Origin of the sequence: Hydrogenophaga sp., from assembly GCF_018780385.1 — a bacterium.
GTDB lineage: Bacteria > Pseudomonadota > Gammaproteobacteria > Burkholderiales > Burkholderiaceae_C > Hydrogenophaga.
Window position 1 is genome coordinate 112,572 of record NZ_JADMJO010000004.1, and the last position, 50,806, is coordinate 163,377.

Annotated in this window: 52 protein-coding genes (1 of these 52 running past the window's edge); 26 read left to right on the forward strand and 26 right to left on the reverse strand. The window is 66.5% G+C overall.

The genetic code is table 11. The features are described 5' to 3' along the window. On the forward strand, positions 1-490 hold the 3' portion of the coding sequence (locus IV113_RS04820; protein ID WP_291081407.1) for an alpha/beta fold hydrolase. It extends 887 nt beyond the left edge of the window; 490 of the gene's 1,377 nt are visible here — the last part of the coding sequence; the start codon falls outside the window, past its left edge; the stop codon is at positions 488-490. Between the two features lie 14 nt (positions 491-504). Here the strand turns inward: IV113_RS04820 and IV113_RS04825 are convergent, their stop codons facing one another. Then, positions 505-1,062 (reverse strand): HNH endonuclease, encoded by a 558-nt coding sequence (locus tag IV113_RS04825; RefSeq protein WP_291081409.1) that lies wholly within the window; start codon positions 1,060-1,062, stop codon positions 505-507. A gap of 190 nt (positions 1,063-1,252) precedes the next feature. On the opposite strand from IV113_RS04825, the gene IV113_RS04830 reads away from it, so the two are divergent. The 5 genes from IV113_RS04830 (at position 1,253) to IV113_RS04850 (ending at position 8,801) form a co-directional block, all read left to right on the forward strand. Then, on the forward strand, positions 1,253-2,332 hold the full coding sequence (locus IV113_RS04830) for a bifunctional riboflavin kinase/FAD synthetase (protein ID WP_291081411.1): 1,080 nt from the start codon (positions 1,253-1,255) through the stop codon (positions 2,330-2,332). Positions 2,333-2,451: 119 nt separating this feature from the next. Continuing rightward, positions 2,452-5,319: an isoleucine--tRNA ligase gene (ileS, locus tag IV113_RS04835; protein WP_291081413.1), complete on the forward strand. Its 2,868-nt coding sequence runs from the start codon at positions 2,452-2,454 to the stop codon at positions 5,317-5,319. Beyond that, the gene (gene lspA, locus IV113_RS04840) at positions 5,319-5,828 is read left to right on the forward strand and encodes a signal peptidase II (RefSeq protein WP_291081415.1); all 510 of its coding nucleotides are present in this window, start codon (positions 5,319-5,321) and stop codon (positions 5,826-5,828) included. Before ileS ends, lspA begins: the two co-directional genes overlap by 1 nt. Before the next feature lie 70 nt (positions 5,829-5,898). Further along, a complete protein-coding gene (locus tag IV113_RS04845) occupies positions 5,899-7,560 on the forward strand; it encodes a Na/Pi cotransporter family protein (RefSeq protein ID WP_291081417.1) in 1,662 nt (553 codons plus the stop codon). Between the two features lie 92 nt (positions 7,561-7,652). Further along, positions 7,653-8,801: an aminotransferase class V-fold PLP-dependent enzyme gene (locus tag IV113_RS04850; protein WP_291081419.1), complete on the forward strand. Its 1,149-nt coding sequence runs from the start codon at positions 7,653-7,655 to the stop codon at positions 8,799-8,801. A gap of 289 nt (positions 8,802-9,090) precedes the next feature. On the opposite strand, the gene IV113_RS04855 is transcribed toward IV113_RS04850, so the two are convergent. Continuing rightward, a complete protein-coding gene (locus IV113_RS04855) occupies positions 9,091-10,086 on the reverse strand; it encodes a quinone oxidoreductase (protein ID WP_291081421.1) in 996 nt (331 codons plus the stop codon). Positions 10,087-10,211: 125 nt separating this feature from the next. Between IV113_RS04855 and IV113_RS04860 the strand changes: the two genes are divergently transcribed. After that, complete coding sequence (locus IV113_RS04860; protein WP_291081423.1) at positions 10,212-11,147, forward strand: DMT family transporter; 936 nt, start codon at positions 10,212-10,214, stop codon at positions 11,145-11,147. 12 nt (positions 11,148-11,159) lie between these two features. Here the strand turns inward: IV113_RS04860 and IV113_RS04865 are convergent, their stop codons facing one another. The 3 genes from IV113_RS04865 to IV113_RS04875 form a co-directional block, all read right to left on the reverse strand. Further along, entirely contained in the window at positions 11,160-13,088 is a 1,929-nt protein-coding gene (locus IV113_RS04865) for a methyl-accepting chemotaxis protein (RefSeq protein WP_291081424.1), read from the reverse strand. 272 nt (positions 13,089-13,360) lie between these two features. Further along, the gene (locus tag IV113_RS04870) at positions 13,361-14,158 is read right to left on the reverse strand and encodes an SDR family oxidoreductase (protein ID WP_291081426.1); all 798 of its coding nucleotides are present in this window, start codon (positions 14,156-14,158) and stop codon (positions 13,361-13,363) included. A gap of 23 nt (positions 14,159-14,181) precedes the next feature. Then, positions 14,182-15,099, reverse strand: a complete 918-nt coding sequence (locus tag IV113_RS04875) for a DMT family transporter (RefSeq protein WP_291081428.1) — start codon at positions 15,097-15,099, stop codon at positions 14,182-14,184. Between the two features lie 208 nt (positions 15,100-15,307). Here IV113_RS04875 and IV113_RS04880 point away from each other — a divergent pair, with 208 nt between their 5' ends. After that, a complete protein-coding gene (locus tag IV113_RS04880; protein ID WP_291081430.1) occupies positions 15,308-15,700 on the forward strand; it encodes a type III secretion system chaperone in 393 nt (130 codons plus the stop codon). Between the two features lie 15 nt (positions 15,701-15,715). Here the strand turns inward: IV113_RS04880 and IV113_RS04885 are convergent, their stop codons facing one another. Both IV113_RS04885 and IV113_RS04890 read right to left on the reverse strand, forming a co-directional pair. Continuing rightward, entirely contained in the window at positions 15,716-17,527 is a 1,812-nt protein-coding gene (locus IV113_RS04885; RefSeq protein WP_291081432.1) for a type II/IV secretion system protein, read from the reverse strand. Between the two features lie 7 nt (positions 17,528-17,534). Continuing rightward, the gene (locus IV113_RS04890; protein WP_291081434.1) at positions 17,535-18,317 is read right to left on the reverse strand and encodes a spermidine synthase; all 783 of its coding nucleotides are present in this window, start codon (positions 18,315-18,317) and stop codon (positions 17,535-17,537) included. 139 nt (positions 18,318-18,456) lie between these two features. Here IV113_RS04890 and IV113_RS04895 point away from each other — a divergent pair, with 139 nt between their 5' ends. Then, positions 18,457-19,272, forward strand: a complete 816-nt coding sequence (locus IV113_RS04895; protein WP_291081436.1) for a mechanosensitive ion channel family protein — start codon at positions 18,457-18,459, stop codon at positions 19,270-19,272. Positions 19,273-19,487: 215 nt separating this feature from the next. On the opposite strand, the gene IV113_RS04900 is transcribed toward IV113_RS04895, so the two are convergent. Together IV113_RS04900 and IV113_RS04905 are read right to left on the reverse strand one after the other, a co-directional pair. Further along, a complete protein-coding gene (locus IV113_RS04900; protein ID WP_291081438.1) occupies positions 19,488-19,976 on the reverse strand; it encodes a DNA-deoxyinosine glycosylase in 489 nt (162 codons plus the stop codon). Then, positions 19,973-20,815 carry a TatD family hydrolase gene (locus IV113_RS04905; RefSeq protein ID WP_291081440.1) on the reverse strand — a complete coding sequence of 281 codons (843 nt, stop codon included), beginning with the start codon at positions 20,813-20,815 and terminating at the stop codon, positions 19,973-19,975. The genes IV113_RS04900 and IV113_RS04905 overlap by 4 nt, the downstream gene beginning before the upstream one ends. A gap of 69 nt (positions 20,816-20,884) precedes the next feature. Here IV113_RS04905 and IV113_RS04910 point away from each other — a divergent pair, with 69 nt between their 5' ends. Beyond that, the gene (locus IV113_RS04910; protein ID WP_291081442.1) at positions 20,885-21,310 is read left to right on the forward strand and encodes an META domain-containing protein; all 426 of its coding nucleotides are present in this window, start codon (positions 20,885-20,887) and stop codon (positions 21,308-21,310) included. A 117-nt stretch (positions 21,311-21,427) separates the two neighbouring features. Here the strand turns inward: IV113_RS04910 and lolD are convergent, their stop codons facing one another. After that, a complete protein-coding gene (gene lolD / locus IV113_RS04915) occupies positions 21,428-22,087 on the reverse strand; it encodes a lipoprotein-releasing ABC transporter ATP-binding protein LolD (protein WP_363318582.1) in 660 nt (219 codons plus the stop codon). A 97-nt stretch (positions 22,088-22,184) separates the two neighbouring features. Then, the gene (locus IV113_RS04920; protein WP_291081446.1) at positions 22,185-23,441 is read right to left on the reverse strand and encodes a lipoprotein-releasing ABC transporter permease subunit; all 1,257 of its coding nucleotides are present in this window, start codon (positions 23,439-23,441) and stop codon (positions 22,185-22,187) included. 42 nt (positions 23,442-23,483) lie between these two features. Here IV113_RS04920 and IV113_RS04925 point away from each other — a divergent pair, with 42 nt between their 5' ends. Together IV113_RS04925 and recJ are read left to right on the forward strand one after the other, a co-directional pair. Continuing rightward, positions 23,484-24,491, forward strand: coding sequence for a phosphoglycerate mutase (locus IV113_RS04925; protein ID WP_291081448.1), 1,008 nt, complete (start codon positions 23,484-23,486; stop codon positions 24,489-24,491). Then, on the forward strand, positions 24,488-26,224 hold the full coding sequence (recJ, locus tag IV113_RS04930) for a single-stranded-DNA-specific exonuclease RecJ (protein WP_291081450.1): 1,737 nt from the start codon (positions 24,488-24,490) through the stop codon (positions 26,222-26,224). Before IV113_RS04925 ends, recJ begins: the two co-directional genes overlap by 4 nt. Before the next feature lie 100 nt (positions 26,225-26,324). Here recJ and IV113_RS04935 read toward each other — a convergent pair whose 3' ends face one another. Both IV113_RS04935 and IV113_RS04940 read right to left on the reverse strand, forming a co-directional pair. Continuing rightward, positions 26,325-27,059, reverse strand: a complete 735-nt coding sequence (locus tag IV113_RS04935; RefSeq protein ID WP_056269634.1) for a LytTR family DNA-binding domain-containing protein — start codon at positions 27,057-27,059, stop codon at positions 26,325-26,327. A gap of 35 nt (positions 27,060-27,094) precedes the next feature. Next, positions 27,095-28,156, reverse strand: a complete 1,062-nt coding sequence (locus tag IV113_RS04940) for a histidine kinase (RefSeq protein ID WP_291081453.1) — start codon at positions 28,154-28,156, stop codon at positions 27,095-27,097. 174 nt (positions 28,157-28,330) lie between these two features. Here IV113_RS04940 and argH point away from each other — a divergent pair, with 174 nt between their 5' ends. Further along, on the forward strand, positions 28,331-29,782 hold the full coding sequence (argH, locus tag IV113_RS04945; RefSeq protein ID WP_291081455.1) for an argininosuccinate lyase: 1,452 nt from the start codon (positions 28,331-28,333) through the stop codon (positions 29,780-29,782). A gap of 1 nt (position 29,783) precedes the next feature. Here argH and IV113_RS04950 read toward each other — a convergent pair whose 3' ends face one another. Beyond that, on the reverse strand, positions 29,784-30,113 hold the full coding sequence (locus IV113_RS04950; protein ID WP_291081457.1) for a hypothetical protein: 330 nt from the start codon (positions 30,111-30,113) through the stop codon (positions 29,784-29,786). A gap of 90 nt (positions 30,114-30,203) precedes the next feature. Here IV113_RS04950 and IV113_RS04955 point away from each other — a divergent pair, with 90 nt between their 5' ends. From IV113_RS04955 to IV113_RS04970, 4 genes are all read left to right on the forward strand, one after another. Next, positions 30,204-30,695, forward strand: coding sequence for a hemerythrin domain-containing protein (locus tag IV113_RS04955; RefSeq protein WP_291081459.1), 492 nt, complete (start codon positions 30,204-30,206; stop codon positions 30,693-30,695). A gap of 5 nt (positions 30,696-30,700) precedes the next feature. Then, a complete protein-coding gene (locus tag IV113_RS04960) occupies positions 30,701-32,233 on the forward strand; it encodes a bifunctional aminoglycoside phosphotransferase/ATP-binding protein (protein WP_291081461.1) in 1,533 nt (510 codons plus the stop codon). A gap of 108 nt (positions 32,234-32,341) precedes the next feature. After that, positions 32,342-33,502, forward strand: coding sequence for an alpha-hydroxy acid oxidase (locus IV113_RS04965; protein ID WP_291081463.1), 1,161 nt, complete (start codon positions 32,342-32,344; stop codon positions 33,500-33,502). Then, complete coding sequence (locus tag IV113_RS04970; RefSeq protein ID WP_291081465.1) at positions 33,499-34,011, forward strand: anti-sigma factor; 513 nt, start codon at positions 33,499-33,501, stop codon at positions 34,009-34,011. The genes IV113_RS04965 and IV113_RS04970 overlap by 4 nt, the downstream gene beginning before the upstream one ends. A gap of 7 nt (positions 34,012-34,018) precedes the next feature. Here IV113_RS04970 and IV113_RS04975 read toward each other — a convergent pair whose 3' ends face one another. After that, positions 34,019-34,744 carry an SIMPL domain-containing protein gene (locus IV113_RS04975; protein WP_291081467.1) on the reverse strand — a complete coding sequence of 242 codons (726 nt, stop codon included), beginning with the start codon at positions 34,742-34,744 and terminating at the stop codon, positions 34,019-34,021. Positions 34,745-34,871: 127 nt separating this feature from the next. Between IV113_RS04975 and IV113_RS04980 the strand changes: the two genes are divergently transcribed. From IV113_RS04980 to IV113_RS04990, 3 genes are all read left to right on the forward strand, one after another. Further along, complete coding sequence (locus IV113_RS04980) at positions 34,872-36,056, forward strand: DNA polymerase IV (protein WP_291081528.1); 1,185 nt, start codon at positions 34,872-34,874, stop codon at positions 36,054-36,056. A gap of 83 nt (positions 36,057-36,139) precedes the next feature. Further along, entirely contained in the window at positions 36,140-36,424 is a 285-nt protein-coding gene (locus IV113_RS04985; protein WP_291081469.1) for a hypothetical protein, read from the forward strand. A 55-nt stretch (positions 36,425-36,479) separates the two neighbouring features. Then, complete coding sequence (locus tag IV113_RS04990; RefSeq protein WP_291081471.1) at positions 36,480-37,322, forward strand: enoyl-CoA hydratase-related protein; 843 nt, start codon at positions 36,480-36,482, stop codon at positions 37,320-37,322. Positions 37,323-37,331: 9 nt separating this feature from the next. Here the strand turns inward: IV113_RS04990 and IV113_RS04995 are convergent, their stop codons facing one another. From IV113_RS04995 to IV113_RS05005, 3 genes are read right to left on the reverse strand one after another with little or no spacing between them, the layout of a single operon-like run. Continuing rightward, complete coding sequence (locus IV113_RS04995) at positions 37,332-37,871, reverse strand: cysteine hydrolase family protein (RefSeq protein WP_291081473.1); 540 nt, start codon at positions 37,869-37,871, stop codon at positions 37,332-37,334. Then, positions 37,868-38,569, reverse strand: a complete 702-nt coding sequence (locus IV113_RS05000) for a DUF4286 family protein (RefSeq protein WP_291081475.1) — start codon at positions 38,567-38,569, stop codon at positions 37,868-37,870. Before IV113_RS05000 ends, IV113_RS04995 begins: the two co-directional genes overlap by 4 nt. Before the next feature lie 28 nt (positions 38,570-38,597). After that, positions 38,598-39,002: a PPC domain-containing DNA-binding protein gene (locus tag IV113_RS05005; RefSeq protein ID WP_291081477.1), complete on the reverse strand. Its 405-nt coding sequence runs from the start codon at positions 39,000-39,002 to the stop codon at positions 38,598-38,600. A gap of 189 nt (positions 39,003-39,191) precedes the next feature. On the opposite strand from IV113_RS05005, the gene IV113_RS05010 reads away from it, so the two are divergent. Next, a complete protein-coding gene (locus IV113_RS05010; protein WP_291081479.1) occupies positions 39,192-40,253 on the forward strand; it encodes a histone deacetylase family protein in 1,062 nt (353 codons plus the stop codon). A gap of 46 nt (positions 40,254-40,299) precedes the next feature. Here the strand turns inward: IV113_RS05010 and IV113_RS05015 are convergent, their stop codons facing one another. Then, on the reverse strand, positions 40,300-40,899 hold the full coding sequence (locus tag IV113_RS05015; protein ID WP_291081481.1) for a ferritin-like domain-containing protein: 600 nt from the start codon (positions 40,897-40,899) through the stop codon (positions 40,300-40,302). A 273-nt stretch (positions 40,900-41,172) separates the two neighbouring features. On the opposite strand from IV113_RS05015, the gene IV113_RS05020 reads away from it, so the two are divergent. The 5 genes from IV113_RS05020 (at position 41,173) to IV113_RS05040 (ending at position 44,743) form a co-directional block, all read left to right on the forward strand. Then, positions 41,173-42,120 (forward strand): DUF3034 family protein, encoded by a 948-nt coding sequence (locus IV113_RS05020; protein WP_291081483.1) that lies wholly within the window; start codon positions 41,173-41,175, stop codon positions 42,118-42,120. Between the two features lie 30 nt (positions 42,121-42,150). Continuing rightward, positions 42,151-42,633 (forward strand): group 1 truncated hemoglobin, encoded by a 483-nt coding sequence (locus tag IV113_RS05025; RefSeq protein ID WP_291081485.1) that lies wholly within the window; start codon positions 42,151-42,153, stop codon positions 42,631-42,633. Between the two features lie 20 nt (positions 42,634-42,653). Continuing rightward, positions 42,654-43,313: a plastocyanin gene (locus tag IV113_RS05030; protein WP_291081487.1), complete on the forward strand. Its 660-nt coding sequence runs from the start codon at positions 42,654-42,656 to the stop codon at positions 43,311-43,313. Between the two features lie 68 nt (positions 43,314-43,381). Further along, positions 43,382-43,954 carry a sigma-70 family RNA polymerase sigma factor gene (locus IV113_RS05035; RefSeq protein WP_291081530.1) on the forward strand — a complete coding sequence of 191 codons (573 nt, stop codon included), beginning with the start codon at positions 43,382-43,384 and terminating at the stop codon, positions 43,952-43,954. Between the two features lie 9 nt (positions 43,955-43,963). Continuing rightward, on the forward strand, positions 43,964-44,743 hold the full coding sequence (locus IV113_RS05040) for an anti-sigma factor (RefSeq protein ID WP_291081489.1): 780 nt from the start codon (positions 43,964-43,966) through the stop codon (positions 44,741-44,743). 6 nt (positions 44,744-44,749) lie between these two features. Here IV113_RS05040 and queF read toward each other — a convergent pair whose 3' ends face one another. The 7 genes from queF to IV113_RS05075 all read right to left on the reverse strand — a co-directional run bounded on the left by queF (position 44,750) and on the right by IV113_RS05075 (position 50,804). Next, entirely contained in the window at positions 44,750-45,601 is an 852-nt protein-coding gene (queF, locus tag IV113_RS05045) for an NADPH-dependent 7-cyano-7-deazaguanine reductase QueF (RefSeq protein WP_291081491.1), read from the reverse strand. Further along, complete coding sequence (locus IV113_RS05050) at positions 45,598-46,491, reverse strand: alpha/beta hydrolase (protein ID WP_291081493.1); 894 nt, start codon at positions 46,489-46,491, stop codon at positions 45,598-45,600. Before IV113_RS05050 ends, queF begins: the two co-directional genes overlap by 4 nt. A 10-nt stretch (positions 46,492-46,501) precedes the next feature. Continuing rightward, complete coding sequence (locus tag IV113_RS05055) at positions 46,502-47,374, reverse strand: 2OG-Fe(II) oxygenase (RefSeq protein WP_291081495.1); 873 nt, start codon at positions 47,372-47,374, stop codon at positions 46,502-46,504. A 4-nt stretch (positions 47,375-47,378) separates the two neighbouring features. Then, positions 47,379-48,155, reverse strand: coding sequence for a peroxide stress protein YaaA (gene yaaA, locus IV113_RS05060; protein WP_291081497.1), 777 nt, complete (start codon positions 48,153-48,155; stop codon positions 47,379-47,381). Between the two features lie 94 nt (positions 48,156-48,249). Further along, entirely contained in the window at positions 48,250-48,840 is a 591-nt protein-coding gene (locus IV113_RS05065) for a DUF3501 family protein (protein ID WP_291081499.1), read from the reverse strand. Positions 48,841-48,849: 9 nt separating this feature from the next. Beyond that, positions 48,850-50,211: a heterodisulfide reductase-related iron-sulfur binding cluster gene (locus IV113_RS05070; protein ID WP_291081518.1), complete on the reverse strand. Its 1,362-nt coding sequence runs from the start codon at positions 50,209-50,211 to the stop codon at positions 48,850-48,852. Between the two features lie 170 nt (positions 50,212-50,381). Then, positions 50,382-50,804: a rubrerythrin family protein gene (locus IV113_RS05075; RefSeq protein ID WP_291081522.1), complete on the reverse strand. Its 423-nt coding sequence runs from the start codon at positions 50,802-50,804 to the stop codon at positions 50,382-50,384. Positions 50,805-50,806 lie beyond the last annotated feature (2 nt).

Sequence of the window (50,806 nt, forward strand, 5' to 3'; positions counted from 1 at the left end):
CGCGCAGCTCGCCGTGTACGCCACCGACCCCGCCACCGGCGAGCGCAAGGGCGCCGCCGTGCACGGCAAGACCGTGGGACCAGATGGTCTCTGGGGTCCGTTCACCGCACAGGTCGGCGTGCCCTACGAATTCGTGATCAGCGCGCCGGGCTACGCCACCACGCACATCTACCGCAGCCCCTTCCCGCGCTCCAGCGAGCTGATTCACCTGCGCGCCGAGCGGACCGTTGCCGCCGACAAGGACGCCAAGTCCACCGTCACCTTCACACGGCCGCGTGGCTACTTCGATGCGGAGCGCGACAAGATGGCTTTTGACGGCAAGGCGCTGCCCGGCGTGCCGCCCAACGGTGCCGGCGTGTCGAGCTCAAAGATCAAGCTGATGGAAGACGGTGTTCGCGCGATGTCGGCGGAGTTCAACGGCGAGAGGATCGTCGGACGCAGCTGGCCGGCGGCCGACAACCGCCTCGTCATCCTCGAATTGACAAACTGAAGCCGCCTCGGACTTCAGGCGTGCAGGCGCGAGCTCTTGGGCAGGTGCGACATCAGGAACTCCATCTGGTCCGCCAGAATGCGGCGGTTGCGCAGGATGAAGTCTTCCCACAGGCTGGGCACGTAGGGCGCGTAGAGCAGCCCCATGTGCGCCTGCTCGGGCGTGCGGTTGCCCTTGCGGTGGTTGCACGAGCGGCAGGCCGTCACCACGTTCATCCACAGGTCGCGCCCGTTCTGCCCCAGCGGCACAATGTGCTCGCGGGTCAATTCTTCCTCGACGAAATGTTCACCGCAGTAGGCACACACATTGCGGTCGCGCGCAAACAGCTTGCTGTTGGTCAGCGTGGGACGCAGGTCGAACGGGTTGATGCGCGGCACGCCCTGGGTGCCGATGATGGAGTTGACGTTGATGATGGACTGGCGTCCGGTGATCGCGTTGTGTCCACCATGAAACACCGCGATCTCGGCCCCCATCTCCCAGCGCACTTCGTCCGCAGCGTAGTGCAGCACGGCTTCTTCAAGGCTGATCCACGACTGTGGCAAGCCCTGGGCTGAGAGTTTCAAGACCTTCAAGACGGACTCCTTTGTGCATTGGCATCAACGGAAAACAGGCCTGGGGAGGCTCAACATCGCCCGCAGGTCTGACCTGCGAACGTGTATCGTCGTGTGTCAATATAGCGCGCTTTGATGACGCAGCCCGTCACGCAGCCACATTCCCCCCTGCAGCCAGGCTGACCGCGGCCCCACACCCCTCCGACCCGGCATGAAAATCTTTCGCGGCTTGCGCAGCCGCCGCTCCACCACAAACGATGCGGTTCCCAGCGACTGCGCACTCACCATCGGCAATTTCGACGGCGTGCACCGTGGCCACCAGGCCATGCTGGCGTTGCTCAACAACGAGGCAAAGCACCGAGGCGTGCCCAGCTGCGTGATGACCTTCGAGCCACATCCACGGGACTACTTCGCTGCCCTCCACCACCAACCCGAGCTCGCCCCCGCCCGCATCGCCACGCTGCGCGACAAGCTGCAGGAACTCGAACGCTGTGGTGTCGACCAGTGCGTGGTGCTGCCCTTCAATGCCAGACTCGCTACACAGACACCGCAGGCCTTCATTGACGACATCCTGGTCGGCTCGCTGGGCGTGAAGTACGTGCTGGTGGGCGACGACTTCCGCTTTGGCGCCAAACGCGTTGGCGACTACGCCATGCTGGATACCGCCGGCAACCGGCTGGGCTTTGATGTGGCGCGCATGCAAAGCTACGAGGTACACGGCCTGCGCGTGTCCAGCTCAGCTGTGCGCCAAGCCCTGGCAGATGGCCGCATGGACGACGTCGCAGCGCTGCTCGGCCGGCCCTACAGCGTCAGCGGCCACGTGGTGCACGGACGCAAGCTCGGCCGCCAGCTCGCCGAGAGCAGCCCCGGCCGGGGCGACGGATTTCGCACCCTCAACTTGCGGTTTTCCCACTGGAAACCCGCGGCCAGTGGCATCTTCGCGGTGCTGGTGCACGGTCTCGGCCCCCATGCCGATTCACCACCCCTGCCCGGCGTGGCCAACCTCGGCGTGCGTCCTTCGCTTGACCCCGATGACGTGAACGGCGGGCGGGTGCTGCTCGAAACCCATTGCCTCGACTGGCCCGGGGCTCTAGCCGCCAGCCTGCCCGACGGGGAGGCCTACGGTAAAATCGTCCGCGTGGAACTGCTGCACAAACTGCATGACGAGCTGAAATACGACAGTCTGGACGCCCTGACCCAGGGCATCGCACGCGACTGTGACGACGCACGTGCGTTCTTCGCCTCGTTGCACACCCAAACACACCGCCAGACCACGCGCGACCGAATTTAGACCTCGCGTCTATCCGGTCGCTGCCCTTCGACAGGCTCAGGGCGAACGGTGTCTCTTCCAGTCCCCTCTCATTCCCCCGTTCGGGCTGAGCTTGTCGAAGCCACCACGGAATCCTCGCCATGTCTGAATCCACCTCCGCTGCCACCGATTACCGCAGCACCCTGAACCTGCCTGACACGCCCTTCCCCATGCGCGGCGACCTGCCCAAGCGCGAGCCGGGCTGGGTCAAGGCCTGGAGCGAGGAAGGCCTGTACCAACGCCTGCGCGTGGCGCGCGCCGGCGCGCCGCTGTTCGTGCTGCACGATGGCCCACCTTACGCCAACGGCAAGCTGCACATCGGCCATGCGCTCAACAAGATCCTCAAGGACATGATCGTCAAGAGCCGCCAGCTGGCCGGGTTCGACGCGCAGTACATCCCGGGCTGGGACTGCCACGGTCTGCCGATCGAGAACGCGATCGAGAAGCTGCACGGCCGCAACCTCGGCCGTGACGAGATGCAGGCCAAGAGCCGCGCCTTCGCCACCGGGCAGATCGACCAGCAGCGCGAGGACTTCCGCCGCCTGGGCGTGCTGGGCGACTGGGAGCGCCCCTACCGCACCATGGACCCGGCCAACGAGGCCGGCGAGGTCCGCGCCTTCAAGCGCGTGATCGAACGCGGTTTCGTCTACCGCGGCTTGAAGCCGGTGTACTGGTGCTTCGACTGCGGCTCATCGCTGGCCGAGTTCGAGATCGAATACGCCGACAAGAAGAGCGAAACACTGGACGTGGCCTTCGAGACCGACGACGCCTCGAAGCTGGCCACCGCCTTCGGCCTGAGCGCGCTGCCTGCGGGCAAGACCGCGTTCGCCGTCATCTGGACCACCACCGCCTGGACCATCCCCGCCAACCAGGCGCTCAACGCCCACCCGGACTTCACCTACGCCCTGGTGGACACGCCGCTGGGCTGCCTGGTGCTGGCAGAGACCCTGGTCGACAAATGCCTGGAGCGTTTCGGCCTCACGGGCACGGTGCTGGCCACCGCTTCGGGCAAGGCGCTGGGCGGCCTGAACTTCCGCCACCCGCTGTTCGATGTGGACACCGGCTATCGCCGACTCTCACCGGTCTACTTGGCCGAGTACGTGAGTGACGCCGACGGCACCGGCCTCGTGCACTCCTCGCCCGCCTACGGCCTGGACGATTTCAACTCCTGCGCCGCCCACGGCCTGTCGGTGGACGACATCCTCAACCCCGTGCAGGGCAACGGTGCCTACGCGGCCGACTTCCCCCTGTTCGGCGGCCTGCACATCTGGAAGGCCGTGCCGGTCATCCTCGAGACGCTGAAGAGCGCCGGCCGCCTGCTGGCCACGCAAACCATCACCCACAGCTACCCCCACTGCTGGCGTCACAAGACGCCGGTGATCTACCGCGCCGCGGCGCAGTGGTTCGTGCGCATGGACGAGGGCGAGGGCGTGTTCACGAAAGACAAGGCGCCGCGCACGCTGCGCCAGACCGCGCTGGATGCCATCGAGCAGACGAAATTTTTCCCGTCCAACGGCAAGGCGCGCCTGCACGACATGATCGCCAACCGGCCCGACTGGTGCATCTCGCGCCAACGCAGCTGGGGCGTGCCCATCCCGTTCTTCCTGCACAAGGACAGTGGCGAGCTGCACCCGCGCACGATGGAAATCCTCGACCAGGCCGCGGACATCGTGGAAAAGGGTGGCATCGAGGCCTGGAGCCGCGTGACGGCCGAGGACATCCTGGGCGCCGCGGACGCACCGCACTACACCAAGAGCACCGACATCCTCGAGGTGTGGTTCGATTCGGGCTCGACCTTCCAGCACGTGCTGCGCGGCAGCCACGCCAAAGCCTACGACCGCTTGCCGTACCACGACAACGGCCCCGAGGCCGACCTGTACCTTGAGGGCCACGACCAGCACCGCGGCTGGTTCCACAGCTCGCTGCTGCTGGGCTGCGCGCTCTACGACCGCGCGCCCTACCGCGGCATCCTGACGCACGGCTTCAACGTCGACGGCCAGGGCCGCAAGATGAGCAAGTCCCTGGGCAACGTGATCGAGATCGAGACCTTTGCCAAGGAGCCGGGCGCTGAAATCGCGCGGCTCTGGGTCGCGTCCACCGACTACTCGGGCGACCCGCCGATGGACAAGAAGGTGATCGCGCGCGTGACCGACGCCTACCGCCGCATCCGCAACACCCTGCGCTTCCTGCTCGCCAACGTGAGCGACTTCGACCCCGCCACCGACGCCGTGCCCTTCGATCAGATGCTGGAGATCGACCGCTACGCCCTGGCGCGCGCCGCGCAGTTCCAGGCCGAGGTGCTGTCGCACTATGAGGTGTACGAGTTCCACCCGGTGGTGGCCAAGCTGCAGGTGTATTGCTCTGAAGACCTGGGCGCGTTCTACCTCGACGTGCTCAAGGACCGGCTCTACACCACCGCGCCGGGCAGCCCGGCACGGCGCAGCGCCCAGACCGCGCTGCACCAGATCACCCACGCCATGTTGCGCTGGATGGCGCCCTTCCTCAGCTTCACGGCCGAAGAAGCCTGGCCGGTGCTGGCCGGCGCGCAGAACCAAGGCTCGATCTTCTTCGAGACCTTTGCCAAGCTGCCCGCTGCCGATGAAACGCTGCTGGCGAAGTGGTCGCGCATCCGCGCGGTGCGCGAGACAGTGAACAAGGAGATCGAGACGGTGCGCACCGCCGGCGGCGTGGGTTCGTCCCTGCAAGCCACGGTCCAGCTCACCGTGCCGGCCGATGACCATGCCTTGCTGACCTCGCTCGGCGACGACCTCAAGTTCGTGCTGATCGTCTCGCAGGTCGAATTGCTGGAAGGCGACGCCCGGGTCGACGTGATTCCGGCCACCGCCGCCAAGTGCGAGCGCTGCTGGCACTACCGCGACGACGTGGGCGTGGACATGGCCCACGCCACGCTGTGCGGCCGCTGCGTCAGCAACCTGTTCGGCGCGGGCGAAGCGCGCTCGGTGGCCTGATGAGCAAGTTCAGTACGCAGGGCATCTGGCCCTGGCTGGGTCTGGCCGCCTTGCTCGTGGTGGCCGACCAGGTGACCAAGATGCTGATCCTGGCCAACTACCAGTTGGGCGAGAGCACCTACATCACCAGCTTCTTCAATGTCGTGCGCGTGCACAACACGGGTGCCGCTTTCTCGTTCCTGGCCGATGCGGGCGGATGGCAACGCTGGTTCTTCACCGCGGTGGGTGCGGCTGCGGCCGTGTTCATCGTGTGGATGCTGCGATCGCACCCGGGCCAGAAGCTGTTTGCGCTCGCACTGGCCTGCATTCTGGGCGGCGCCATCGGCAACGTGGTGGACCGCTTGCTGCACGGCTATGTGGTGGACTGGCTGGACTTCCACTGGGACTTGCTCAGTGGCCTGTTCCCGGGCGGCCACTTCCCGGCCTTCAACATCGCCGACATGGCCATCACGGTGGGCGCCATGGCGCTGATCCTCGACGAAATCCTTCGCGTGCGGCGCAACCGTTGAACCGGACGCTCACCCCGGGTAGCCGTGCCGCCCGAGAGCCGCGGCGCCCGGGCGTATAGTTTCCTCGTCAATGAAACATCTGTTGGATCTTCTGGCGGCCATCGCCCTTCTCGTCTGGGGCACGCACCTGGTGCGCAACGGCGTGCTGCGCGTCTTCGGCAGCAACCTGCGCCAGATCCTGGCCGCGAGCATGGGCAACCGCTTCACGGCAGCCCTCTCGGGTCTGGGCGTCACGGCCCTGGTGCAGTCCAGCACCGCCACCGCTCTCATCACCGCCTCCTTCGTTGGCCGCGGCCTGATCGCCCTGCCCGCCGCGCTGGCCGTGATGCTGGGCGCGGACATCGGCACCAGCCTGATGGCGGTGGTGTTCTCCTTTGACCTGTCGTGGTTGTCGCCACTGTTCATCTTCCTGGGTGTCACGCTGTTCATCTCGCGTCAAGGCACACCCACCGGAGATCTCGGACGCGTGCTCATCGGCCTGGGCCTGATGCTGCTGGCCCTGCGCCTGATCTCCGGCGCCACCAGCGTGCTCACGCAAAACCCCGCGGTGCAGTTGATGCTGGAGTCCCTCACCAGCGACCGCCTGCTCGAGATCCTGCTCGGTGCGGCACTCGCGGTGGTGGCCTATTCCAGCTTGGCCGTGGTGCTGCTGGCCTCCTCGCTCGCGTTGCAGGTGGTGGGGCTCGATGTGGCGCTGGGCATCGTGCTGGGCGCCAACCTGGGCAGCGGCATGCTCGCCGTGATCACCACCGCCAAGTCCGGTATCAGCACGCGCCAGGTGCCGCTGGGCAATCTGCTCTTCAAGGTGTTCGGCGTGGGCATCGCCATCTGGCTCATTCCCGCGTGGGTGCGTTTCATGCAGCCACTGGTGCAGGATCCGGCCACCCTCACCGTGCTGTTCCACCTGAGCTTCAACCTGATGGTGGGCGCGGTGTTCATCGGACTCACCCGGCCCGTGGCGAGGCTGGTGGAGCGCGTGCTGCCGCTGAAGGCGGACAAGAGCCCGCTGGACCGGCCCAACCACCTCGATCCCTCGGCCTTGGCCACACCCTCGCTGGCCATCTCCTGCGCCGCGCGCGAGGCCATGCACCAGGCCGACATCGTCGAGACCATGCTGCGGGGCGTGGTCACCGTGATCAAGACCAACGACGCCAAGCTCTCGCACGACTTGCGCAAGCTCGACGACTCGGTCGACAGCCTGTACTCGGCCATCAAGTACTACCTCACCAAGATCTCACGCCAGCAGCTCAGCGAGGCCGAAAGCCGGCGCTGGACCGACATCATCAGCTTCACCATCAACATGGAGCAGATCGGCGACACGGTCGAGCGCGTGCTGCTGGACATCGAGGACAAGAAGATCCGCAAGGGGCGCAACTTCTCCGAAGCCGGCATGGCCGAGATCACCGAACTGCACGCCCGCCTGCTGGACAACCTGCGCCTGGGCATGAGCGTGTTCCTCAACGGAAACGTGCGCGACGCACAGCGGTTGCTCGAAGAGAAGGTGCGCTTTCGCGACATGGAGCGCGAGTACGCCGCCACCCACCTCGACCGCCTCTCGGGCCTGAGCCAGCAGAGCATGGACACCAGTGCGCTGCACCTGGACCTGATCAGCGACTTGAAGCGCATCAACTCGCACATCTGCTCGATCGCCTACCCCATCCTCGACAGTGCGGGCGTGCTCGCTCCCAGCCGGCTTCGCGAGCCACCCTCGGCAGACGTCAGCCGCCTCTGACGGCGTCCGGGCCTTGGGCCGCGCGGCTGCGAAATCGCAGGTGCTGTGCTACGCTGACCCTCCGTTCCGCGACCCGCCCAGGAGACAACAACATGCCCGGACTGCTGCCCCACATCGACCCCGACGGCCTGCTCGAGTTTTCGGTGGTCTACACCGATCGTGCGCTCAACCACATGTCCAAACGCTTTCAGGGCGTGATGACCGACATCTCGGCCATGCTCAAGCGTGTGTACGGCGCGCACTCGGCGGTGCTGGTGCCCGGCAGCGGCACCTTCGGCATGGAGTCGGTGGCGCGGCAGTTTGCCCACGGCAAACAGGTGCTCGTCATCCGCAACGGCTGGTTCAGCTACCGCTGGACGCAGATCTTCGACATGGGAAGCATCCCCGCCAGCCACACGGTGATGAAGGCCCGGCGCGCCGGCGCGGGCGCGCAGGCTGCCTGGACTCCGGCACCGATTGAAGAGGTGGTGGCGACCATCGCGAGCGAGAAGCCTGCGCTGGTGTTCGCACCGCACGTGGAAACCGCCGCCGGCATGATCCTGCCCGACGACTACCTGAAGGCCGTGGCCGATGCGGTGCACGCGGTGGGTGGCCTGTTCGTGTTGGACTGCATTGCCTCCGGCGCCATGTGGGTCGACATGAAAACCACCGGCGTGGACATCCTGATCTCGGCGCCACAGAAAGGCTGGAGCAGCTCGCCCTGCTGCGCCATGGTGATGCTCAGCGAGCGCGCCCGCACCGCCATCGACGCCACGCAGAGCACCACCTTTGCCATGGATCTGAAGAAGTGGCTGCAGATCATGGAAACCTACGAAGGTGGCGGCCACGCGTACCACACCACCCTGCCCACCGACGCGCTGACGCGGTTGCGCGAGACGATGGTTGAGACCGAAGCCTATGGCTATGAACGTGTGCGCCAGGAGCAGATCGCCCTCGGTTCGCAGGTGCGCGCACTGCTGGAGCGCCATGGTTTCCCCAGCGTGGCGGTCAGCGGTTTTCAGGCGCCGGGCGTGGTGGTGAGCTACACCACGGATCCGGAGATCCAGTCGAGCAAGAAGTTTCTCGCTGCCGGCCTGCAGACGGCGTCGGGTGTGCCGTTGCAATGCGATGAAGGTCCGGAGTTCAAGACCTTTCGCATCGGCCTCTTCGGGCTGGACAAGTGGCACGATGTGCCGGCCACGCTGCAGCACCTGGAGCGGGCGTTGGCTGAGGTGGCGCCTCGGCAGGCGCAGCCTGCTTGATCGCGTGCATTGACCTCGCGGGATCGGGGCGTGACGGCGCTCTGCTCCGCGAATGTCCTCCGGCGGCCTGAGGCCGCCTCCTCCTTGATTTCGCTGCGCAGAACACCATCACGCCCCGATCAATGAGGTGTGGGCGTTTGAACTTAGGACTGCATTGGTGCTTGCGGCCTGGGACCACAGGGTGACCGACGCAGCGAAATCAAGGAGGAAGCGGCCAAAGGCCGCTGGGGGACATTCGCGGAGTCGATCGCCCTGTGGTCCCAGGCAACCAAACCCGTAGGCACAAAACTCAGGGCAACAAAATCGTGCAACCAGTAGTAGCACGCGCCTCAAGACTCTCATGCGCCTTGCGCACCTCGGTCAGCGGAAACCGCTGATCGATGCGGATCTTCACCTGGTTGCCTTCGACCACCGCGAACAAATCGTCGGCCATCGCTTGCGTGCGCTCGCGGCTGGTGATGTGCGTGAACAGGGTCTGGCGCGTCACGTACAGCGAACCCTTGGGGCCGAGGATGCCCGGCGAAAAAGGCGCCACCGGGCCGGAGGCATTGCCAAAGCTCGCCATCAGGCCGAAGGGCCGCAGGCAGTCGAGCGACTTGTCAAACGTGTCCTTGCCGACCGAGTCGTACACCACCTTCACGCCCTGGCCGTTGGTGATCTCCTTCACCCGTGCGGCAAAGTCCTCGGTGCGGTAGTTGATGGCGTGGCTCGCGCCGTGTTCCAGGGCCAGCTTGCATTTTTCGTCTGAACCCGCCGTGCCGATGAGTTGCAGGCCCAGCGCCTTGGCCCACTGGCAGGCGATCAGGCCCACGCCACCGGCTGCGGCGTGGAACAGCACGAAGTCGCCCGGCTCCAGCCCTTCGACCGGGCGGCAACGCTTGAGCAGGTACTGCGCGGTGAGGCCCTTGAGCATCATGGCAGCGCCGGTCTCGAAATCGATCGCCTCGGGCAACTGGCACACGTTCATGGCCGGCATCACGCGCACGTCGCAATAGCTGCCCGGCGGGTTGGCCGCGTAGGCCGCGCGGTCACCGGCCTTGAGGTGGGTCACGCCCTCGCCCACCGCTTCGATCACACCGGCGCCCTCCATGCCCAGCGACAGCGGCATGGGAAACGGATAGAGGCCGCTGCGCTGATAAACGTCGATGAAGTTCAGGCCGATGGCGTGGTGGCGGATGCGCACCTGACCCGGGCCAGGGTCGCCCACGCTCACGGTGTCGATGACGAGTTGCTCGGGGCCACCGGCGGCATGGATGCGGACAGCGCGGGATTCTTGTGTGCTCATGGAGGGTCTCCTCGTTGTTGAAACAGTGCCCTTGGATGCTGCCACGAATGCAACGGATCGCCGGAGCGACTGTCCATCGTCCCCATCAACCGACCGGACATGCACAGGTTGCTACAGTCCAGCCGATGTCAGTTGCACCCACCCAACGCCTCACACCCGCCACCATCGCCCTGCTGGTGATTCCACCACTCATGTGGGCGGGCAACGCCGTGGTGGGCCGGATGATGCAGGGCGTGGTGCCACCAGTCACCCTCAACTTCCTGCGCTGGGCGCTGGCACTGGTGATGCTGTTGCCGCTGGCGGGTTGGGTGCTGCGCCCGGGCAGCGGGCTGTGGCGGCACTGGCGACGCTTTGCCCTGCTGGGTCTGCTGGGCGTGGGCATGTACAACTCGTTGCAGTACATGGCGCTCAAGACCTCCACGCCGCTCAATGTGACGCTGGTGGCGTCGAGCATTCCGGTGTGGATGCTGATCATGGGGCGCGTGTTCTTCGGCGTGCCCATCTCCCGGCGCGCGGCCATGGGCGCCTTCATGTCGCTCTGCGGCGTGGCAGTTGTGATCGCACGCGGCGATCTGGGTGGTCTGCTGTCGGTGCAACTGGTGCCGGGTGATCTGCTGGTGCTGCTGGCTGCCCTGGCCTGGGCCTGGTACAGCTGGCTGCTGGCGCGCCCACCGGTCGACGAACCCTCGGCCATCAAAGCCGACTGGGCAGCCTTCCTGCTGGCTCAGGTGGTGTTCGGCCTGCTCTGGTCAGCGGCGTTCACCGCGGGTGAGTGGCTCACCCTGCCGCCCCTGCCGGAGGGCCGCGAAGCCATCCAGTGGGGTTGGCCGCTGGTGGCGGGGCTGGTGTACGTGGCGGTGGGGCCCTCGCTGCTGGCCTACCGCAGTTGGGGCGCGGCCGTGGCCCGCGTCGGTCCGGCCACCGCCGGCATCTTCTCCAACCTCACGCCGCTGTTCGCGGCGCTGCTCTCGGCCACGCTCCTGCGCGAGCCGCCGCAGCCCTACCATCTGGCCGGTTTCGTGCTGATCGTCGGCGGGATTCTCGTGGCCTCCAGAAACTGAGGCTGCTCGCGATCAGGCGAGCTTGAACGACGCCACCGCGTCCACCAGCTGCCCGGCCTGGGATTTCAGGCTCTGCGCCGCGGCGGCACTTTCTTCCACCAGCGCCGCGTTCTGCTGCGTGGCCTGGTCCATCTGCGTGACGGCGTCACCCACCTGGGACACGCCTTCGCTCTGCTCACGGCTGGCCGAGCTGATCTCGCCCACGATGTCGGTCACACGGCGGATCGAAGTCACCACCTCGCTCATCGTGTTGCCGGCGCGATCGACCAGCGCCGTGCCCTGCTCCACGCGGTCCACGCTCAAGTCGATGAGGCCCTTGATCTCCTTGGCGGCGGCGGCACTGCGCTGCGCGAGGCTGCGCACCTCGGCCGCCACCACCGCGAATCCACGGCCCTGCTCGCCGGCACGAGCGGCCTCCACGGCGGCGTTCAGCGCCAGGATGTTGGTCTGGAAAGCAATGCCGTCGATCACGCTGATGATGTCTGCGATCTTGCGGGAGCTCTCGTTGATGCCCTTCATCATGTCAACCACCTGGGTCACCACATCACCGCCCTGTGAGGCCACGGCAGAAGCGCTGATCGCCAGGCGATTGGCCTGCTGCGCGTTCTCGGCGTTGAGCTTGACGGTGGAACTGAGCTCCTCCATGGAGGCGGCCGTCTGTTCGAGAGCCGAGGCCTGCTGCTCGGTACGCGCCGACAGATCGTGGTTGCCCTGCGCAATCTGCGAGCTGGCAGCGGCCACGCCCTCTGCGTTGCTGCGCACGCTGCCCACCACCCGCGCAAGCGCGTTCTGCATCGTCGTCATGGCGTTGAGCAATTGCCCCATCTCGTCGCCACCGCCCTCGGGCACGGCCTGGCTCAGGTCCCCCGCGGCCACACGGGTCGCCACCGCCCAGGCCTGACCGGCCGGCTGTGTGATCGAACGGCCGATGACCACGGCGAACGCCACACCCGCCAGGATCAGCGCGGCGATGGCACCCATCACCAGCGCCAGCTCACTGCGCAGGCTGGCGTAACGTGCCTCGATCTCCGTGCCCAACGCCAGGTTGGCCTGGTCGCTCAGACCGTACATGCCGTCGATGGCTGTTGTCGTGGCCTTGAAGTAGTCGCCCGACGGGTACTGCAGCAGCTGCGCGTCGGCAATCTGCTCACGCGCCAGCTTGAGCGCGCCTTCAAACTCGCTGCGTGCCTGTTCGAGTGTCGGGCCCAGGCGCGTCTTGAGGGTTGCATCGTGCTCGAACGCCTTGTCCAGACTGATGTTCAACTCGCGCAGCCCGATGCGGGCGCGTTCGACCAGGCTGGCGATCTGCGCCTGCTCCGCGGCCGTGGCCGCCTGTCTCACCAGCAGCACCGAACCGCGTGCGCGCGCCTGGCCCAGCATCTCGGTGAGGCGAGGCATCTGCTGCAGCGTGCCGATGATCAGGAAGTAGGTGGCTTTGTCCGGATCGGACGTGAGCCCGAAGTGGTCGGACACGCGGTCATTGAGTTCGATCAGGCCACCGATCAGCGCCGTGTGGCGCGCGAAGCTCTCGGGGCCGGTGAGCCCGCGCGATGCCACGGTGCTGGCCAATGATTGCCACTGTTCCTCGAGCCGCTGCCAGTCGCTGCGGATGCGCGCGTCGGGCATGTCGCTGGCCACCATCGCGTCGAAGCGCGTGATCGCCTGCTGCACTTCATCGGACTTGGCCTTTCGCTGGGGCTCCACCTCGCTCTTGCCGCCGAGCACGGTCGCCGTCATGCCGCGGTGAGTCTGCGCGAGTCGCACCACCTCCAGCAGCGCGCGCGACGGCTCCAGTCCCTGTCGCTCGGCCTCGATGGCACCCAGCCCGCCGAAGGCATCTCGCACATAAACGACCAGGGGCACCGACACCAGCAGGGCGGCAATCACGCCGAGCAACGCGAGCTTGTGAACGAGACGGAGATTTCGAATGAATGAGGACATGCAGGGATGAAGGGCGCGTGCGTTGAAAACATCGTCGACGCTGCACGGTGTTTTCAGACACCGTGCCCACGCCGACACTGCTCCAACTATCGACGCGCACAGACACAAATTGAGCTGTCCTGCCCTCTGTTCGGGTGCTCTTTCAAGACGATTTCATCGCCGCGCGGGAAACGCTTGCATGTGGTGCAAAAGATGTCCGGACATGGTGCATTTCCAGGACCATGCAGGGGCGCCGCACAAGCCTGGTGCGCAAGGCTTGCGGCCTCCCGTTGTCAGAACGTGCCCGGGTACGCACCACCATCGGCCAGCACGTTCTGGCCCGTCATGTAGCCGGCGTGCACGCTGCACAGAAAGGCACAGATGGCGCCGAACTCCTGTGGGTTGCCAAAGCGCTTCGCGGGTATGGCGCTGCGCCGGGCATCCATCACCTCATCGACCGGCTTGCCTGCCTTGCTGGCGAGACCTGCCATGGTGGTCTTGAGACGGTCGGTTTCGAAAGCGCCCGGCAGCAGGTTGTTGATGGTCACGCCCTGCGCGGCCAGCTCGCTGCGCGCGGCGCCGGCCACGAAACCGGTGAGGCCGCTGCGCGCTCCATTGGACAGGCCGAGCACGCCAATGGGCGCCTTCACCGCGCCCGAGGTGATGTTGACGATGCGACCGAAGCCGCGCTGCGCCATGCCGTCCACTGTGGCCTTGATGAGCTCGATGGGCGTGAGCATGTTGGCGTCAAGCGCCTTGATCCATACCTCGCGGTCCCACGCGCGGAAATCACCGGGCGGCGGACCACCCGCGTTGTTGACCACGATGTCGAAGGCCGCGCCGGGTCCTCCCGCCACCGACAGGGCCGCCGCGCGCCCTTCAAAGGTGGTGATGTCGGCCGCCACCGCCAGCACCGTCACGTCGGGCGCATCGGCCTGCAGCGCCTGCGCGGCAGCTTCCAGATCTCGCGCGCCGCGTGCCACCAGCACCACGTTCACACCTTCGGCGGCCAACGCCTGCGCGCAGCCCAGCCCCAATCCCTTGCTCGCACCGCACACCAGCGCCCATTTGCCCTTGATACCCAGATCCATGAAAAATCTCCTGAAAAAAACGATCAGCTGGCACGGCCGAAGCGCGTCACCAGAAACACACCGGAGAGCACGAGCACCGTGCCCACCACGATCCAGCCGTTGAACGGCTCACCGAGAATCACCACCCCCATGACGATGGTCGACATCGGGCCGACCATGCCGGTCTGCGCCGCCAGGCTCGATCCGATGCGCTCGATCGCCATCATCACCATGAGCACGGGCGCAAAGGTGCACAGCGTGGCGTTGAGCACCGAGAGCCAGATCACCTCGGGCGCCACCAGCGCCGCGCTCATCGGACGCAACAACACGAACTGTGCGAGGCACAACACACAGGCCACGCTGGTGGCCAGCCCCACCAGCCGCATGGAACCCAGGCGCTGCACCAGCTCGCCGCTGTACACCAGGTAGATCGCGTAGCTCACTGCGCTGCCGAACACCAGCAGAGCACCCAGCAGCGCGTTGGGCCCCTGCAGACCGGCCTCGTGGCCAAACACCAGCAGCACGCCGCCATAGCTCACGGCCATGGCGAGTGCCTGCAGTCGCGTGATGCGACGCTTGTAGAGCACCCAGCCCAGCACCAGAACCAACGTCGGGTTGAGGTACAGGATGAGCCGCTCCAGGCTGGCGGTGATGTACTGCAAGCCCCAGAAATCCAGGAAGCTGGCGAGGTAGTAACCGGTGAAGCCCAGGCCCAGGATGCCCATCCAGTCCTGGCGGGTGAGCGGCGCCTTGGCACCGCCCCCTTGCCGGTAGGTGGCCCACCATGCCAGCGCCAGAAACAGCGGCAACGCAAACAGCATGCGGTACATGATCAGCGTGACCGCGTCCACGCCATGGCGGTAGGCCAGTTTCACGATGATGGCCTTGCCGCTGAAGGCAATGGAGCCTGTGACCGCGAGCAGCAATCCGGTGGCGAGGTGAGGTGTGGGAGCGGCGCGCATCGACCGATTATCGGCAACGCACGATAACGGACGCCAAGGCGGGGTATGCATCATGCCGATCACCCAGGCGTTCCTGTCGCACGCATGACTTCACGCTGATGAAGCCCTGCCCACCCACCCCGGACGCCGGCAACTCCCTAACCTGTGCAACAGCCAGCTCCGCACCCAACCTGCGGTTGCTCCGAACATGCCTCACAGGGTTTGCCACATGCCGTCTTCTCCCATTCCAGCGCCCCTCGTCGAACACATCGACACCTTGCTGAAAGCCTTGACCGATTCACGCCGGGGTTCGACCGTGCTGCGCGTGAACGACACACGCGTGGTGCTGCGCCCTCGCGACAACGAGCCCAAGCTGGTGATGCAGGCCCACATCTGCGCCCTGCCCCGCCACAGTGGCCCGCGCGCTGCGCTCTGCGAGGCCTTGTTGATGGGCAACACAAGGCTCGGGGACAGCGACCGCCTGGGCATCGAGCCTGTCGAGAACGCTGCGGTGTACCAGCGCGTGGTGGACATCGCGCTCGATGCCGAAGCGCTGGGTCACGAGGTGTGGGACCTGATCGATGCCGCCGAGCAGTTCAGGTACGGGCTCGGGCGCGACTGATGCGCGCTGCGAGCCTCACTGCACCGGTGGCGTGCAGGCCAGCACCTCGTCCATGGTGGTCAGGCCCTCGGCCACGCGCATGGCGCCGGCCAGCCGCAGCGGGCGCATGCCGTCGGCCACGGCCTGTTTGCGCAGCGCATCCAGACGCGGTTCGCGGCTGACCTTGTCCTTGAACGATTCGGTGACCGTGAGCAGCTCGTACAGACCCATGCGACCGCGAAACCCGGTCATGCGGCAATCGACACAACCCACCGGCTGGTAAGGCCGATAAGTGCCGCTGATCTGCCAGGGCTTGACCAGCTCGGCCAGCGATTCGCGTGATGTGGCGGCCTGGGTCTTGTCCTGCTGTGTTCTGCAGGCCAGGCACAGCGTGCGCACCAGGCGCTGCGCGAGCACGCCGAGCACCGTGGCGTTGATGAGGTAGGGCGGAATGCCCAGCTCCATCAGCCGCATGATGGCCGAGGGCGCGTCGTTGGTGTGCAGCGTGGTGAACACCAGGTGGCCGGTGAGCGCGGCCTGCACCGCCATCTCGGCGGTGGCAAGATCGCGCACCTCGCCCACCATGATGATGTCCGGGTCCTGCCGCATGAGGGCGCGCAGGCCCTGCGCAAAGTCCAGGTCCAGGTGGGCCTGCACCTGCGTCTGGTTGAAGGCCGGTTCGATCATCTCGATCGGGTCTTCCACCGTGCTCACATTCACCTCTTCGGTGGCCAGGCGCTTGAGCGTGGCGTAGAGCGTGGTGGTCTTGCCCGACCCGGTGGGCCCGGTCACCAGCACGATGCCGTGCGGGTGTTTCGTGAGGCCTTCCCAGCGCTGTGCGTCGTGGGCGGCGAAGCCCAGTGCACTGAGGTCCTTCACCGTCGACTCAGGGTCGAAGATGCGCATGACAAGCTTTTCACCAAACGCGGTGGGCAGCGTGGACAGGCGCATTTCCACCTCTTCACCACGCACGCCCGCCACGCCGGGGCGCAGCGTCTTGATGCGGCCGTCCTGCGGGCGGCGGCGCTCCACCACGTCCATGCGCCCGAGCAATTTGATGCGCGCGGTCATGGCGGTGAGCACGCCAATGGGCATCTGGTAGACCGGGTGCAGAACACCGTCGATGCGGAAGCGGATCACGCCCTGCTCGCGCCGTGGCTCCAGATGGATGTCGCTGGCGCGCTGGTCGAAGGCGTACTGCCACAGCCAGTCGACCACCTGCACCACGCCCTGGTCGTTGGCGTCGAGCTGCTTGTTGGCCTTGCCCAGCTCCACCAGTTGCTCGAAGCTGCCGAAGCCATTCTGCCCACCGCTCTTGCTGGCTGCGCGCACCGACTTGGCGAGTGCAAAAAACTCGGCGGTGAAGCTGTTGATGGCTTGTGGGCTGGCGAGCACCAACCGCACGTTCTTGCGCGTCTGGCGCTGCACCTCGGGCACCCAGTCGCGGATGTAGGGTTCGGCCGTGGCCACCACCACCTCGGTCGGGCTCACCTGCACCGGCAGCACCTTGTGGCGCTCGGCATAGGCCGCACTCATCACGTCGGCCACCTTGCCCACGTCCACCTTGAGCGGGTCGATGCGCATGTAGTCCAGCCCGCTGCGCGTGGCCAGCCACTGGGTGAGCATCTCCACATCGAGCACATGGCTGTCGGCCTTGCGCGCCATGCCCACCACCGACAGGCGTTGCAACGGATGCTGCGCGCTGTGCGCCGAAGCGCAACGCGCCACGGTGCGCTCGGCCTCGGCGCTGGAGATCACGCCATCATCCTGCAGCCACTGCACGAGCATTCGCCAGTCCAGTGGACCCGTGTGGTCTGTTGCTGCCGGGGATCTGGTGGTTTGTTTCATGGGCGTTTCAGGCAACGGGTTTGAACAGCTTCAACCACTTGACCGCAGGCAGGCCCCAGCGTTCCTGCACAAGCTCGGCCCGCGCCAGCAGCTGCATGCGCGTAGGCCGGTGCGGCGTGCGCTGGGCCAGCACCACGGTATTGCCTTCGCGCGTGGGCTTGAAGGCCCACACGGCGTCGTCACCGAAAGCGGCGCACAGGCTTTGCAGCGAGCGTTCGTAGCTGGCGTCGCGCCCGAACAGGTTGACCGTGAGGCAGCCTTCGTCGGTGAGGGCGTTGCGGCAGTCGGCGTAGAAATCGGGGCTGTCGAGCACGGGTGCGGCAGCCTCATGGTCGTACAGGTCCACCTGCAGCGCGTCGTAGGCACCCAGATGGTCGGCCCGGCGGATCTCCTCGCCCGCGTCGGCCAGCACCACGCGCAGCTTGGGCCCGTCGGCAGGCAGCTTGAACCAGCTGCGGCACACCACCACCACCTGCGGGTTGATCTCGATGGCGGTGGTGTCCATGCGCAGCTTCTTGAAGCAGAACTTGGTGAGCGCGGCCGACCCCAGGCCGAGCTGCAGGGCACGGCGTTTGCCCACCGAATCGGGTTCCACGAACAGCAACCAGGCCATCATGCGCTGGACGTAGTCGAGCTCGATGTCGAACGGTGCGTCCAGCAGCATGGAGCCCTGGATCCACTCGGTGCCCAGGTGCAGAAAGCGCACCTCGCTGTCTTCGGAGATGGTCACGTCGGGCAAGGTTTGCACCGTGCTTCGCTTGCGGGCGGCGGCGTTGGCGCCGGCCTTCATGCGGCAACCCCACCCGCGCAAAGGCATGGCCTGGAGCACAATGCGTCGGTCATGGGGGGCAGGGCATCGAAGGGATTCGGTTCCCCGCGCGGGTGAGGTGAGTGCTGCATCTTTGTATCCGACCTTGGGAGGAATGATTATGAACACGGAAGTCATCTGGGATTTTCTCGTCACGCAGGGCGCGGACTTCGGCCTCAAGGTGCTCGGCGCCATTGCGGCCTGGATCGTGGGGCGCTGGCTGATCGGCATTGCCGTGGGCCTGATGGGGCGGGCGATGGAGAAGGGCCGCAAGCTCGACCAGACGCTGATCCACTACCTCAAGTCCATCATCTCGGTGCTGCTGACCATCGTCCTGATCCTCGCGATCCTGGACATCTTCGGCGTGCGCACCACCTCGTTCGCGGCCTTGCTGGCGGGCGCGGGCCTGGCCATCGGCGTGGCCTGGAGCGGGATGCTGGCGAACTTCGCGGCGGGCATCTTCCTGCAGGTGCTGCGGCCCTACAAGGTGGGTGATTTCATCTGCGCCGGCGGCACCACCGGCACCGTGAAAGAGCTCGGCCTGTTCGCCACCACCATCCTCACGCCCGACAACGTCACCACCATCGTGGGCAACAACAAGGTGTTCTCCGACAACATCCAGAACTTCAGCCATGAACCGTTTCGCCGCGTGGACTGCCTGGCGAAGGTGGCGAACAGCGTGGACGTGAACGACGCCATGGCGCGCTTGCGCGTGGCGGTGGCCGCGATCCCCAACGTGGTCGCGTCGCCCGCACCCGATGTGGAGATCCTGCAGTTCACGCCCGAAGGCCCCCTTTTGTGCGTGCGGCCCTACACGCACACCGACCACTACTGGCAGGTCTACTTCGACACGCACAAGGCGGTGGTGAGCACGTTTGGCGCGGCGGGGTATCCGGTGCCCGAGACACCTGTTGCTCATCGAACTGTGCCTGTCTGAGTTTTTCTCCGGCGGCTCCCTGTCGCTCACTGCGGGGCGGCCGACTCCGTGAATGTCCCCCGGGTCGGCTGCGCCGCCCCTCCTCCTTGATTTCGCTGCGTCGGCCAACCCGCTGTGAGCGACAGGGTTGGTATGCGAAAAGATGGCGCGCCAACATCCGGCTCAAGCCGCTGCACCGGTGCAGCGAGCCCGCGACGACCATCGAGCGGAAAACCTCAAGAGTGACGCAACAACACCTCAGACCAGGCCGCCAACTTCCGATCAAAGCTCCAGCTCGCATTCGCCGGGCTGGTGGACGGCAGCTTGTAAACCGGCAAGCCCAGCTTCTCCGTGTGCCGCGCATGGCGAAAACTCTCGCCACCGTTGTGCGCGATCGCTTCGAGCAACGGACACGAGCGCAACACCCACGCAAAATCGTTGAGCTCCGCTTTCTGGATATTCACGTCCAGACTGCCTTCGCGCTCGCAAGCGCCGTACACATCCCACACGCCCAGACCATGCGCCTGCAAGGCGGCCACACGCTCGGGGTAGGCCATGGTCGGCAGTGGCAACTGCCACAACGCACCGAGGATTTTCCAGAAATGGTTCTGCGGATGACCGTAGTACTGCTGCGCGCGCAACGACGCCACACCGGGGAAACTGCCCAGCACCAGCACACGCGTGTTTGCATCGAGCACCGGCGGCAAGCCCTGCAAGCGGCTCATGCGGCTGCTGCCAGCGCCGCCAGTCGCGGCAATGCGGCCAGGGCATTGGCCGTGGTGGCCTTCATCAACGCATCGACCGGCATGCCGCGCAGCTCGGCCACCACCCCACCGATGCGCGGCAGCTCGGCCGGGCTGTTGACGCCTTGCGCCCGGCCCGCTGCGCGTTGGGCCGCCGTGGCGTAGAGCCAGTGCGGCGGAATGTCGGGCGCGTCGGTCTCCAGCACCAACGCATCCAACGGCAGCTCGGCGGCCAATCGGCGCAACTGCCGCGCAGGCTCAAACGTGCAGGCCCCACCAAAGCCCAGCTTGAAGCCCAACCCGACAAACGCCTGGGCCTGCTGTTCACTGCCATTGAACGCGTGCGCAATGCCGGCCACCGGCAGCTCGCGCAGATGCTTGAGCAACTGGTCGGCGCTGCGCCGCACGTGCACGATCACCGGCAGGCGGTGCTTGCGCGCCAGCCGCAGTTGCGCGCGGTAGAAATAGGCCTGTCGTTCGCGCATCTCGGGCGTGCACAGCGCGGGTACGAAGAAATCAAGCCCGATCTCGCCCACGGCCACCAGCCGCGGATCGTCGCGATGCTCGGTCAGCATGGCATCAAGCGCATCCAGATCGGTGTCTTGTGCGCGCGGCACACACAGCGGGTGGATGCCCAGTGCGTAGGCGTCACCCAGCCGGTGCGCAAGCCGGCGCACGGTGTCGAAGTTGGAGCGCTCCACCGCCGGGATCACGCACAGGCCCACGCCGAGCGCGGCCGCGCGCTCGCGCAGGCTCAGTGCAAGAGCATGATCGGCGCCGAACTCAGGCGCATCCAGATGGCAGTGTGTGTCGATCCACATGGCGGTATAACGACCATTGTGCCGGCAAGGCTCTCGCGCGCCGGCATCCCGCAACAGGAAGGAACCACCATGTCACCCACGCCCCGCCTCGCCTGGCTCGCCGCTCCCGTGCTGATGGCACTCACCGCCTGCGCCATGCCCGGCGCGCCCGACGCAGCGCCGCTGGTGGGCAGCGAGTGGCGGCTGGAAGACATGGGCGGGCGCGGCGCGCTCGACACCGTGCAGGCCACCCTCGCCTTTCCCGAGGCCGGGCGCGTGGCGGGCAACAGCTCGTGCAACCGCTTTTTCGGTTCATACACGCTGATGCAGGACCGCATTGCGCTGGGACAGCTGGGTGGCACGCGCATGGCGTGTGCGCCGGCGGTGGACGAGCAGGAAACGCGCTACCTGGACGCACTGCAGAAGGCACAGCGACTGGAAGTGAAGGGCAAGACGATGCTGATGCACGTGCAGGGGCTGGAGAAACCCCTGCGTTTCACAAGAACGAAGCCTTGAATCCCGACTTGCTGTCGGAGTAGCTTCGGATCAGGAGCACCGCGGAACCGGCTTTGCCGGGCCGCAGGTGCTGCCCCCTGGGCGGAGGCGCCGAAGGCGCTTCGGGGGAGGTTCGATTCAGGTCAGCACACCCGCTGTCAAGCGCAGCACGCGGTTGCAGCGCGCGGCCAGCGCTTCGTCGTGGGTGACGACGATGAAGGCCGTGCCTTGGTCGCGGGCGAGCTCCAGCATCAGTTGGAACACGCCTTCGGCGGTGTTGCGGTCCAGGTTGCCGGTGGGCTCGTCGGCCAGCACGCAGGCGGGCTGCGTGACCAGGGCCCGCGCAATCGCAACACGCTGGCGCTCGCCGCCCGAGAGCTCGGCCGGGCGGTGGCCCAGGCGCTCGGCCAGACCCACACGCGTGAGGATCTTTCTCGCCTGTTCGGCGGCCTCGGCACGCGGCATTCGGCGGATCCACAGCGGCATGGCCACGTTGTCACGTGCGCTGAACTCGGGCAACAGGTGGTGGAACTGGTAGACGAAACCCAGGTGCTGGTTGCGCAGCACGCCCTGCTGCGTGGCGCTCAGGCCCGACAGGGTTTGCCCCATGAGCTGCACGCTGCCGCTGGTGGGTGCGTCCAGCCCGCCGAGCAGGTGCAGCAAGGTGCTCTTGCCGGAGCCGGAGGCCCCGACGATGGCCAGGGTTTCGCCCGCGCGCACCGTGAGGTCCACGCCAGTGAGAACGGTGACGTCGAGGCGGCCTTCGTGGAAGCGTTTGGTGAGGCCTGAGGCGCTCAACACCACGTCCGTTCGGGCTGAGCCTGTCGAAGCCCTGTTGTTCCGATCGTCCTGAGCTTGTCGAAGGGCAGGCTCAGGGCGAACGGGGGTGGTTTGATCACTCATAACGCAACGCCTCTGCAGGGTTGACGCGGCTTGCGCGCCAGCTCGGATAGATGGTGGCCAGGAAGGAAAGCACCAGCGAAATCACCGCCACCGGCAGGATGTCGGTCTGCTGCGGGTCACTGGGCATGCGGCTGATGAGGTAAATGTCCTGTGGCAGGAAGCTCGCGCCCAGCAGGCTTTCGAGTGCGGGCACCAGGGTGTCGATGTTGAAGGCGATGCCCAGGCCGAGCAGCAGGCCCGCGCCGGTACCGATCACGCCCACCATGGCGCCCTGCACCATGAACACGCCCATGATGCTTTGTGGGCTCGCGCCCAGCGTGCGCAGGATGGCGATGTCTGCGCGTTTGTCGGTCACCGTCATCACCAGTGTGGACACGAGGTTGAACGCCGCCACCGCCACGATCAGCGTGAGGATGATGAACATCATGCGTTTTTCGAGCTGCACCGCGGCAAACCAGGTGCGGTTCTGGCGCGTCCAGTCGCGCACCAGCAGACCGGGGTCGAGGTCGGCGGCGATGGACACGGCCACCTCGCGCGCGGCGTGCAGGTCCTTGATCTTCACGCGCACCCCCGTCGGGCCTTCCACGCGAAAGATGCGCGCGGCATCTTCCTGGTGCAGCAGGGCCAGCGCCGAGTCGTATTCGTAGTGGCCTGAATCAAAGGTGCCCACCACCGTCATCTGGCGGATGCGCGGCACCACGCCGGCCGGCGTCACTTGCCCACTCGGTGCAATGAGCGTCACGCTGTCACCGGCGATCACGCCCAGGCTGCGCGCGAGTTCCCCGCCCAGGATCACGCCGAATTCACCGGGCACGAGACGCGGCAACACGGTGTCGGCCAACTGGGCCGCGAGCTCGGTCACCTTGGGCTCCAGCGCCGGGTCGATGCCGCGCACCAGTGCTCCTTTCATGTCTTCGCCGCGCGCGATCAACGCCTGCGCACCCACAAAGGGCGCTGCGCCCACCACATCGGGGTGGCGCTCGATTTTTGCCAGCGTGTCGGCGAGATTCGGGATGGCCTGGCCGCCGGGCTCGAACACCTCGATGTGCGAGAGCACACCGAGCATGCGGTCGCGTACTTCCTTCTGGAAGCCGTTCATGACCGACAGCACGATGATCAGCGCGGCCACACCCAGCGCGATGCCCAACATGGACACACCCGAGATGAAGGAAATGAAGCCGTTGCGCCGGGTGGCGCGGCCGGCGCGCGTGTAGCGCCAGCCAAGAATGAGTTCGTAGGGAGTTTGCATGTGAGGTCCAGCGGGCATTGTGGCATCCCCGACAATCGTGTCATGCCCGTTCCCCACATGGCCTCTGAGCCTGCCACGCACCTGCTGGTTCCTTTCGCCAGCGCCAGCGACCCCGCTTGCCGGGCGGCGCTGCCGGGCTTGCAGTTGCCCCACCTAACCGCCTTGCTGGCCGAACTTCAACCCACACACACCGATGCCGGCACCGACGGTGGATCCGACCACAGCCTGAGCCCACCCCACGAACGCGCGCTGGCCCAGGCCATCGGCCTGGTGCGGGCGGACGGCTCGGCCTACCCCGACGGCCTGCTGCCCTGGGCCGCAGCGGCCAGTGCCGAGCCTGGGCAAGCCCAAGCCTGGTTCACGCTCTGCCATTTCCAGGTCGGCATGGAGCAGGTGACGCTGCTGCCCGGTGACCAGCTGGGCCTGACCGACGAACACGCCCGCCCGTTGTTCGATGCACTCGCGCCTTACTGCGCAGAGGACGGCATCACGCTGCGCTACGAGTCAGCCACGCGCTGGCACGCCAGCGGCGAGGTGCTGCGCGGCATCGCCTGTGCCAGCCTGGACCGTGTGGGCGGCCGCTCGGTCGAGGCCTGGATGACCAACAGCGCGGCCAATCCGGCGGGCGGTCAACTGCTCAAGCGGTTGCAGAGCGAAGCGCAGATGCTGTTCTACACACACCCGGCATTTGATGCGCGCGAGGCGCTGCGCCTGCACCCGGTCAACGGCTTCTGGCTCAGTGGCGCAGGCGCCATCGACCACCCGACAACGTTGCGACCACCACCCACCATGCCGGACGCCCTGCGCAATGCGGCCCTGCAGGCCGACTGGACGCGTTGGAAAGACGCCTGGGCTGCGCTGGACACCAGCGACATCAAAGACATGTTGGATCGCGCGCGCCGCGGCGAGCCGGTCACACTCACGCTGTGTGGCGAGCGGGTGGCGCAGCGCTTCGCCAACGCACCGCGCGGCGCCGTGGCGCGCGCCGGTCGCCTCATCAAACACTGGCTGGGCAACGCCCCGACCTGGAAGACCCTGGAAACCCTATGAAGATCATCACCCGCGACGTGCCCCCCCGCGCTGCCTGGGCGCTGGAGCAAGGCGGCCTGCACCCGCTGCTGGCGCGCCTGTTTGCCGCGCGCGGCATCACCAGCACGGACGAACTCGACGACGCACTCGCCCGCCTCATCCCGCCCTCGCAGATGCTGGGCGCGCAAGACGCCGCACGTGCCCTGGCCGACGCCATGGCTGCCAACAAGGCGATCTGCATCGTGGCCGACTACGACTGCGACGGCGCCACCGCCTGCGCGGTCGGCCTGCGCGGTCTGCGCCTGCTGGGTGCGCCGATGGGTTTCGACCGGGTCAACTACCTCGTGCCCGACCGCGTGACCGACGGCTACGGCCTGACGCCGTCGATCTCGAAGCGCGTGAAGGCGCAAGGCGCCGACGTGCTGGTGACGGTGGACAACGGCATCGCCAGCGTGGATGGCGTGCGCGCCGCACGCGAGCTGGGCCTGCAGGTGATCGTGACCGACCACCACCTGCCCGCCATCAAGGACGGCGAGGTGACGCTGCCGCAAGACTGCATCATCGTGAACCCCAACCAGCCGGGCTGCACCTTCGAGAGCAAATCCATCGCCGGGGTGGGCGTGATGTTTTATGTGCTGTTGGCGCTGCGCGCCGAATTGCGCGAGCGCGGCGTGTTCACTGCGCAGGAGCAACCGCGCATTGACGCGCTGCTGCCGCTCGTGGCGCTGGGCACCGTGGCCGACGTGGTCAAGCTCGACGCGAACAACCGCCGCCTCGTCGCCCAAGGCTTGAAGCGCGTGCGCACTGGCGCCATGCCCCCGGGCATGACTGCCTTGTTCAATGTGGCCGCGCGCAAGCCCGACGCCGCCACCGGCTTTGACTTTGGCTTCGCACTCGGCCCGCGCCTGAACGCCGCCGGACGCCTGGCCGACATGACGCTGGGCATCGAGTGCCTGACCACCGACGACGCGCTGCGCGCCGACGAACTCGCGCGCACGCTGGACGGCATCAACCGCGAGCGCAAGGCGATCGAAGGCGACATGCGCGACCAGGCCTTGCAGATGGCCGAAGAGATGTTCGACGAGTCGGAAGAACCGCCGCCCGCGCTGGTGATGTTCGATCCCGACTTTCACGAAGGCGTGATCGGCATCGTCGCTTCACGTCTGAAGGACAAACTGCACCGGCCCACCTTCGTGTTTGCCTCCAGTGGCGCCGAGGGCAAGGAAAACGAGCTGAAGGGCTCGGGCCGCTCGATCGCGGGTTTCCATTTGCGCGACGCGCTCGATCTCGTGGCCAAGCGCCACCCGGGTGTGTTGTTGCGCTTTGGTGGCCACGCCATGGCAGCGGGCTGCACCATTGACGAGGAACACCTGGAAACCTTTGAGGCCGCGCTGCAGCAGGTGGCCCACGAGTGGCTGGACGCGGCCACGCTGCAGCGCCGCATCGAGGCAGACGGCGCGCTGGACACGAAGTACCGCCGCGCCGATCTGGTGGACACGCTGCACAAGGAGGTGTGGGGCCAGGGCTTTGCGCCGCCCCTCTTCTGCGAAGAGGTGCAGGTGGTGTCGCAACGGCTGGTGGGTGAGAAGCACCTGGCGCTGAAGCTCAAGCACCAGGGCGAGCCGGTGGACGGCATCTGGTTCGGCCACACAGAGCCCTTGCCGGCCCGCGTGAAAATTGCGTTTCGCCTGGATGCGGATGAGTGGCAGGGTCAGCGGCGGGTGCGGTTCTTGGTGGAAGCTGCAGAACTGTAACCCCCCGCGCCGCCTGCGGCGTCACCCCCCAAGGGGGCAACACCTGCGGCCTGGCGGAGCCAGTTCCGCGGTGTTCTGGACTCGTGGCGCTCCGGGAAAATCAGCTCATCAAGGCTTCACGAACCGCAGCAAGCTGACGGCGTGAGACCGCCAGGCGTTCTTCCACACCATCGAGCCGAACGGTCCAGCCCTCGCCCTCGACCGGGTCGTTGTGCTTCTCCACCGCCCGCACCGCGCGGCGCGACACCAGGGCATTGCGGTGCACCCGCACGAACAGGTGCGCATAGCGCTGCTCCAGATCGCTCAGGGCGCCATCAAAGATGTGTTCCTTGTCGGCCGTGCGCACCGTGATGTACTTCAGCTCGGCCTTGAGGTAGATCACATCGGCCAGCGCCACGCGTTCGCTGCGGCCCCGCTCCTGGATGATTAGGCTCTCGGGCAGACCCACATCGGCGGCGGTTTCGGCGCGCAGCCGCTGCACCTTCTGCAGAGCCTGCTGCAGACGCTCGCGGCGCACCGGCTTGGTCAGGTAATCCACCGCTTCCAGGTCAAAAGCCTGCACCGCGTGTTCGGCGTAAGCGGTGATGAACACCACCGCCGGTGGCGCCGCCAGCTCGCGCAGGGTCTTGGCCAGGGTCATGCCGTCCACGCCGGGCATGTGGATGTCCAGCATCACCAGATCACACCCGGTGCGCTGGATCAGCTCCATCGCCTGCACGGCGTTGGCCGCCTCGCCCACCACGTCCGCGCGCGGCTCGCTGCATTCGCCCAGCAGAGTGCGCAGCCGTGACCGCGCCAGTGCTTCATCGTCAACGATCAGTACCTTCAGTGTCATGTCACGCTCCGTAGCCAGACCCGTTCAATACCCGCTTATACCGGTATTTCAAGGCGAACCTGAAACACCCCGTTGACCAATGCGCTCTGGAACCTGCCCTGAACATCGTGCAACAGCGCCAGGCGCTGCCGAACGTTGTCCAGCGCCAGGCCGTTGCCACGCCTCCCGCTGCCCGCCGGCACGGTGTTGGTGACCTTGATCACCACCAGACTCCCGCGCCGCTGGGTGCTGATGCGCACCACCGCCCCCGAGGGGCTGGGCTCCACGCCGTGCTTCACCGCATTCTCCACCAGTGGCTGCAAAATGAGGGGAGGCAATTTGGCCTTGGAGGCCGCGTCGTCCACACTCCACTCCACCTTCAACCGGTCACCAAAGCGCACCTGTTCGATGGCCAGGTAGTGCTCGGCCAGCTCGAGCTCCTGCCACAGGGGCACCGCCTCCTGGGCGTCGGCCAGGGCGTGGCGAAACAGTTCGCTCAGGTCTTCCAGCAGGTTTTCGGCCTTGGCGGGCTCCTCGCGCACCAGCGCGATCGCGCTGTTGAGCGTGTTGAACAGGAAATGCGGGCGGATGCGGGCTTGCAGCTCGGCCAGCCGCGCGGTAGTGCCCGCGGGCATGCGCGCCTTGGCACGCCACACCAGCGCCCCCACCAACACAGCCGCCACCAGGGCCCCGGAGGCCCCGCTGGCCACCCAGGGCGCCCCGCTGGCCAGCCCCATGAGCACCAGCAAGCCACAGCCATACAGGCCAGCCAGCACGCCCAGCCCGACGCCGGTCATCCACTGGGCCTGGACCTCCATGCGCCCGAGCTTGCGTTTGAGCGCGCACACACACAGCAGCCAGGCCAGCACCGCCGGCAGTGCCGCCCCGGTGAGCACCGCCATCTGGGTGATCCAGGCCACCGGGTTGACCGAGCCAAAGATCGCCGCCACAGCCACGATGGCCTGCACGAACAGCACAGCCCGCAACACCACGCCCACCTGGCAGGTGTCAAACACCCGGTCGCGGGCCCGGACGTGCTCGGGCATCTCCTCCAGCGACTGCGTGCCCAGGGTGCTGGGCAGATCCTGGAAGGTCGATAAAATTCGGGAGTCTTTCATGGGGCGTGCGTCAATGCTCGGGTCGGTCGACGTGGAATTGTGCGTTGATCCGGGCACCGCGCCCTGGAACCGCACGGCGCTGCGATCGAAAGATCATTCAAGCCCTCTTTACCCGCCCTGTGTTCTGCGGTCCTCCGCTCCTTTCTTTCTCTCTAAAGCCGCTGGCAACACCGTATGTCCACCAACCAACTCGACAAGAAATCCGAAGCCTGGTCCGCCCTATTCTCGGAGCCGATGAGCGAGTTGGTCAAGCGCTACACAGCCAGCGTCTTCTTCGACAAACGCCTCTGGCAGGCCGACATCACCGGCAGCCTCGCGCACGCCGAGATGCTGGCGGCGCAAAGCATCATCGGCGCGGCCGACCTGGCGTCCATCCGGCAGGGCATGGCCCAGATCACGTCCGAGATCGAGGCCGGCAGCTTCGAATGGAAGCTGGATCTCGAAGACGTGCACCTCAACATCGAGGCACGCCTGACCCAACTCGTGGGCGACGCCGGCAAACGCCTGCACACCGGCCGCAGCCGCAACGACCAGGTGGCCACCGATGTGCGCCTGTGGCTGCGCAGCGAGATCGACCTCATCATCCCGCTGCTGGGCGAGCTGCAAGTCGCGCTGGTGGAGGTGGCCGAGAAGAACGTGGAAGTGATCATGCCGGGCTTCACCCACCTGCAGGTGGCCCAGCCCGTGAGCTTCGCGCACCACTTGTTGGCCTATGTGGAGATGTTCTCGCGCGACGCCGAGCGCATGGTGGACGTGCGCCGCCGCACCAACCGCCTGCCCTTGGGCAGCGCCGCGCTGGCCGGTACCACCTACCCGCTGGACCGCGAGCGCGTGGCGCGCAGCCTGGGCATGGTCGACGAGCGCGGTGAACCGCAGGTGTGCCAGAACAGCCTGGACGGCGTGAGCGACCGCGACTTCGCGATCGAGTTCACCGCCGCCGCGTCGTTGTGCATGGTGCACATCAGCCGCTTCAGCGAAGAGCTGATTCTGTGGATGAGCCAGAACTTCGGCTTCGTGAAGATCGCCGACCGTTTCACCACCGGCTCATCGATCATGCCGCAGAAGAAAAACCCCGACGTGCCCGAACTCGCGCGCGGCAAGACCGGCCGCGTGGTCGGCCACCTGATGGGCCTGATCACCCTGATGAAGGGCCAGCCGCTGGCCTACAACAAGGACAACCAGGAAGACAAGGAGCCGCTGTTCGACACGGTGGACACCTTGAAAGACACACTGCGCATCTTCGTGGAGATGGTGGGTGGCCAGCTGAACCCGGCCACGGGTGCGAAGGAAGGCGGCATCACCGTCAACGCCGTGGCCATGGAAGACGCGGCCAAGAAGGGCTACGCCACCGCCACCGATCTCGCTGACTACTTGGTGAAGAAGGGCCTGCCGTTTCGCGACGCACATGAAACCGTGGCGCACGCGGTCAAGGCGGCCGTCACGCACAACTGCGACCTCTCCGAGCTGCCGCTGGCAGTGCTGCAGGGTTTCAACGCGTCGATCGAAAAGGACGTGTACGAGTGCCTGAGCCTGCGTGGCTCGCTGAACGCACGCAACACGCTGGGCGGCACGGCGCCGGCGCAGGTTCGCGCGCAGATCGCACGCCACCGCGCCCGACTCGGCTGAGTCAGTTGCAAGGATCGGGCTGCGGCACCTCGGTGCAGCGTTGAAAGGCCTCCGGCTTGAGTCCGCCACCCACCACGCGGTACTGGTCAAAACACGCCGCGCTGGCCGCATACCGGTGCCAGCGCGCCTCGCAGGCCGTGGTACCGGGCGGCAACGGTGCGGTGGCGGGCACCACGCGATCAGCGTAGCGCTGCGGCACATCGGTGATGGCGCCATAGTGCACACGGCCACCGTCGTCGGTCCAGCGCACCAGCTCCGTGCTCAGCGCCGACAGCGGCAGGCCGACAGCGACCACCAGGCTCAAGGTCTTGAGAAGCTTGTTCGGTTTCATGTCCCTCTGACACGCTCGGGGCGCCAGGGTTCCTGGGGGCCTTGATGTGCGTCAAGACCCGACCGGCGTGCCGGCGCTAGAGTCCGACCCATGGAAACCACAGCCCACCCCACCACCACCCTGGAATGGTCGTCCGCCCTGTCGGTGGGCGACGACCGCATGGACCACACCCACGCCGAATTCGTGGAGCAACTCAATCAGCTGCTGACCACCCCCGTCGATCAACAGTTGCCGCTGTATCAGGATTTCCTGGCTCACACAGTGGAGCACTTCGCCCAGGAAGAGCGCTGGATGCTGGCCACCGGCTTCGCGCCCGACAACTGCCACGCAGCCCACCACGCGACCATTCTGGAAACCATGCGGGCCGTGGAAACGCACCACCAGCAGGGCGACCTGGACATCATCACCCGCCTGGCCGAAGCGCTGGCCGAATGGTTCCCCCAGCACGCCACCAGCATGGACGCCGGGCTGGCGCTGCACCTGCAGTCGGTGGGCTTCGATACCCAGACCGACACCCTGACCGACCCCGGCCGCGTGCGCCCGGCCAGCATGAGCGGCTGCGGAAGTGTGAACTGCAGTTGAACCACATGGCCCCTCCCCCGCCCCGCTTGATCGATGCCCTGCTGGACCCGGCACGCTACCCGCACGCGGTGGCGAAGGTTGAGCTCATGGAAACCCATGGTGCGTGGGTGCTGCTGGCAGGTGTTCATGCCTACAAGATCAAGAAGCCGGTGCGCCTGCCGTTCATGGACTTCGGCACGCTCGCCCTGCGCCGCGCGGCCTGCCAGGCCGAGGTGCGACTCAACCGGCGCTTCGAAACCAGCGACCCGGCCTCGCACCTCTACCTGGGCGCCCTGCCCATCGTTGGCCCTGCCGACCAGCCCCGCTGGGGCGAACCCGGCAAAGACGACGAGCAGGCCATCGAATGGGCGGTGCACATGCACCGTTTCGACGAGGCCCAGCGCCTCGACCACTTGTGCGCGAGCGGTGCACTGAAGCCCGAGCACCTCACGTCGCTGGCGCAACGCATGGCCAGCTTCCAGGCCGCAGCGGCCGTGGCCACCGCGGACGCTGCCGCGGACACCCTGGCCTTCGCGCGCGACAACCTCACCACCCTGCGCAAGGGCTTGACCGACGCCAGCGATGCGGCGCTCATCGAACAACTCAGCGAGTGGACCGAATCGGGCTTCACGCAACGGGCCCCGCAGTTGGCGCAGCGCCTGGTCGAAGGCCGGGTGCGCGAAGGCCACGGCGACCTGCACCTCGCCAACCTGGTGCTCATCGGCGGCGACGTGGTTCCCTTTGACGGCATCGAGTTCAACGACTCGCTGCGCTGGATCGATGTCGCCAGCGACATGGCCTTTGTCTGGATGGACCTGCTGGACCATGACCAACCCGGCCTGGCCAACGGCTTGCTCAGCGACTGGCTGGACGCCAGCGGCGACACCTCCGCGCCCGACGTGCTGCCGTTCTTCGCGGTCTACCGCGCGCTGGTGCGCGCCAAGGTGGCGGTGATTCGCAGCACGCAGGCGGGCGCCGACGTGGCCGCTTCGTTGCAGGAAGCGCGCGGATATGCAGCGCTGGCCCGGCGCATCGCGCACCCGCCCGCGCCGCAACTCGTCATCACCCACGGGCTCTCGGGCAGCGGCAAGACCTGGGCCTCCAGCCGCTGGCTGCAAGCTGAATCCAGCGGCCGGGCCGTCCGCCTGCGCTCCGATGTGGAACGCAAGCGCCTGCACGGCCTGAGCGCCACGCAGGTTAGCGGTTCGGGTCTGAACACCGGCCTGTACAGCCCGCAGGCGCATGGCGACACCTACGCCCACCTGCTGGAGCGCACAGGCCATCTGCTGCGGGAGGGCTGGTCGGTGCTGGTGGATGGGGCATTTCTGCGACGCCATGAACGCGAGTCCTTTGGCGCGCTGGCGCAGGCTGTCGCCTGTCCGTTCCACATCCTGGCGACCGAGGCGCCGCTGGACGTGCTGCGCGAACGCATCACCACACGCCTGGAACGCGGAGGCGACGCATCCGAGGCCACGGTGGCGGTGCTGGAGCAGCAGCTCGGTTGGCTGGAGCCGCTGAGCGCGGACGAACGTGCACGGTGCCTGCCAGTGGCACCCTGAAGCAGCTCACCAAAAATTTCAATCCGTCCTGTCACGCTTTCACAAGCCATTTTTCTGGGGCGCCGCTACCATCGGCCAAACACCTGCCCCAACAAAACTGGAGACCCCATGACCGTCATCACCACCGTGGAAGACCTGCGCGTACTCGCCCAGAAGCGCGTGCCCCGCATGTTCTACGACTATGCCGACAGCGGCTCGTGGACGGAGGGCACCTACCGCGCCAACGCCAGTGATTTCCAGAAGATCAAGCTGCGCCAGCGGGTGGCGGTCAACATGGAGAACCGCAGCACCCGCACCACCATGGTGGGCCAGGACGTGGCCATGCCGGTGGCGATTGCGCCCACCGGCCTCACCGGCATGCAGCACGCCGATGGCGAGATCCTGGCCGCGCGCGCCGCGAAAAAAATGGGCATCCCGTTCACGCTCTCCACCATGAGCATCTGCTCCATTGAAGACGTGGCGCAGCACGCAGGCGAAGGTTTCTGGTTCCAGCTGTACGTGATGAAGGACCGCGCATTCATCGAGCGCCTGATCGACCGCGCCAAGGCCGCCAAGTGCTCGGCACTGGTGCTCACGCTCGATCTGCAGATCCTCGGCCAGCGCCACAAGGACCTGAAGAACGGCCTGTCGGCCCCGCCCAAGCTGACCATCGCCAACATGATCAACATCGCCGGCAAGCCGCGCTGGGCGCTGGGCATGCTGGGCACCAAACGCAAACAGTTCGGCAACATCGTCGGCCACGTCAGCGGTGTGGCCGACATGAGCAGCCTGAGCGCCTGGACGGCGCAGCAGTTCGACCCGGCGCTCAACTGGGGCGACGTGGAGTGGATCAAGAAGCGCTGGGGCGGCAAGCTGATCCTGAAAGGCATCCAGGACGTGGAAGACGCGAAGCTCTCGGTGGCCTCGGGCGCCGACGCACTGATCGTGAGCAACCACGGCGGGCGCCAGCTCGACGGGGCGCAGAGCAGCATCGAGGCGCTGCCGGCCATCGTGGACGCGGTGGGCAGCCAGATAGAAGTGCACATGGACGGCGGCATCCGCAGCGGCCAGGACGTGCTCAAGGCCCGCGCGCTGGGTGCGCGCGGTGTCTACATCGGTCGGCCCATGCTCTACGGCCTGGGTGCCATGGGCGAAGCCGGCGTGAGCAAGTGCCTGGAGATCATCCACCGTGAACTCGACCTCACCATGGCTTTCTGTGGCCACACCAACATCGAGACGGTGGACAAATCGATCCTGCTGCCCGGCACTTTCCCGACGGCAACACCATGAACTCCCTTGAACCGGCGACACGGCCCCGCACCCCGAAACTGTGGCTGAGCATCAGCGTGGTGCTGGCGCTGGTGCTGCTGGTGGGCGCGGCCACCATGGCCAGCATGTACGAGCAGCTCAAGGCGCAGATCGTGCACCTGCAGGAGCGCCTGGCGGTCACGCCGCAGGTGCGTTACGTGTCGGTGCTGCTGGATGCGCAGCAGCTACCCGCCCTGCTGGTGACGATGGACCCGCAGGCCGGCGTGTTGCAGGTGCAGCGGCTCAACGAGGTGAAGGAAGGGCGCGAGGACAGCATGCAGCTGTGGGCGCTCGCCGGGGGCAAACCACCTCGCTCGCTGGGCGTGATCCAGAGCAAGTTCAAGACGCTGCAGCTGCCCGCGAAAGAAGCCGCGCTGGTGGGCGTCACCCAACTGGCGATCAGCGTCGAAGGCAAGGGCGGCGTGCCCGAGCTGGTCGGGCCGCGCCTGCCGTACCTGTTTCAGGGTTGGCTGATCCAGAAAGCGCTCTGACCCGGGCTCACTTGAGCTCATATTCGAATGTGCTGACCACGCGCAGCCGCTTCATGCGCGAGCTGCCGTCGTCGAAGTCGTTGCCGTCATCGCCGGTGATGCGGATCACGCCCTGGTTGGCGTTCTTCAGCGGGCCGAGCTCGGCGCCGGCTTCTGCAGCGAACTTGTCCGCCTGCTCACGTGCGTTGCGCGTGGCCTCAGCCAGCAGCGGAGCCTTGATGTCGTTGAAGCCGCGCAACTGGAAACGCGGGCCGCTGCGGCCCCCCTCGTTCTCACCACCGAGCTGCACACCCGCCTGGATCAGCGGGTCCACCGCACGGGCGGCGCCCTCCACCTCGACCACGCGGGGCGATTTCACCAGCACCTGACCGGTGCCATTGAAGCGGAACGGCTGGTTGCCCTGTGCAAACTCGCGAGTGAACAGGTCTTGCACCTGCAGCGGCTTGGCCTCCACCTCGGCGTCGGTGAAGCCACGCGCCTTCAGGAAGGCCGCCACTTTGTCGCGGTCACCCGCCAGGGCTTGCTGCACCCCGCCGAAGTCGTTGCCCGCGCGGCGAAACGACAGCGTCCAGACCGCGAAGTCGCTTTCCACGTCTTTTTCAGCCAGACCCTTGACCGTGACCGAGCGGTCCGACATGCGAAAACGCTCCAGACCCTGGCTCACAGCGAAGCCTGCGATGGCGATGCCGGCGGCGATCAACAGGGCGGTGACAAGGCGGGCGATGGGGTGCATGAAAAGTCCTCCGGGAGCGGTGCGTCGGCCGGTGGCCAGCGTCTCGCAGCATGGTAATCCCGCTATGCTCGACCGCGTGGACGCCCCTTCTGATCAGACCCTGCCGCGGCGCATCGCCCACCTCGACATGGACGCGTTTTTCGCGTCGGTCGAGTTGCTGCGTTACCCGCAGCTCAAGGGCCTGCCGGTGGTCATTGGTGGCGGACGCCGGCGCGAGGACGATCTGTTGCTGCGCCTGCGCGAGGCCTACCCCGACCGCGAATGGGCCACCGACAGCCTGGACCACATCCCGGTGGACTTCTTTCCCCGCCTGGCCGGCTACACCGGACGCGGTGTGGCCACCACCGCCACCTACGCGGCGCGCCAGTTCGGCGTGGGCTCGGCCATGGGCTTGATGAAAGCCGCCAAGCTGTGCCCGCAGGCCATCCTGCTGCCGGTGGACTTTGAAGAGGTGCGCCGCATCTCGCGTCTGTTCAAGAGCACCATCCGCGAGATCGCGCCGGTGGTGGAAGACCGGGGCGTGGACGAGGTCTACATCGACTTCACCCATGTGCCTGGCGGCCAGCGCGAGAGTGGCCGGGTGCTGGCGCGGCTCATCCAGAAGAGCATCTTCCAGGCCACGGGGCTGACCTGCTCCATCGGTGTGGCGCCCAACAAGCTGATTGCCAAGATGGCCAGTGAGTTCAACAAGCCCAACGGCATCAGCATCGTGCAGACCACCGACCTGCAAGACCTGATCTGGCCGCTGCCCTGCCGCAAGATCAACGGCGTGGGCCCCAAGGCCGACGAGAAGTTGCAAGGCCACGGCATCCACACCATCGGCGAGCTCGCGCAGCGGGAGCGCGGTTGGCTGGTTGAACACTTCGGCAAGAGCTACGGCGCCTGGCTGCACGAGGTGGCGTGGGGCCGTGACGTCCGACCGGTGCAGACCGAAAGCGAGCCGGTGAGCATGAGCCGCGAGACCACCTTCGAGCGCGACCTGCACGCCGTGCGCGACCGCGCGGAGCTCGGCGCCATCTTCACCCGGCTCTGCGAACAGGTAGCCGCGGACCTGAACGCCAAGGGCTACGCGGGCAAGACCATCGGCATCAAGCTGCGTTACGACAACTTCCAGGGCGTGACGCGCGACACCACCATCGATCACTTCACGCAGGATGCCGCCACCATCCGCAGGCAGGCTGGCCTGTGCCTCAAGCGCGTGGACCTGGGTCGGCGCATCCGCCTGCTGGGCGTGCGCGTGGGCTCGCTGGTCAAGGCCACCGAGATCACCCCGACTGTGGAGCCCGTTGCCGTGGCAGACCAGCTGTTCTGAGCGGTCGCGCCGGTTGACGAGTGCTGACGCGAAACTTACATTGGGAAGCACCGGATGTCAGCCGGATTCCCGAGGGGTCAGCCATGCATCTCTTCATGAGCCTGGGCGAGTTGGAGCGCATCAAGCGCTGGCACGTGGCGCACCGCCAGGAACATCCGCTGGAACACCACCTGTGGGACGGCGTGCTCACTGTGTGGCTCATGGGCTGGGTGGGCTGCATGCCCGCCATGATCACGCAAGCCCTGTGGCTGCTGCCCCTGTGCATGGTCGGTATCTGCACCCCGGGCCTGTACGCGCGCTGGCGCCAGCGGGTGCACGCGGCACAACGCCTGCGCTGCGACTGGATCGATCTGGCCGACGCCGACTGATCGGGTCCGCCCCGTGACAGCCCGCGGTGCCCACCGCGGGATACATTGAGCCTCCATGAACACCCCCACCTGCTTTTCCCTCGTCACGACGGACCTGGTAGCTCACCTGGTGCTGAACCGGCCCGCCGAACTCAACACCATGAACCCGACCTTCTGGCGCGAGCTCGACGAGGTCCTGACCCAGCTCCACGCCGAGGGTTTGGTGCGCGCACTCGTCATCAGCAGCACCGGAAAACACTTCAGCGCCGGCATGTCGCTGGAGACCTTCGCGGGCGCCATCAGCATGGACGACCAGAGCCCGGAAGGCCGCGCCGCCATCTTCGACCTGCTCACCGACATGCAGGCCACCTTCACGAAACTGGAGAACCTGCGCATCCCGGTGATCTGCGCCATCCAGGGCGGCTGCATCGGTGGCGCGGTCGACATGGTGACCGCCGCCTGTATCCGCTACGCATCGGCCGACGCCTTCTTTTGCATCCAGGAAATCAACATCGGCATGGTGGCCGACGTGGGCACGCTGCAGCGCCTGCCCAAGCTGATCCCGCTGGCGGTGGTGAAAGAGCTGGCCTACACGGGCCGCCGCCTGCCCGCGGGCAAGGCGCTGACCTATGGCCTGGTCAACGAGGTGTTCGACACACACGAGGCCACGGTGGCCGCTGCGCTGCAGTGCGCGAAAGAAATTGCGTCCAAACCCCCGGTGGCCATCTGGGGCACCAAACAGGCCGTGAACTACGCTCGCGACCACTCGGTGGAAGACAGCCTGCGCCAGATGGGCTGGCTGCAGGGCGCGGTGTGGAGCAACGCGCATGTGCGCGAAGCGATCACAGCCATGAAGGAAAAGCGCGCGGGCGACTTCACGCCGCTCTCGGCCCTGCAGCCGTTCAAGACGCTGGGCTGAGCGGTCGCATCAAGCCCCGACTGCCAAGTCGGCGCTGGCCACCGCGAGCACGCGTGGCCCGAAGCTGGAGATGTTCGTCAGCGTCGCGTTGTGGTGATCAATCACCTGGCGCGGCGTGAGCACCGCATTGCCGGCCGAGGTGTGCGCATCGGCCACCAGCGTCACCGGGTAGCCCAGCGCGAGCGCGCGGCGCGTGGTGGTGTCCACGCAGAACTCGGTGTGCATGCCGCAGACGATCAGCTCGCTCACACCCTGCGCAGCGAGAAGCGCCTGAAGTTCGGTGTTCAGGAACGAGTCGGGCGTGGTCTTGCGCACCCGAAGATCGCCCGGCTCGACCTGCAAACCATCGGCCAGTTGCCATTCGCGGCTGGCGTGCTCCAGATAACCAGCCGTGGACTCGTGCTGGATGAACACCACGGGCACGTGGGCGCTGCGGGCCTGGGCGGCAAGGCGGTTGATGCGCGCGATCACCGCGTCGGACTCGAAAGCACGGCCCTCGCCTTCACACAGGCCTTGTTGCATGTCGATGATGAGCAGAGCGCTGGTCATGGGACTGCCCTCGCAGCCACGGATGCCACGTCAAAGGCGGTGAGCGCATGCACAGCCTCGTAGCCCGCGCCCACCACCTCGACGGCGCCGTGCCGTGCCAGCTCCGCGGCGCTGAGCCCGGCCTGCGCCAGCTCGGTAACGGCAGTCCTCTCATAGCCGGTCACGAGCAAAGCCCAGTCCACACCGGTGTCGGCGCCCCGGATCCGCTGCTCGGCGGTCATCTCGGGTGTCAGACCGCTGCGCAGCAGATGAACGCTGCTCAGGCCACGCTGCTGGGGGAGCTGGGGCAGCATCTCCTGGCTCAGCCAGGATTCGAGTGACGCGTCGTTGCCAGGACCCGGCTTGAAGCGAAGCAGCAACCCAACATGCCCCATGCCATGCCCGTGGCTGCTGGCCACAGTGCACAGCCCGCGCGTCATGCCGCGGTAGTTCGGCATCATCTTTTGCGTCCAGGGCGAGGGGTTGTTCAGGCGCTCCAGGTAGGCGGGCGACGCGAGCGTTTCCAGGCGCTCGACTTCGTAGAGCACGAGGTACCTGGGCGCCCCCGACGTGGCCACCCAGCGTGTTCCCCTGAGAAAACCGGGGATCGACAAGCGCTCGGGCAGGTGTTCGTGGGTGTGCCAGTCATCGTGTTCGGCGATCGCTTCCTCGACGATGTCAAAGGACAGCAGCATGGCGGCTTGACCTAACAGGGGCATCGGGTTTCCTTTACTTCCATGCGGATTGTCAAGAAGGCCTTGGTGGCCATACAACCAGCTCCCTGAAGCCCGTTGCCTCATCGTGTTCGCGCGTGAGCGTGCCCTGCGGCAGCAGCGCCAGCAGCACCTCGGCCGTGGTCCTGACCGTGCTTCCGTAGCCCAGGTGACCACCGATCACACGGCCCGATGCATCGGCCACCGACATGTGCAGGTGGGCACCCGCCGCGCTGAGACTGCCAGAGAGGCTCACGATTTCCAGCGGCCCGGTGACCATGCTTGCGCCTGGCGCGTCCGCGTACCGCAGGCTGGCCTGCACGAGACTGCCCATGCCTGCCACCACGAAGGCGGAGTCCGTGCCCCGGGTTTGCGGGAGCGCTTCCAGTGCGCGCCGAAGGTCGACGCCGGGGGAGAGTCGGATGGGGAGGAACGGCATGAGTGGACTATGGCTCGGCTTGTGTGGTGGTCATCTCGCTTGCCCCCAAGTTTGAACATGGCTTGTGTCTTTGGAAACTCAGCAAGCAAAAAGGTGGCTGTACTCTCCAGCACTTTTGGCCCCGAATCATTCTGCATGCGTTTGGAGATGCAACATGCGCATAACCCAACCAAAATCCGATCTCCTTCCATGAAAACCTTCCACAACCCCCACCACGCCGCCCACGCCGGCCAGCAAGAGATGTTTCGCGGGCGCATGGTGCCCTGCCACGAGGTGCCCGCGCGGCTGGACTTTGTCCTGGCCGAGCTGCAGCGCCGTCCGCTGGGCGCGTTGCAAACACCCGAGGTGGATGACGCTGCGCTGGATGCCGCCATCGGCCGTGTGCACAGCGCGCGTTATCTGGACTTCTTGCGCGGTGCCTGGGCGGAGTGGGTGGCCATGGACCCGGCCAATGCAGAGCGCGATGCGCTGCCCTCGGTGTGGCCGCTGTCCAACCGCCACGGCTTTCGCAACGACGTGCTGCCCACCAACTTTGCGGCGTGCCTGGGTCTGTTCAGTTTTGATTCGGGTTCACCGCTCACGGCGGGCACCTGGGCCGCCGCGCGAGGCGGAGCCGCCTGTGCACTGGCGGCGGCACAGGACGTGTCAGCGGGTGCGCGCAGCGCGTTTGCGCTCTCGCGCCCGCCCGGTCACCACGCGGGGCCCGATTTTCTGGGCGGCTATTGCTTCCTGAACAACGCGGCCATCGCCGCGCAGGCGCTGCGCGATGCGGGCCACGCGAAGGTGGCGGTGCTGGACGTGGACTACCACCACGGCAACGGCACGCAGACCATCTTCTATGAGCGAGCCGATGTGCTCACGGTTTCCATCCACGGCGATCCGGCTACCGAGTACCCATTTTTCCTGGGCCATGCGGACGAGCGCGGCGCGGGTGCGGGCGAGGGTTTCAACCTGAACCTGGCGCTGCCCCGTGGCACCGGCTTCTCCGTCTGGCATGAGACGCTGAACACCGCCTTGCAAGCGGTCCAGCGGTTCGGTGCGACAGCCCTGGTGGTGCCCATGGGGCTGGACACCTTCGAAGGCGACCCGATCTCGGGCTTCACCTTGAAGAGCGCCGACTACTTCACCATGGGCGAAGCCCTGGCCGCTGCCGGGCTGCCCACGGTGTTCACATTTGAAGGCGGCTATGCGGTGGACGCCGTGGGCACCAACGCGGTGAACCTGCTGGAAGGTTTCCAGCGGGCCGCTTGAGCGCGCCCCGGCCCTTCGACAAGCTCAGGGCGATCGGAGTTTCGGCTCAGGCGCCGTACGAGAACGCGCCGGGGGGCAGCGGGCGGCCCAGGGCGCTGGTGAGCACGGTGTAGTGCATGGTTTCGTCGGCGGCCAGGCGAGCTGCCACCTTGGCCAGCTCGCGGTCACCCAGTGCCGGAATCACGCTCAGGTAGGCGTTGGTGGCGCCCAGCTCCAGGCGGGCGGCGAGGTCCAGCACATCGGCCTGGCTCTTGAGCGAAGCGGCGTTGAGCGACTTGGCGTAGTCCTCCAGCTTCATCTCGGCCACCGGCTTGCCGCCCAGCTTCTGGATGGTGGCGATCAGAGCGTCGCGGTGGGTCTTGTGGTGACCCTGGAACTGCACCGCCACATCCAGCACCGGCTTTTGCAGCAGGCCGCTGCCGGCTCCGAGCTGGTAGGCGTTGATGGCTTCGTGCTCCAGGCCGAGCGCCACGTTGAGGATGCCCACGTCCTTGGACATGTCCATCTTCTGCGCGTGAGCGGCGGCCATCACGTCGTTGCCGGCCAGCAGGGCCACGGCGGCGGCGGAGAGCACACCACCGCTGCGCATGAAGCCACGGCGCGATGCTGGAGAGATCAGGGTGTCGGGGGTCTGGATGTTGTTCATGGGGAGTCCTGGGAAAGTTGGGTGGGCTGATCGGCTGCCCGTCGGCACATGGCCTCGTGACAACCGTCACGTTGAATACGCTGCCCACACCGCCGGTGGATTCACAAAGCCCTTTGATCGCGCTCGACCTCTGCCGGATGAACCCGGTTGAATCCGTTGAGGGAAGCGATGCGTATTCAGAGGGCAGAGGGTCCAGAGGGCAGAGGGTCGGACAACACCGCCCCGCTGCCCCGTCCTTCGCGACTCTCGTCAACACGCCACAACCCATTCACCATGCCCTTCCTGAAAACGACCACCGCATGCACGGCATCCCGCCTGCTGCCCCTGGCCGCAGCCCTTGCGCTGCTGGCCACATCCCCCGTCCGTGCCGACACCGGCAAGCTGCTGCTCACCGGGGGAGTGAGCAGCATTGAAGGCGCGGCAGGTGGCGGCATTTCCCCCTGGGCCGTGATCGGCAGCCAGGCCACCGAAGGCGAAGTGGGCGTATCGGCCTATCTCAGCCGCGCCAGGACGCGGGACTACGGCCTCACCGCTTATGGCGTGGCCGTGGGCATCCACGACCGCGTCGAACTCTCGGTGGGTCGGCAAGACTTCAACACCGGCATCACCGGCACGGGCCTGGGCCTGCCGGGTCTGCACCTGAAGCAGGACATCGTGGGCGCCAAAGTGCGCGTGGCCGGTGACGCCGTGTTGGACAGCGACAGCCCGATGCCGCAGATCGCCGTGGGTGTGCAGTTCAAGCACCTGCAGTCTTCCGGTCTGGACGGCACGTTGAGTGCACTGGGCGCCAAGCGCCACGGGGCCGACGTGTACGTGAGCGCCACCAAGCTGTTCCTCGCGCACGGCATCCTGGTCAACGGCACGCTGCGCGCGACCAAGGCCAACCAGGGTGGCCTGCTGGGCTTCGGGGCCACGCTGGGCGGTGCCGACAACGGCTACGAGCTGCAGCCCGAGATCTCGGTGGCGTATCTGATCAACAGCAAGCTGGCGGTGGGCGTTGAATACCGCGCCATGCCCAACAAGCTGCAGCGTGCCGGCCAGGCCGCCGGCCTGGGCGCTGGTCTGCGCGCCGACGACTGGAAAGACATCTTCATTGCGTACGCGCCCAGCAAGAACGTCTCACTCACCGCCGCCTATGTCGACCTGGGCCGCATCGTGCCGGCCACCACCGGTGGCCGCAAGCAGACCGGCGTGTACGTCTCTGCGCAGATCGCGTTCTGACACCTCCAGACATCTCATTCGAACCCCCACATGAAACACCTCTTCGCCTCCACCGCCCTCACCCTCCTGGCCCTGGCCAGCGGCGCCACGCTCGCCCAGTCGCCGCAAGGCGCCCCCTCTCCGTCGGCAGCCAGCGCCTACCCCGTTGCACCCGCGGCTGGCCTGTACCAGGCCTTCGGCGAACAAGCCGGCATCCGCAGCCTCATGGATGACTTCGTGGTTCGCCTCAAAGCCGACCCGCGCATTGGCGAGCAGTTCAAGGACACCAACCTGGGCAATCTGGCGAAGTCCCTGAGCGACCAGCTCTGCCAGCTCTCGGGCGGTCCCTGCGTTTACAAGGGCCCCGACATGAAAACCGCGCACGCCGACCGCGACACGACCCGCGCCCAGTTCAACGCCCTGGTGGAGGTGCTGCAGCAAAGCATGGACGCGCGGGGCATTCCGTTCACGCGCCAGAACCAGATGCTCGCGCTGCTGGCCCCCATGCACCGCGACGTGATCACCGTTCGCTGAACCCGCAACCCGACCCGACCATGAACCGCCCGAACACATCCGCCTGGCTGATCGCCGCCGTCACCCTGCTGCCGCTGGCCGCGCAGGCCGCCACCGTGCAGGTGACCGTGCTCGGGCGCGACGGCAAACCCCTGTCCGATGCGGTGGTGGTCATCGAGCCGACCTCGGGTGCCAAGCCGACGGCGCCGGCACCGGTCTCGGCCGTCGTCAACCAGCAGAAGATGCAGTTCGTGCCCGGCACCAGCGTGGTGCCGGTGGGCTCCAGGGTGACCTTCACCAACCTCGACAGCTGGGAACACCATGTGCGCGGCGTGCCGGCGGGCCTGGCCTCGCTGAATGCCGGCACCTCGTCCGGCTTTGAGCTGCGACTCGATGGCAAGGCCGAGGGCAAAGAACCCGCCAGCACCGAAGTAACGCTGACCAAGGCTGGCGCGGTGCAGTTGGGCTGCCACCTGCACGGCTCCATGCGCGGATTCATCTTCGTGACCGACTCCCCCTGGACACTGGTGACCGACGCGAACGGCGTGGCCACGGTGCAAGGCGTGCCCGAGGGCGCGGCCAAGGTGCGCGTGGTTCACGCCGACCAGATCCTTGAAGCACCGCCGTTGGCAGTCAACATCACGCCGGTCACGGCCCTGAGCCTGCCCACGCAGGTGCAGCCGCGTCGGCGCCGACCATGAACGCCCAGCCCGCCTTCTTCCATGCCCCGGCGCGGGCATGGGGCAAGCCGGTGCCCCACAATGCCCGCATGAGCGCACAACCCGACGACCAACTGATGGCCCTGATCGACCGCGTCGCACAACGCGACGAAGCCGCCCTCAAAGCCCTCTACGACCTGACCTCATCGAAGCTGTATGGCCTGGCGATGCGCGTGGTCGGAAAAAGTGAATGGGCCGAAGACGCGCTGCAGGAAACCTTTCTGCACATCTGGCGCAGCGCGGGTGACTACCGCGCCTCGCTCAGCCCACCCATGGCATGGATGGGTCTGATCGTGCGCAGCCGCTCGCTGGACTACCTGCGGCGGCGCACCGCCGAGCGCACCCACCTCACCGACGAGATCGACGACGTGATGTCCGACACCATGGAAGGCAATTCGCCCAACCCGATGGACACCACCCTGGCGAGCCAGCAGGCCTGGGCGCTGCACCAGTGCCTGGCCAAGCTGGAGAACCGCCAGCGCGAGGTGGTGAGCCTGGCCTACCTGCGCGACCTCAGCCACAGCGAGCTGGCCGAGCAACTCAGCCTGCCCCTGGGCACCGTGAAGACGTGGATCCGCCGCGGGCTGGACCAGTTGCGCAACTGCATGGCGCGCTTCGCCTGAGGACACACCATGAACCTCATTCAACACCCCGAACTGCTCGACCGGCTGGCCGCCGCCCACGCGCTGGGCACCTTGCGCGGGGGCGCACGCCGCCGCTTTGAAGCCATGGCCCGCGAGCAAGCCCCGGTGCGCGCCGCCGCCCTGGTGTGGCAAAGCCGCGTGTCCAGCATGAACGAACTGCAGACACCGCAACAACCCGCGCCCGCCGTGTGGACACGCATTGAAAACCTGGTGCAGGGCGAGAGCCAGCAGCAGGCCATGGCCGCCGCCCGCGCCCAACCCGTGAGGCCGCCGGCCACTGGCTGGCTGCGCAGCCTGGCGCTGTGGCGCGGCGCCACCGCCGCCGGTGCGCTGGCCACCGTGCTGGCGCTCGTGACGGCCGTGGGCCTGCGCGACAACCTGGGCGCGCAGATCAATGAACTGCAGGCCAGGCTCTCGACCACACCGCAGATCGAATACGTGGCCGTGCTCAACGACGACCAGGCCAGTGCCTCGATGCTGGTGACCTTCGACCCGAAGAACGGCAAGCTCACGCTGCAACGCGTGGGCGGCTTCCAGGAAGCCAGCGACAAGTCACTGCAACTCTGGGCCCTGCCACCCTCGGGTGGACCGCGCTCGCTGGGCGTGCTGAGTCAGGAGCGTTTGCTGCAGCTCACGGCTGGCGTGGGTGACGTGCGCGAAGTGCCCACGCTGGCCATCAGCCTGGAGCCCAAGGGCGGTGTGCCGAGCGAGCGCGGCCCGACCGGGCCGGTGCTGTTCAAAGGCGCGCTGATCCAGAAGATGCTGTGAGGCAGGTCACTGCCGCGCCGTGCGCACGTTGGCCGGCGGCGATTGCGGGTGGCTGGTGCGCCAGGGGTTGATGTCCAGGCCGCCGCGGCGCGTGTAGCGCGCGTACACCGCCAGCTTGGTCGGCTTGCAGCGCGCCAGGATGTCCATGTAGATGCGCTCCACGCACTGCTCGTGGAATTCGTTGTGGTTGCGAAAACTCACGATGTACTGCAGCAGCCCGGCCTGGTCGATCTGTGGGCCGCTGTAGGTGATCTGCACGCTGCCCCAGTCGGGCTGACCGGTCACCAGGCAGTTGCTTTTGAGCAGATGGCTCACCAGGATTTCGTCCACCGGCTTTTCATCAAACGCCGCGGTGAGCAATTCGGGCGCGGGCTGGTAACGCGTGCACTCCACATCGAGCCGGTCCACGCTCAAGCCTTCGAGTTCCTGCACTTTCTCGCGCTCCAGTTGCTCGGGCAGCAGCAGCTTCACACCCGCGCTGGACTGCAGGGGGCCGCCGTGCCAGACGGTGGCGCTCACGTCGGCACGGATGCGATCGCGCACCGCATCGGCGCTGGCGAAGGTGCTGTTGTTGAAGCTGTTGAGGTAGAGCTTGAACGACTTGCTCTCCACGATGTGCGTGCTCTCGCAGGGCACGGTGATGTGGGCCAGGGCCACCTGCGGTTTGCCACGCGGATTCAGCCAGCTGAGTTCGAACGCAGTCCACAGGTCGGCGCCGAGAAACGGCACGCTGCCGGTGATGCCGATCTCACGGCGTTTGGTTTCGCGCGGCAAGGGGAAAAGCAGGCCAGCGTCGTATTGATCCACGTAAGCCGAGGTCTGGCCGAGTTGCGATTGTTCGGGGGTGTTCTGGTTCATGTCGAGGCCTGTGCAGCGTGGAGGTGCGGAACGATGTGGCTGGCCAGCAGCGCCGCCACGCCGGGCGGCCAGTCGTGGCCCATGCCTTCGATGGATTCAAACCGGGCCCCGGCAATGCGCGCGGCGGTGTCCTGTCCACAGGCCAGGGGCACCAGCGGGTCGGCCGTGCCGTGCACGACCAGCGTGGGGCAGACGATGCCCTTCAGCACGGTGTGGCGCCGCGTGTCGGACACCACGGCGAGCAACTGCCGCGCCTCGCCGGCAGGCCGGTAGCTGCGCACCGCATCGGCCAGCACACGCTGTTCGAAGGCGGGCATGTCCTGCGGGAAGGCAGGGCTGCCGATCATTCTGAACAGGTTCAGTGCATGGGCGGCCACGTCTTCGGGTCGACGGCCGCGCGGGCGCTTGAGCAGAGCGCGGCTCACGTCAGCGCGCGGGCCGGGCAAGCCCGGGGCGCCGCTGGAGCTCATCACGCTGGTGAGGCTCAGCACGCGGCCGGGCACGGTGGCAGCAATGCGCTGCGAGATCATGCCGCCCATGGAAACACCCACCAGATGGGCGCGCTGCACACCCAGCGCATCGAGCAGGCCAATGGCGTCCTGCGCCATGTCCTGCAGGCTGTAGGGCGATCGCACGGCCAGGCCCAGGCGGGATCGGACGACCTGCCAGCCGATGTTGGGCACGCCGAGGTGGTCCAGCTCGCTGGAGAGTCCGATGTCGCGGTTGTCGAAGCGGATCACGCGGTAGCCGGCTTGCACGATGGCCTGCACCAGCGCGGTAGGCCATGCGGTGAGCTGCATGCCCAGGCCCATGGTCAACACCACGGCGGGGGCGTGTTCATCGCCGTCACTCTCGTATTCGATGCGCAGGCCGTTGTGGGTGATGTTCATGCCGGGCGCTTCACACGAACTCGCGTTCGCGCAGCCATTTGGTGGCCACCCATTTGTCGCCCTCGATCACCGGTGCGCCACCGTGCAGCGTGCGGGTGGAAGGGTGAGGTCGGTCGTAGTTGAAGAACACCGCGTTGCCGCGCACCGGGGCCACTTCCAGCCCGGCGTCGGGGAAGGTGGTGCCACCGCCGCGCGCGGGCTCGCTCAGGTACATCACCAGCGTGGCCAGGCGCTGCCCGCCACGCTTGAGGATGGTGGGCGTGCCGGGCTCGCCGGGGTCGAAGTAGTCGTAGTGCGGCTTGTACTCGGCGCCCGGGCGGTAGTGCAGCACCTGAAGGCCCTCGCCGTTCTCCACCGGCCAGTTCAGCAGGCGGGCAATGCGCGCCTCGATGCGCGCGACCTCGGGCGTTTGCCCGCGCGCGAAGAACGTGCCGCTGCTGGTGCGGTCCGGGTTGAGCTCCTCACCACCGGTCTTGGTGGCCACGGTCAGCGAGCGCGCCAGTTGCGGGCGCGCCGATTCGATCAGCGCATCGCACTCCTCGGCGCTCAGCAGGTTGCCCAGCACCACGACGCGCGGCTGGCTCAGTGAAGCAATCACGTTGACCATGCGGTCGCCCGCGTCGATCTGGCGCGGCGAGAAGCTCAGGTCGAGGTCGGGCAAGCGGTGCCATGCCGCGGCGCCTTCGCGGCGCACGGCCGGGGCGGGCTGGGTCAGCACCGGCGCGGGCTCCTTCCAGGTGGACGCAAGCGCCTTGAGCGCCACCGCTTGTTGCCAGCCCGAGGCCACCATGGACGCCATCACCGCTTCGCGCGAGAAGCCGGCCGCGGCTTGTTCCGCGATCCATTGGCGCAGTTCGATGGTGACGGACTGGTTCACGGCCATTCCCTCAAGCCTTGGCGTCGCGGCGGAACACCAGGCGGTCGGGCCCGGAGGCGGCGTTGTTGAAACGGTAGCCCTCCAGGTCGAAATGTTTGAGCTGCTCGGGCGTGCTGACACGGTGCTGCACGGCGTAACGCACCATGAGGCCGCGCGCGCGCTTGGCCATGAAGCTGATGACCTTGTAACCGTCGGCCTTGCGCTCTTCAAACACGCAGGTGACCACGCGCGGCAGCAGCACCTTGCGGTCCACCACCTTGAAATACTCTTCGCTGGCCAGGTTGATCACCACCGGGCTCACGTCGGCCCGGGCGCGCTCATTGAGATGGTCGGCAATCTGGCGGCCCCAGAACGTGTAGAGGTTCTTGCCCCGGCCGGTGGCCAGACGTGTGCCCATCTCCAGTCGGTAGGGTTGCATGAGGTCGAGCGGGCGCAGCACGCCGTACAGGCCACTCAGGATGCACAGGTGTTGCTGCAGCCAGTCGAAATCGGGTTCGGCGAGTGTCTTCGCGTCGAGCCCGCCGTACACGTCGCCGTCAAAGGCCAGCACCGCCTGCTTGGAATTCTTGGTGGTGAACTTCGGGCGCCAGGCCTGGTAGCGCGCCACGTTCAGGCCCGAGAGCGCGTCGGACAGGCTCATGAGGTCGGCGATCTGCTGGGGCGATTGGTCGCGCAGCACGCTGATGAGCTCGGTGGCCTGCTTCACGAACAGCGGCTGGGTGTGGGTCGCCACATGGGGCGGGGTCTCGTAGTCGAGTGCCTTGGCGGGAGAAATGAGGAACAGCATGTTGATGGGGGTGCCTAGCGGGATCGCAGGTGTGCGGTGCGTCAATGAAAAAGGGCTTCCCGCGGGACGCCCTGATTATCGCCACCGCACCGGTTTACTTCAGGTCGCCCGCAAGAGACGCCAGCGCTTCAGGGGACACCTGCACATGCGCCGGGTAGTGGGTGTGATCGCAGCCGATCTTCACCGCGGCGCCAGCCTGGACGGCCGCACGCATGGGGGGCGTGAATTCGAAGCGCACGAAGTGCACCGCCGAGGTCTTCACGTCGTTCTCGCGGTCCAGGTCTTCGTCGGCAATGGCGTAGACGCGCGCATACCCTTCAACCTCGACGAACATGCGGTCCTCCACACCGATCAGGCGCGCGAGCTCGCGCTTGCGCTCGTTGACGTCGGGGTACTCGATCATCATCGTGGCCTTCCAGTTGTGGCCATCGGGCACCAGCGGCGCATAGGCCTCGATCTCCTGCTGGATGCCCTCTTCTTCGAACACCTTCTCGATGCGCAGCATCTCCTGGATCTGGTAGCGGATGGTGGTCTCGCTCTCGAACTGCAGGTTGATGTGTTCGCCCAGCCGCACGCTGCGCAGCTTGCGGTGCGCGATCACGTCGGGCTTGTGCACCTTGCGCCACTTGGTGTAGGCCTCCAGGCTCATGAGGGAGTCGGCGGTGATGTGTCCGGTGAGTTGCATGTTGTCTCCTTAGTCCAATCCATTCTTCAAGCCGTAGGCGTGGGCCACGAGGCTGAGTGGATGTTTCAACGTGGGTGCGCCCAAACCGTTCACTTCAAACCCCTGGGCGATGTGGCCGCCGCCGAGTGGGCAGTCCGAGCTGATGTAGTCGGGCTTGGCGCCGTCCTTCATGGTGGCCATGGCCTTGAACACCGGCTTGCCGATCTTCATCGCGGTCTGGTGGGTCGCCTTCTTCACGCCGAAGGTGCCGGCGTGGCCGGAACAGCGTTCGATGGTGTTGAGGGTGGTGCCCGGAATCATCTTGAGCATCTCTTCGGTCTTGCGCCCGATGTTCTGTACCCGACCGTGGCACGGAATCTGGTAGCTCACGTTGCCCAGCTTCTGCGGAAACTCGGTCTTGAGCAAGCCGTCGCGTTTGCGCGCCATGAGGTACTCGAACGGGTCCCACAGGTGTTCCTTCACCAGTTGGGTGTCGGCGTCGTGCGGGAACATGAGCGGGATCTCCTGCTTGAACATCAGCGCGCAGCTCGGCACCGCCGTGAGGATGGCGTAGCCGTCCTTCGCGTACTTCGCAAGCACGGGGATGTTGGCCTCTTTGCTCGCCTGCACGGAGTCCAGATCACCCAGCTCCAGCTTGGGCATGCCGCAGCATTTTTCCTTCTCCACGATCACGTACGGGATCTCGTTGTGGTCCAGGATCTTGAGCAGATCCAGGCCGATGCCGGGCTCGTTGTAGTTGATGTAGCAGGTGGCGAAGATGGCGACCTTGCCGGGCGTCTTCTCGCCGTCGTTCACCACCGTGGCTTTTGCCTCGGGTGTGCGCGAGCGAAACCGTCGGGTGGCCAGTTCAGGCAGCCAGGCGTCCTTGTCGACCCCGGCCACGCTTTCCATCACCTTGCGCGCCACCTTGGTCTTGTTCACCGCATTGACCGTCTGAACCACGATGGGGATGCCGGCGAACTGGCCATGCACGTCGGTGGAGGCGAGGAATTTCTCGGCCAGACCGACCTCCCCCTTCTTGAACTTGATGGCCTTGGCGCGCAGCATGGTGTGCGGGAAATCCAGGTTCCATTCGTGCGGCGGCGTGTACGGGCACTTGGTCATGTAGCAAAGGTCGCACATGTAGCACTGGTCGACCACCTTCCAGTAGTCCCGTTTGTCCACGCCGTCCACTTCCATGGTCTTGCTCTCGTCGACCAGGTCGAACAGCGTGGGAAAGGCCCCGCACAGGCTCACGCAGCGGCGGCAACCATGGCAGATGTCGAAGATGCGCTCCAGCTCGTGGAGACACTTCTCTTCGTCGTGGAAGTCGGGGTTTTTCCAGTCGAGCGCGTGTCGTGTGGGCGCCTGCAGATTGCCTTCGGTGGCCATGGGGTCCTCGTCTGATTCAGATCACGTCACAAGGTTTCCGTGAGGGCTCCACGAGCCCTCACGGAAACGCTGCGCTCAAGTGAGCGCAGCTGCCAGGACACCGCGGAACTGGCTCCGCCAGGCCGCAGGTGTCGCCCACTGGAAGGGGGTCGCGCGCAGCGCGGCGGGGGTCAGTCAACCAGCTCGTTGAGGGCTTTTTGATAGCGATTGGCGTGCGAGCGCTCGGCCTTGGCCAGGGTTTCGAACCAGTCGGCGACTTCGTCAAAACCTTCTTCGCGCGCGGTCTTGGCCATGCCGGGGTACATGTCGGTGTACTCATGGGTTTCGCCGGCCACGGCAGAAGCGAGGTTGTCGCGCGTGGCACCGATGGGCATGCCGGTGGCCGGGTCGCCGGACTGCTCCAGGAATTCAAGATGGCCGTGCGCATGGCCGGTTTCACCCTCGGCGGTGGAGCGGAACAGCGCGGCCACGTCGTTCTGGCCCTCTACGTCGGCCTTGTTTGCGAAGTACAGGTAACGGCGGTTGGCCTGGGATTCGCCGGCGAAGGCGTCCTTCAGGCATTGCTCGGTTTTCGAGCCTTTCAATGCGGGCATGT

Bases quoted from the DNA above. Each gene is read 5' to 3' on its own strand.
- IV113_RS04830 (WP_291081411.1), top strand. From the start codon at position 1,253: ATGAAAATCTTTCGCGGCTTGCGCAGCCGCCGCTCCACCACAAACGAT.
- ileS (WP_291081413.1), top strand. From the start codon at position 2,452: ATGTCTGAATCCACCTCCGCTGCCACCGATTACCGCAGCACCCTGAAC.
- lspA (WP_291081415.1), top strand. From the start codon at position 5,319: ATGAGCAAGTTCAGTACGCAGGGCATCTGGCCCTGGCTGGGTCTGGCC.
- IV113_RS04845 (WP_291081417.1), top strand. From the start codon at position 5,899: ATGAAACATCTGTTGGATCTTCTGGCGGCCATCGCCCTTCTCGTCTGG.
- IV113_RS04850 (WP_291081419.1), top strand. From the start codon at position 7,653: ATGCCCGGACTGCTGCCCCACATCGACCCCGACGGCCTGCTCGAGTTT.
- IV113_RS04855 (WP_291081421.1), bottom strand. From the start codon at position 10,086: ATGAGCACACAAGAATCCCGCGCTGTCCGCATCCATGCCGCCGGTGGC.
- IV113_RS04860 (WP_291081423.1), top strand. From the start codon at position 10,212: ATGTCAGTTGCACCCACCCAACGCCTCACACCCGCCACCATCGCCCTG.
- IV113_RS04865 (WP_291081424.1), bottom strand. From the start codon at position 13,088: ATGTCCTCATTCATTCGAAATCTCCGTCTCGTTCACAAGCTCGCGTTG.
- IV113_RS04870 (WP_291081426.1), bottom strand. From the start codon at position 14,158: ATGGATCTGGGTATCAAGGGCAAATGGGCGCTGGTGTGCGGTGCGAGC.
- IV113_RS04875 (WP_291081428.1), bottom strand. From the start codon at position 15,099: ATGCGCGCCGCTCCCACACCTCACCTCGCCACCGGATTGCTGCTCGCG.
- IV113_RS04880 (WP_291081430.1), top strand. From the start codon at position 15,308: ATGCCGTCTTCTCCCATTCCAGCGCCCCTCGTCGAACACATCGACACC.
- IV113_RS04885 (WP_291081432.1), bottom strand. From the start codon at position 17,527: ATGAAACAAACCACCAGATCCCCGGCAGCAACAGACCACACGGGTCCA.
- IV113_RS04890 (WP_291081434.1), bottom strand. From the start codon at position 18,317: ATGAAGGCCGGCGCCAACGCCGCCGCCCGCAAGCGAAGCACGGTGCAA.
- IV113_RS04895 (WP_291081436.1), top strand. From the start codon at position 18,457: ATGAACACGGAAGTCATCTGGGATTTTCTCGTCACGCAGGGCGCGGAC.
- IV113_RS04900 (WP_291081438.1), bottom strand. From the start codon at position 19,976: ATGAGCCGCTTGCAGGGCTTGCCGCCGGTGCTCGATGCAAACACGCGT.
- IV113_RS04905 (WP_291081440.1), bottom strand. From the start codon at position 20,815: ATGTGGATCGACACACACTGCCATCTGGATGCGCCTGAGTTCGGCGCC.
- IV113_RS04910 (WP_291081442.1), top strand. From the start codon at position 20,885: ATGTCACCCACGCCCCGCCTCGCCTGGCTCGCCGCTCCCGTGCTGATG.
- IV113_RS04920 (WP_291081446.1), bottom strand. From the start codon at position 23,441: ATGCAAACTCCCTACGAACTCATTCTTGGCTGGCGCTACACGCGCGCC.
- IV113_RS04925 (WP_291081448.1), top strand. From the start codon at position 23,484: ATGCCCGTTCCCCACATGGCCTCTGAGCCTGCCACGCACCTGCTGGTT.
- recJ (WP_291081450.1), top strand. From the start codon at position 24,488: ATGAAGATCATCACCCGCGACGTGCCCCCCCGCGCTGCCTGGGCGCTG.
- IV113_RS04935 (WP_056269634.1), bottom strand. From the start codon at position 27,059: ATGACACTGAAGGTACTGATCGTTGACGATGAAGCACTGGCGCGGTCA.
- IV113_RS04940 (WP_291081453.1), bottom strand. From the start codon at position 28,156: ATGAAAGACTCCCGAATTTTATCGACCTTCCAGGATCTGCCCAGCACC.
- argH (WP_291081455.1), top strand. From the start codon at position 28,331: ATGTCCACCAACCAACTCGACAAGAAATCCGAAGCCTGGTCCGCCCTA.
- IV113_RS04950 (WP_291081457.1), bottom strand. From the start codon at position 30,113: ATGAAACCGAACAAGCTTCTCAAGACCTTGAGCCTGGTGGTCGCTGTC.
- IV113_RS04955 (WP_291081459.1), top strand. From the start codon at position 30,204: ATGGAAACCACAGCCCACCCCACCACCACCCTGGAATGGTCGTCCGCC.
- IV113_RS04960 (WP_291081461.1), top strand. From the start codon at position 30,701: ATGGCCCCTCCCCCGCCCCGCTTGATCGATGCCCTGCTGGACCCGGCA.
- IV113_RS04965 (WP_291081463.1), top strand. From the start codon at position 32,342: ATGACCGTCATCACCACCGTGGAAGACCTGCGCGTACTCGCCCAGAAG.
- IV113_RS04970 (WP_291081465.1), top strand. From the start codon at position 33,499: ATGAACTCCCTTGAACCGGCGACACGGCCCCGCACCCCGAAACTGTGG.
- IV113_RS04975 (WP_291081467.1), bottom strand. From the start codon at position 34,744: ATGCACCCCATCGCCCGCCTTGTCACCGCCCTGTTGATCGCCGCCGGC.
- IV113_RS04980 (WP_291081528.1), top strand. From the start codon at position 34,872: ATGGACGCGTTTTTCGCGTCGGTCGAGTTGCTGCGTTACCCGCAGCTC.
- IV113_RS04985 (WP_291081469.1), top strand. From the start codon at position 36,140: ATGCATCTCTTCATGAGCCTGGGCGAGTTGGAGCGCATCAAGCGCTGG.
- IV113_RS04990 (WP_291081471.1), top strand. From the start codon at position 36,480: ATGAACACCCCCACCTGCTTTTCCCTCGTCACGACGGACCTGGTAGCT.
- IV113_RS04995 (WP_291081473.1), bottom strand. From the start codon at position 37,871: ATGACCAGCGCTCTGCTCATCATCGACATGCAACAAGGCCTGTGTGAA.
- IV113_RS05000 (WP_291081475.1), bottom strand. From the start codon at position 38,569: ATGCCCCTGTTAGGTCAAGCCGCCATGCTGCTGTCCTTTGACATCGTC.
- IV113_RS05005 (WP_291081477.1), bottom strand. From the start codon at position 39,002: ATGCCGTTCCTCCCCATCCGACTCTCCCCCGGCGTCGACCTTCGGCGC.
- IV113_RS05010 (WP_291081479.1), top strand. From the start codon at position 39,192: ATGAAAACCTTCCACAACCCCCACCACGCCGCCCACGCCGGCCAGCAA.
- IV113_RS05015 (WP_291081481.1), bottom strand. From the start codon at position 40,899: ATGAACAACATCCAGACCCCCGACACCCTGATCTCTCCAGCATCGCGC.
- IV113_RS05020 (WP_291081483.1), top strand. From the start codon at position 41,173: ATGCCCTTCCTGAAAACGACCACCGCATGCACGGCATCCCGCCTGCTG.
- IV113_RS05025 (WP_291081485.1), top strand. From the start codon at position 42,151: ATGAAACACCTCTTCGCCTCCACCGCCCTCACCCTCCTGGCCCTGGCC.
- IV113_RS05030 (WP_291081487.1), top strand. From the start codon at position 42,654: ATGAACCGCCCGAACACATCCGCCTGGCTGATCGCCGCCGTCACCCTG.
- IV113_RS05035 (WP_291081530.1), top strand. From the start codon at position 43,382: ATGAGCGCACAACCCGACGACCAACTGATGGCCCTGATCGACCGCGTC.
- IV113_RS05040 (WP_291081489.1), top strand. From the start codon at position 43,964: ATGAACCTCATTCAACACCCCGAACTGCTCGACCGGCTGGCCGCCGCC.
- queF (WP_291081491.1), bottom strand. From the start codon at position 45,601: ATGAACCAGAACACCCCCGAACAATCGCAACTCGGCCAGACCTCGGCT.
- IV113_RS05050 (WP_291081493.1), bottom strand. From the start codon at position 46,491: ATGAACATCACCCACAACGGCCTGCGCATCGAATACGAGAGTGACGGC.
- IV113_RS05055 (WP_291081495.1), bottom strand. From the start codon at position 47,374: ATGGCCGTGAACCAGTCCGTCACCATCGAACTGCGCCAATGGATCGCG.
- yaaA (WP_291081497.1), bottom strand. From the start codon at position 48,155: ATGCTGTTCCTCATTTCTCCCGCCAAGGCACTCGACTACGAGACCCCG.
- IV113_RS05065 (WP_291081499.1), bottom strand. From the start codon at position 48,840: ATGCAACTCACCGGACACATCACCGCCGACTCCCTCATGAGCCTGGAG.
- IV113_RS05070 (WP_291081518.1), bottom strand. From the start codon at position 50,211: ATGGCCACCGAAGGCAATCTGCAGGCGCCCACACGACACGCGCTCGAC.
- IV113_RS05075 (WP_291081522.1), bottom strand. From the start codon at position 50,804: ATGCCCGCATTGAAAGGCTCGAAAACCGAGCAATGCCTGAAGGACGCC.